The sequence below is a fragment of the Corynebacterium sp. genome, from assembly GCF_022712195.1.
Lineage (GTDB): Bacteria > Actinomycetota > Actinomycetes > Mycobacteriales > Mycobacteriaceae > Corynebacterium.
In genome coordinates, this window is the sequence record NZ_JALAGY010000004.1 from 1 (window position 1) to 44889 (window position 44889).

Below are 44889 nucleotides of genomic sequence, written 5' to 3' on the forward strand. Positions count from 1 at the left end.
CATCCGCATTGTCCTGCTGTTGAGCAGCCCCGTGGGGGACTGTCCGTGCGCGATACTGGGATCGAACCAGTGACCTCTTCCGTGTCAGGGAAGCGCTCTCCCGCTGAGCTAAACGCGCGTGGTGCGAGGTGGAAACGGGAATCGAACCCGTGTACACGGTTTTGCAGACCGTTGCCTAAGCCACTCAGCCATTCCACCGTGGCGTCTCCGCCTCGTGCAGGTCCCGACCCTACCGGTTGGGACCCGGAAGGAGAAAACGAGGACCAGAGCGGATGACGAGACTCGAACTCGCGACCCTAACCTTGGCAAGGTTATGCGCTACCAACTGCGCTACATCCGCAAGCACCGTGTAGTACCGGTGCGACCCAGAACTCTATAGGTTTCGGTCTCCGCGCACAAACACCCAGGTAGACGGGCAGAAGAGTGGATCGGGCCAGGTGCGGTGAACCCCACCGTTGTCATTCACCTGTCCGACAGTGCCGCCGTCGGGGTCGTCGTCAGGTTCGAGGGGTCGGGGAGTCATGTCGTGGAGGGTGGGGAACTGAGTAGCGGGCCGGGGAAGTCGGGAGAGACCGGCGAGACGGCGACACCCCGTCCTTCCGGTGCCGTCGGGCGCCCAGATTTCCCACTGTGACGTGCCAAGTTGCGCACACCGGTGCGCGGGGTGATAGATTACCTCTCGTTCCACCGAGGTCCCATAGCTCAGTGGAAGAGCGTTCCGTTCACACCGGAAAGGTCGCTGGTTCGATCCCAGCTGGGACCACATCCACGCCCCCGGCGTCGCCGTGCACCGCACAGTGACTCCGGGGGCGTCGTGCATGCCCGGGGGTGGTGCCGTACAGCGGAGGGTGTTCCGGGCATTCGCCCGGTTAGGCTGGGGTTCTGCGCCCGCGGACACGTCAGCCCGGGTGCCCGTCGAGTGAAAGGACCGCAATGTTCCGCCTCCCTTCCCGTCGTCTGCTCCGACCGGCCTCCCCGCGAGGCGCAGGTGGACGCGGCCTCGTCCTCGCGCCGGCCGTGGCACTGGCCCTGGCAGGCGCCCCGGTGATCATCGGTGGGGGAGCCTCCCCCGGGCTGCCGGAGGCGGCGGCCCACGACGCGATGGTCGGGTCCACCCCGGAGCAGGACAGCACGGTCAGTGAGGCGCCGGACTCGATCGAGCTCGAGTTCTCCGGTATCCCGCGTGAGGAATTCAACACCGTGGCACTGTCACAGGACGGGGACGTGCTGGTCAGCGACGAGCCCGAGATCGACGGCCACATGCTGACCCTGGGCCTCCCCGACGACCTCGACATGCCGGACGGCGAGTACACGGTCGGCTACCAGATCACCTCCTCCGACGGACACGCCACGCGCGGCAGCTACACCTTCACCCTGGACACCGGCGCGGGAGCCGCAGGCGGCTCCACCGGAGGTGCCGTGACCGGTGAGGCTCCGGCGGAAGGGGAGTCCGGCGACGGACAGGGGTTGCCGTCGTGGGCGACACCCGTCATGGCGATCGCCGGTGTGATCGTGGTCCTGGGTGCACTGGTGCTCGCGGTCGCCCGGTTCCGGAACCTGTCGTCCGACGATTCCTGACGCCCCGTGCCCACCGGGTGGCCGCCGACGGTCCGGCGGCAGGTAAGGTAGTGCTCGACTTCTGACTGTCACCAGGTATGTGACCGTCATCATCTTCCGTGTAAGGAGCACACCACCCGTGAGTGAATCAGCACTGGACGCCGCACAGGAATCCGCCGCGCAGGCGCCTGTGACCTTCACCGTCCCCGCCGGGGAATCGGCAGGGGCCGCGATGCGTCCGTTGGGACTGCCCAACAAGGGCGTCGACGCGATCGTCTGCGTCAAGGACAGCGAGGGGTCCCTGAGGGACCTGGCGTACGTCCCGGAGACCGACACCCAGGTCACTGCTGTCGCCGCGAACACCGAGGACGGCCGTGCCGTGATCCGGCACTCCTGCGCCCACGTCCTCGCGCAGGCCGTCCAGAAGGAGTTCCCCGGCACCCGGCTCGGCATCGGGCCGGCGATCGAGAACGGCTTCTACTACGACTTCCAGGTCGACGAACCGTTCACGCCGGAGGACCTCAAGACCCTCGAGAAGCGCATGAAGAAGATCATCAAGTCCGGCCAGCGCTTCGAACGGCGTGTCTACGGGTCGGCGGAGGCCGCGGCCGACGAACTTGCCGCGGAACCCTTCAAGCTCGAGCTGATCCAGGACAAGGGCAATGTCGACCCGGACTCGGACGAGGCGACTGAGGTCGGCTCCGGCGAACTCACCGCATACGACAACGTCAACCCGCGTACCAGCGAGGTCGAGTGGTCGGACCTGTGCCGTGGCCCGCACATCCCCACCACCCGGTACATCCCGGCCTTCGCGCTCACCCGTTCCTCGGCCGCCTACTGGCGTGGTGACCAGTCCCGCGAGGACCTGCAGCGCATCTACGGAACGGCCTGGGAGTCGAAGGAGGCGCTGGAGGAGTACCAGCACATGCTCGCGGAGGCGGAGAAGCGAGACCACCGCCGTCTGGGTCAGGAGCTTGACCTGTTCAGTTTCCCGGACGACCTCGGTTCCGGTCTGCCCGTCTTCCACCCGGACGGCGGCATCATCCGCCTGGAGATGGAGGAGCACTCGCGCCGTCGCCACATCGAGGCCGGCTACTCCTTCGTCAACACCCCCCACATCACCAAGGACGACCTCTACGAGCGGTCCGGCCACCTGGGCTTCTACAAGGACGCGATGTTCCCCCCGATGCAGGCCGACGGGGAATGGGACGAGGACGGCAACTGCACCAAGCAGCCGCAGGACTACTACCTCAAGCCCATGAACTGCCCGATGCACAACCTGGTCTTCGATTCCCGGGGACGCTCCTACCGTGAACTGCCGCTGCGCCTGTTCGAGTTCGGCACGGTGTACCGCTACGAGAAGTCCGGTGTGATCCAGGGGCTGACCCGTGCCCGTGGCTTCACCCAGGACGACGCCCACATCTACTGCACGGAGGACCAGCTCGAGGACGAGCTGACCTCGGTGCTGGAGTTCGTGATCTCCCTGCTGCGCGACTACGGTCTGGACGACTTCTACCTGGAGCTCTCCACCCGCGACCCGAAGAAGTCGGTGGGGTCCGACGAGATCTGGGAACGGTCCACCGAGACCCTGCGCCGGGTGGCCACCCGTTCAGGTCTGGAGCTGGTCCCGGACCCGGAGGGCGCGGCGTTCTACGGCCCCAAGATCTCCGTCCAGGCGCGGGACGCCATCGGCCGGACCTGGCAGATGTCCACCGTGCAGCTGGACTTCAACATGCCCGAGCGCTTCAACCTGGAGTACACCGCGTCGGACGGCACGAAGAAGCAGCCGATCATGGTCCACCGGGCCCTCTTCGGGTCGATCGAGCGGTTCTTCGGCGTGCTGCTGGAGCACTACGCGGGCGCATTCCCGGCCTGGCTCGCCCCTCACCAGGTCACCGGCATCCCCGTGGCCGACGAGTTCGTGGGCTACCTGGAGGACATCGTCGCCGAACTGCGTGGCCAGGGTGTGCGCGCAGCTGTAGACACCTCCGACGACCGTATGCAGAAGAAGATCCGCAACCACACCACCGGCAAGGTCCCGTTCATGCTGCTCGCCGGCGGACGCGACGTCGAGGCAGGTGCGGTCAGTTTCCGGTTCCTCGACGGCAGTCAGGTCAACGGCGTGCCCCGGGCGGACGCGGTCCGCATCATCACCGACTGGGTCCGCGCACGTCGTAACGAGCAGCCGAGTGGAGAGAACATTGGCGACCTCAGCTGACGTCTCCCCGGACGGTCTCGCCCGCCTGTGGGCGCCGTACCGTTCGGCCTACCTCGGCGAGCAGGGGGCGGACGGTGCGTCCGGCGGCGACGGCGGCACCGACCCCGACGACCCGTTCATCGACCTGCCGTCGAAGTCCGACGAGGACGCGCTGATCGTCGCGCGCGGGGAAGAGGTCTTCTGCATACTGAACCTCTACCCGTACAACCCCGGGCACATGATGGTGCTGCCGTACCGGAAGGTGGCGTCGTACGAGGACCTCACCGACTCCGAGACCCGGGAACTCGCTGAGTTCACGAAGAAGGCCATCCGCGTTCTTCGGGCGGTCTCCGGGCCGGACGCGCTGAACGTGGGGATGAACCTCGGACGCGCCTCCGGGGGCTCCGTGCCCGGCCACCTGCACCAGCACATCGTGCCTCGGTGGCAGGGGGACACCAGTTTCATGACCGTCCTGTCCGGGTCCAAGGTTCTGATCCAGCTTCTGGGTGAGACCAGGGAACTGCTCGCCACGGCGTGGCAACAGCTCGACTGACGGCGAACTGAGAGAATATCGGCGACAATGAAGCCTGAAAGCACGGCAAGGAGACCTGAGACATGTTGAGCGTTCGTGGACGCCGGCCGGCGGCGGTGGTCATCGAACCGATCGCCCGACGGTTGGTCAACTGGGGTGTCACCCCCAATACCGTGACGGTCACCTCGACGACGGTCGCCGTGGTCCTGGCCGTCACCCTGATCCCCACCGGCCACCATTTCCTCGCCGGGGTCCTTCTGGGGATCACCGTCGCCACCGACATGATCGACGGGACGATGGCCAGGATGCTCGGCGGAGGCACCCGGTTCGGGGCCACCCTCGACGCCACCTGTGACCGCATCACCGACGGAGTGCTCTTCGGCGCCATCGCCTGGTGGATGGCGTTCCAGCACTCCCACGAGCCCTACAAGGGGCTGTTCGCCGCCGCGCTGGTGATCATGATCGCCAGCCAGGTGACCTCCTACGTCAAGGCGCGTGCCGAGGCCTCCCGGATCAAGGTCGACGGTGGTCTGATCGAACGCCCGGAGCGGCTGATCATCGGTCTGGTCTCCCTGGGTGTCTCCGGGCTCGGTGTGCCCTACATCCTGGGTGCCGGGCTGATCATCCTCGCCGTCGGCTCGGTGTACACCGTCTTCGAGCGGCTGGTGATCGTCTCCCGGTCTGACGCCGCCTCGGAACGCATCGCCCCGCCCACCGGTGCCAGGAGCTTCGACGGTGGCGACACCGTAGAGTCCACGGAAGCGGAAGGCAGGGCCCATGAGTGACTCCGGCACCCTCACCGAGCGGCTGAGCGCCCTGGGCTACCGGCTCGGGTGGGCGGCGACCCGCCGGCTGCCCGCCGGTGCCGCCGACCGGTTGTTCACCTGGCTGGCGGACCGGGTCTCCGGCGGCGGGCGTGGCCCCGAACAGCTGCGGGCCAACCTCGGGCGTGTCGTCGGTGACGCGAACGTCACCAGGGAGCTGGTCCGCGACTCCATGCGGTCGTACATGCGGTACTGGCGTGAGGCCTTCCAGCTGCCCGGCATGGCCGGGCCAGAGCTTGCGGCGAAGGTCGACGCCGGATTCGACGAGGCCGACGTCCGGCGGCTCGACCGGGCGATCGCCCGGGGCAGGGGCGTCGTGCTGAGCCTTCCGCACTCCGGTAACTGGGACATGGCGGGGGTGTGGCTCGTCGACCACGCCGGACAGTTCACCACGGTCGCGGAACGGCTGAAGCCGGAGAGCCTCTTCGAGGCTTTCGTGGAGTACCGGGAGTCGCTCGGTTTCGAGGTACTGCCGCTCTCCGGTGGTGAGGCCCCGCCGTTCGCGCGTCTGCGTGAGGTCCTCGAGGCCGGTGGGGTCGTCTGCCTGCTGGGCGAACGCGACCTGTCCGGGCGCGGCGTCGAGGTCTCGTTCTTCGGTGAGCGCACCTCCATGCCCGCCGGCGCGGCACGCCTGGCGCAGGAGACGGGGGCGACGCTGATGGTCTACCACTCCTCCTTCGACGGGGACGGCTGGCGGTCCAGCTTCAGTGAGGAACTCGACACCACGGCGCCTCTGGAGGACATCGTCCAGCAGCAGGCCGACATCTACGCCCGCAACATCGCCGCCGCCCCGGTGGACTGGCACATGCTGCAGCCGCTGTGGTTCTCCGACCTGTCGGAGTCGCGCCGTCGGCGTCTCGGGCTGGACACCGACGCTGAACCGCGTGAGGAGCCCGCCGGGCGGCCCGGTGGACAGGGGCGGGGGAAGAGTTCCTCATGAAGATCGGCATGGTCTGCCCGTACTCCTTCGACGAGCCCGGTGGCGTCCAGATCCACGCCGTCGACCTGTGCACCGAGCTCATCCGCCGCGGTCACGAGGTCAGCCTCATCGGACCCGGTGGCAGCGACGCCGACGTCCCGGAGTTCGTGGAGCTCGGTGGAGGGGCGATCCCCATTCCCTACAACGGGTCCGTGGCGCGCCTGGCCTTCGGCCCGTCGACCTGGCGCCATCTCGGGGACTGGATCGACCGTCATGACTTCGACGTGGTGCACATCCACGAGCCGAACTCCCCGAGTTACTCGATGATCACCCTGGCGAAGGCCGACGGGCCCATCGTGGCGACGTACCACGCGTCGGCGAGCGAGTCGCTGATCCTGCGGATCTTCCTGCCTGTGCTCCGACCGTTCCTGGAACGGATCCAGGGCGGCATCGCCGTGTCCGAGGAGGCGCGGAGGTGGCAGGTGGAGATGCTCTCGGGCGACCCCGTTCTCATCCCGAACGGCGTGGACACAGGCGCCTACCGTGGGGCGGAACCGATGCCGGAGCTCGACCCGTCCCGGCCCCGGGTGATGTTCCTCGGCCGGTTCACCGAGTCGCGCAAGGGGCTCCCCCTGCTGCTGCGGGCACTGCCGGCGATCGTCAGGGACGTGCCGGACGTCGAGGTCGTGGTGGTCGGTGGCGGCGACATCGCCGAGCTGACCCAGATGCTGCGCAAGAGCGGGGTGAGCTACGTCGAGGGGGTGGGGGATCCAGGCGCCCAGAGGGCGACCGTCCGCATCCTCGGCCGGCTCAGCGAGGCGGACAAGGCTGCGGCCCTGGCCGCGTCCGACGTCTACGTGGCGCCGAACACCGGGGGAGAGAGCTTCGGCATCGTCCTGGTGGAGGCGATGGCCGCCGGCGCGGCGGTCGTCGCCAGTGACATCCCCGCCTTCGCCGCCGTCACCGACCACGGGTACGCGGGCCGGCTGTTCGCCAACGGTTCACGCAGGGCCCTGGCGAGGGCGGTCACCGACATCCTCACCGACGACGCCGGCCGGGAGCTCCTCGTGGGGCGCGGCCACGAACGCAGCAGGGACTTCGACTGGGACCGGGTGACCACCCAGGTCGAACGGGTCTACGACACCGTGGTCACCGAGGGGCGGAAGGTGAGGCGGTCATGATCCCCCTGTGGGCACTGGTCCTGGTCATCGTGGTGGCGCTGGCCGCGCTTCTCGGGCTGTGGCTGTCACTGACGGCCTCCAGGCTCAACCGGCTGCACATCCGCACCGACGCGGCGCGACTCAGCCTGGAGGGGGCCCTGCAGGCGCGGTCGGCCGTGGTGTCCGCGATCCACCCCGAGCTGGTGCGGGCGGCCGGACGGACCACGGCCGTGGCCCTGAGGGCCTCGGACATGGACGCCCGTTCGGACGCGGAGAACGTGCTCCTGCGGCAGCTCAGCGACGAGGACCTCACCAACCCGGCCTTCGTCGAGGCGTCGGTGAAGGTGGACATCGCCGCGAGGTTCTACAACGACGCCGTCGGGGACACCCGTGACCTGCGTAAGCGCCCGGTCGTCCGGGCCTTCAGGCTGGCCGGGTCGGCGCCGTTGCCGTCGTACTACGAGGCGATGTCGGTGGGCGACGGATCCGTCTGAACCGGACCCGCGACCCTGTGGACAGCATGGTCTGTCTCGCGCGGTAGAATGCGCGGTGATCACCATTAGGCTACCGAGATCACTCGAGAATCAGAGGTCATGATGACGCAGAACAGTGCCGACACCGTCGGTGCCAGGGGAACCGGTCGCGTGAAGCGCGGCCTCGCCGACATGCTCAAGGGGGGAGTGATCATGGACGTGGTCACTCCGGAGCAGGCGAAGATCGCCGAGGACGCCGGCGCCACCGCCGTGATGGCCCTGGAGCGCGTGCCTGCCGACATCCGCGCCGAGGGTGGCGTGTCCCGCATGTCCGACCCCGACATGATCGAGGGCATCATCGAGGCCGTGACCATCCCGGTCATGGCGAAGGCCCGTATCGGCCACTTCGTCGAGGCGCAGGTCCTGGAGAGCCTGGGCGTGGACTTCATCGACGAGTCCGAGGTGCTGACCCCGGCGGACTACACCAACCACATCGACAAGTTCGACTTCACCGTCCCCTTCGTCTGCGGTGCGACGAACCTGGGTGAGGCCCTGCGCCGCATCAACGAGGGTGCCGCGATGATCCGCTCGAAGGGTGAGGCCGGCACCGGTGACGTGTCGAACGCCGTGACCCACATGCGCACCATCCGTGCCGAGATCAACCGGCTGACCTCCATGGCCCCTGATGAGCTGTACGTGGCGGCCAAGGAACTGCAGGCCCCCTACGAGCTGGTCCGCGAGGTCGCCGAGAACGGCAAGCTTCCGGTGGTGCTGTTCACCGCCGGTGGCATCGCCACCCCGGCGGACGCCGCGATGATGATGCAGCTCGGCGCCGAGGGTGTCTTCGTCGGTTCCGGGATCTTCAAGTCCGGTGACCCGGAGAAGCGTGCCCGCGCGATCGTGCAGGCGACCCTGAACTACGAGGACGCGGCCACTGTGGCCTCGGTGTCCCGTGGCCTCGGCGAGGCCATGGTGGGGCTCAACGTCGACGAGATCCCGGAGCCGCACCGTCTGGCAGAGCGGGGCTGGTAGATGTCATCCGGTGCTGATGGGCAGGCGCTCAACGGACGCCGGCCCCGGATCACCGACGTGCTCGACCTGGAACAGATCGAGCCGGGGATCTTCCGGGGGCAGGTGATTCCGTCTGCGCTGTCACGGACGTTCGGCGGCCAGGTCGCCGCACAGTCGTTGGTCGCCGCGACCAGGACGGTGGGGCCCGAGTACCGCGTGCATTCCCTGCACGGCTACTTCGTCGGGCCGGGGAACTCGGACCGTCCCACGGTGTACCTCGTCGATGAGGTACGTAACGGCCGCTCCTTCCGGGTGCGTTCGGTGCGCGCCGTCCAGGACGGTCGGACACTGTTCATCATGCAGGCGAGTTTCCACGTCCGCGATGACGAGGGTCCGGAGCACTCCGATCTCGTGCGCAAGGTCCCGCCGCCGGAGGAGATCGACCCGGCGAAGGGTCGTGGACGCACACTCGGGCGGGCCTTCGCCAAGGACTGGGAGGACTGGGACATCCGGATCGTCCCGCCGGACATGTGGGAGAAGAGCCCCGGGGCGGCCTCGCAACAGGTGGTCTGGTTCAAGTCCAAGGTGCCGTTGCCTGACGACGAGAAGTTCCACATCTGCACGCTGGCGTACATGTCGGACATGACGCTGCTGGGGTCCGCGCTCGTCCCGCACGAGAACGAGCCGGTTCAGGAGGCGTCGCTGGACCACGCCATGTGGTTCATGCGTCCGTTCCGCGCGGACGAGTGGCTGCTCTACGACCAGTCTTCGCCGTCCGCCCACGGCGGCCGGGCGTTGACCACCGGGCGGATCTTCAACCAGGCCGGAGACCTGGTGGCCTCGGTGACCCAGGAGGGCCTGACCAGGACCCTGGCCGAGGGCCGGCAGTCGGTGCCCATCAAGACGGATCTGCAGGGGCAGTAGGTGACCGGGAATCCACTGATCGGAGTCCTGGCTCTACAGGGCGGTGTGGCCGAGCACGTCCGGATGCTGGAGGGCGGCGGGGCGCGGACCCGTCTGGTCCGTCGGCGAGAACATCTCGACGGGCTCGACGGCCTCGTCTTCCCGGGTGGTGAGTCCACCACCATGTCGAAGCTCCTGGAGCTCGGCGGGATGCTGGACCCTCTACGGACCCTTGTCCGGGACGGCCTGCCGTGCTTCGGCACCTGTGCCGGGCTGATCCTGCTCGCCTCTGAGGTACTCGACACAAGGGCCGACGCCCACTGCCTCCGGGCGCTGGACGTCACCGTGCGACGCAACGCCTTCGGACGCCAGGTCGACTCCTTCGAGACGGACCTCGTTGTCGCCGGGCTCAGTGACGAAAATGACGAAGGCGACGAAGGCGACGCCGGGGACGTTCCGGTCCACGCGGTCTTCATCCGTGCGCCGTGGGTGGAGCGGGTCGGGCCCGGGGTGGAGGTGCTCGCCAGGGTGGCCGACGGTGGTCCGGCTGACGGCGCGGTCGTGGCGGTGCGCCAGGGGCAGGTGCTGGGTCTGTCCTTCCACCCGGAGCTCACCGGTGACGACCGGCTGCACCGTCTCTTTCTCCGGATGGTGGCCGCGCACCGCACAATTCGCTCCTGACGCGGTGCGGTGGACCGCCGAATCGTCCCGGTGCACTATCATGGGTTCGTCAAGCACCCGACAAAGGGAGATCAGGTAGACGATGAGCGGCCACTCGAAATGGGCGACAACCAAGCACAAGAAAGCTGCGAATGACGCCAAGCGGGGCAAGGAGTTCGCGAAGCTGATCAAGTACATCGAGGTCGCGGCACGGACCGGCGGTGGGGACCCGGCGGCCAACCCGACCCTCGATGACATGATCAAGAAGGCCAAGAAGGCCTCGGTGCCCAACGACAACATCGAGCGTGCCCGCAAGCGCGGTTCCGGTGAAGAGGCCGGTGGCGCAGACTGGGAGACCATCGTCTACGAGGGTTACGGGCCCAACGGTGTCGCGGTGCTGATCGAGTGCCTGACCGACAACCGAAACCGTGCGACCACCGACGTGCGCACCGCCATGAACAAGAACGGCGGCAACATGGCCGACGCGGGCTCGGTGTCCTACCTGTTCGACCGCAAGGGTGTCATCCTGCTGGACAAGGGGGGAAACACCGAGGACGACGTCCTCATGGCGGTGCTTGAGGCGGGCGCCGAGGAGGTCAACGACCTCGGTGAGAAGTTCGAGGTCGTCTGCGAGCTCTCCGACCTGACCACGGTGCGCGAAGCGCTGGTCGAGAACGGTATCGAGTACGACTCCGCCGACCCGGACTACCGGGCCGATGTGGAGGTGCCGTTGGACGCGGAAGGGGCGAAGAAGATCTTCCGTCTCATCGACGCGCTCGAGGAGTCTGATGACGTGCAGAACGTCTTCACCAACATGGACCTCTCCGAGGAGGTCCTCGCCGAACTCGACGCCTGAGCGGTCGTCCCCTTCCGGGAGGAGGGGGAGTCGGCTCAGCCGAATGGCGGGCCGACGACGAGGAGCGCGCCGAAGACGACGAGAACCAGCACCGTGAGTGTGCCGGCGGAGGCGTAGGGACGTCCCACCAGGACGGCGAGCAGTCGGTCCTTCAGCGGGGCGTCCGCCGCTGCCTCTGTGCGCCAGGGGCCGTCGAGGCCACCCCGACGGGCGACGGCCTTCTCGAAGGGGACGGTGGCGAAGGGGATCACGGCGGAGAACAGTCCGAGCAGGCCCTGCCCGGCACTCCACCGGTTGTTGACCCACACCAATACGGTCACCACGACGAACGCCAGGAAGGCGAGGCCGTGGACGGGTCCGGCGGCGGTGACGCCGGCCTCGGTGACGCCGGTGTACTTGAGAATCATCCCGAGGATCAGGAGTCCCCAGGTCACGGCTTCGACAATGGCGGTGGTCCGGTATATTTTCAGAGGTGTCATCGAAGGGTGATGCTACCTGAACCGGATACGTAACTACTAAGTCCACTACGCCGGCGGCGGGTGCGCCTTGCCGGCCCGTTCGCACATGTGTGCTATATTCGTGCACTGCAGAGCCTGTACCGCGGTACCGGCGGCGAACAGCGGAGACAGGCGGCGGAAGGTGAGGAGGTACCGGACGGTGGCAACACGATCTCGCACCGACGGTTCCCTGGTGATGGGCATCGACCCGGGTCTCACCCGGTGTGGACTGTCGGTGGTGCGTTCCGGGCAGGGCCGGTCGGTGGTACCCGTCGCCGTCGGAGTGGTGCGGACACCGGCGGAGGAGGCTCTCCCGGTGCGGCTGCGCCGTCTGTCGGACGCGGTGGAGAGCTGGATGGACGACTACCGTCCGGACGTCGTGGCCATTGAACGGGTCTTCGAACGGGGCAATGTGTCCACGGTGATGAACACCGCACACGCGGTCGGGGTGTTGATGCTCAGCGCGGCGCGGCGCGACCTTCCGGTCCACCAGTACACCCCCAGCGAAGTGAAGAAGGCCGTGTCCGGCAACGGACGGGCGGACAAGCGTCAGATGACGAGCATGATCACCCGTATCCTCGGGTTGTCGGAACCACCTAGGCCGGCGGACGCCGCCGACGCGCTGGCGCTGGCGGTGTGCCACTGCTGGCGTGCGCCGTTCTCGGCGCTGGTGACAGAGGTATCAGAGAGGAAGAGTGCACAGTGATCGCTTCGTTGAGAGGTACCGTCATCGACAAGGGACTCGATTCCGTGGTGATCGAGTGCGCCGGTGTCGGGTACCTGTGCCAGGCGACGGCGCCGACGTTGGCGACGTTGCCGCGGGGTGAGGAGGTGTCCGTGCTGACCACGATGGTGGTCCGCGAGGACTCGCAGACACTGTTCGCCTTCCCCGACGTCGCGTCACGCGAGGTATTCGGCCTGCTCCAGTCGGTCTCCGGGGTAGGTGCCCGACTGGCGATGGGGGTCATGTCCGTGCTCACCCCTGCGGAACTCTCCCGGGCGGTGGCCGACGGTGACGTGAAGGCCCTGCAGCGGGCCCCCGGCGTGGGCAAACGGCTCGCGGAACGTATGGCGGTGGACCTCAAGGGCAAGCTGGACGGCTACGCCGGCGCTCCGGACGGTTCACCCGCCCCCGGCCAGGACACCGGGTCCGTCGACGACGCCGCAGGGGGTACCGGCCGCCAGGTCGTCGAGGCGTTGACCGGACTCGGCTTCACCGAACGTGACGCCGAGGGTGCACTGCGTGAACTAGGAGACACCGGCGGGCTCGACACCGCCACCCTGTTGCGCCAGGCACTGGCACGACTCGGCGGACGACGGTAGGGGAGGACGAGGGCACCGTGAGCGACATCGAGCGCACCGAATTCGACACCGGAGCGACATCTCCGACCCGCCCGGCGGCATCGCAGGGCCTGCCTGGCGGAGACCTGTCACCGTCCCCGCAGCCCGGCGAGGGAGACGCCGAGCTCTCACTGCGCCCCCGGTCGCTGCGTGAGTTCATCGGCCAGCCCAAGGTCCGCAGCCAGTTGGACCTGGTCCTCGGAGGTGCCAAGGCCCGCGGGGTGGCACCGGACCACGTCCTGCTCGCCGGCCCACCTGGCCTGGGGAAGACGACGATGGCGATGATCATCGCCCAGGAACTCGGTTCCTCGGTGCGGATGACCTCGGGTCCTGCCCTCGAACGCGCCGGCGACCTGGCGGCGATGCTGTCCAACCTCATCGAGGGCGACGTGCTGTTCATCGACGAGATCCACCGGATGGCCCGGCCTGCCGAGGAGATGCTCTACATGGCGATGGAGGATTTCCGTATCGACGTCATCGTCGGCAAGGGCCCGGGGGCGACGTCGATCCCCATCGAGCTGCCCCAGTTCACCCTCGTCGGCGCCACCACGCGGGCGGGGATGCTCACCGGCCCCCTCCGCGACCGTTTCGGTTTCACCGCGCAGATGGAGTTCTACGACACCCCTGACCTCACCCGGGTGGTCACCCGTGCGGCGGGGATCCTGGGGGTCACGGTCACCGACGACGCCGCCGTGGAGATCGCCTCGCGGTCCCGAGGGACGCCCCGTATCGCCAACCGGCTACTCAGGCGTGTCAGGGACTACGCCGAGGTGGAGGCCGACGGCATCATCACCGTGGCTGTCGCACGCTCGGCGCTGGAGATCTTCGACGTCGACGAACTCGGTCTCGACCGGCTCGACCGTGCGGTGCTCGACGCCCTCATCCGCGGGCACAACGGTGGGCCGGTGGGGGTCAACACCCTCGCCGTCGCGGTGGGGGAGGAGTCCACCACCGTGGAGGAGGTCTGCGAGCCCTACCTCGTCCGTGCCGGCATGGTGTCGCGCACGCCCCGTGGGCGCACGGCGACACCGGCGGCGTGGCGTCACCTCGGGTTGGAGCAACCGGCTGACAGGTGACAAAAGCCCTGTATGGCAGACTGGCGGCATGGAATTCATCCTTCTCATTCTCATCGTCCTGGTTTTTCTCGGTCTGCCTGTCCTGTCGATGCGCAAGCAGTCGAAGCAGATCAACGAGATCAAGTCCTTCCAGGCGCAGCTGGAGCCCGGGATGATCGTGCAGATGACCTCCGGGATCCACGCACGGATCTCCGAGGTCGGCACCACCACCGTCGACGTGGAGGTTGCGCCGGGGGTCACCACCACCTGGGACCGCAGTGCCGTGCTGAAGCTCGTGGAGACCCCTGAGGCCGAACACCCCGAGGCCTCCGAGGCCTCCGAAGCTTCCGAGCCTTCCGGGTACGCCGAGAACACCGGCGACAACCGGGACGACGGGTCGCAGGTCGAGGAGTCCACCTTCGAGGACTTCGACACCGTGGCACCGTTCGAGGACCGTCACGACGACGACTCCGAGGACCGCGACAACGGTGACACGCCGAAGTCCTGACACCGCGGCGGCGTCCGTCCGCAGCATGTTCGTCCCCACAGTGCACCGCCGGGACCCTCTTTGACAGACAGAGGGTCTAGACTCATTCGTCGACACGGCGGTGGTTCTTTTCTCATGTCCACATCGCCGACATCCCCGAGACTTCAGGAGTAACCCGAGTGAGTTCACAGGGCTCAACGGCCGCGCGTGCCAGAACGTGGCCCAAGAAGGCGCTGCTGCTCTTCGTCGCCGCCGTGGTCATCATCTACGGCCTCGTATTCCTCACGGGAGACAAGAGTCCCACGCCGAAGCTGGGCATCGACCTCCAGGGAGGTACCAGGGTGACCCTGGTGCCTCAGGGAGAGCAGCCCACCAGTGACCAGCTCAACCAGGCCCGCCGGATCCTGGAGAACCGCGTCAACGGCATGGGCGTCACCGGTGCCCAGGTCGTCTCCGACGGTGACTCGCTGGTGATCACCGTTCCCGGCGAGGACTCCTCAGAGGCACGCAGCCTTGGCCAGACCTCCCAGCTCCTCTTCCGTCCCGTGATGGAGGGGGGCATGCCCGAGGACGGCCTCGAGGACGTGCTCACGAAGATGGCGGACAAGTGGGTGAGCACCGGCATCCTCACCGCCGAGGAGGCCGACGAGAAGCTCGACACCGCTTCGTCGACGCTGGAGCAGATGGGGATGCCCGCCCCCGGCGACCTCAAGGTCAGCGCGAAGGCGCCCGAGGATCCGGCGAACTCGATCGAGGAGGCGGACCGTCGGAAGGAGATCACCGACGTCCTGCGCGAGGACCGCCAGTCCGAGGACACGAACACCCAGATCGCCGCGTCCTTCCTCATGACCTGTTCCGCTGACACCGATCCGCTGGCCGGTGCAGATGACCCGGCCAAGCCCCTGGTCAGCTGCAGTGAGGGTCAGCCGATCCTGCTGGAACCGGCACCGCTGCTCAACGGCCAGGAGGACGAGGAGCACGGCACGCGTCTGACCGGCGACATGATCGACACGAACTCGCAGATCTTCGGCGGGCTGGACTCCCAGTCCGGTCAGATCAAGATCACCTTCCGGTTCAAGACCGGTGAAGCCACCCCGGGTGGCGAGACCTGGCAGCGCATCGGCCAGGAGTACGCGCAGAAGCAGGTGGCGATCACCCTCGACAGCCAGGTGCTGTCCGCACCGGTGATGCAGAACCCGACGCCTCCGGGCCGTGACTCCGAGATCACCGGTGACTTCACCGAGAGTGAGGCCTCCGACCTCGCCAACAACCTGCGCTACGGTGCGCTGCCGCTCAGTTTCACCGGTGAGAACGGTGAGCAGGGCGGTACCGCCGAGACGATCTCTCCGACGATGGGTACCGCCTCTCTGCAGGCCGGTCTGATCGCCGGTCTGGTCGGCCTGGTGCTGGTGGCTGTCTGGTCGCTGATCTACTACCGCGGGTTCGGTGTGGTCGCCGTGTTCTCCCTGGTGGCCTCGGGTGTGCTGATCTACGGTGCCCTCGTGCTGCTCGGCCGTTGGATCGGCTACAGCCTCGACCTGGCGGGCATCGCCGGCCTGATCATCGGCATCGGTACCACGGCGGACTCCTTCGTGGTCTACTTCGAACGAATAAAGGACGTCATCCAGCAGGGCCACAGTTTCCGGTCGGCGGTGCCGCGCGCCTGGAAGCGGGCGCGTACGACGATCATCACCGGAAACGTGGTCTCGATCGTCGCTTCGCTGGTCCTGTACTTCGTCGCCGTCGGCGACGTGAAGGGCTTCGCCTTCACCCTGGGCCTGTCGACCGTCTTCGACGTCGTCATCGCCTTCCTGGTCACCGCACCGCTGGTGATCCTTATGTCCCGCTCCGAGAAGTTCGCCTCGCCGAAGCTCAACGGTCTGCACTCGGCCTTCCGCTCGGCGGAACGCCGCCGCGCCGGCGAACTCCATGCCGGACAGTCCGCCGACCAGACCGGGGGAGAAGCCGGGGAGGAAACCGGGGCAATGGCGTCCACCTCCGGAGGGACCGACCCCGGCCCGGACGGCACCCCGCAGGACGGCCCTGCGTCCTCAACTGAGAACGGAAAGGACCAGTGAGCATGAACGCGACGACCGCTCCCAAGCCCGCCGGCTTCTTCGAGAAGGTGTACAACGGCGAAGCCGGCTTCGGCTTCGTGGCCAAGCGCCGCAAGTGGTACTGGATCTACGCCCTGCTGACCCTGCTGTGCTTCCTGGTGATCGCCCTGAAGGGATTCACCCTGGGCATCGACCTGGAGGGCGGCACGAAGATGACCATGCCACCGGCCAACGGTGCGACCGAGTCTTCGGTGACCCAGGTCGTCGAGGACGCCACCGGTGTCACCCCGCAGTCCGTGCAGACCGTCGGTTCCGGCAACAGCCGGAGCATCGAGGTCGCCTCCGAGCGGCTCTCGGACGAGCAGATCCGTGAAGCCCGGGTGGCTCTCTACGAGGAGTTCCAACCGTCCGACCACTCAGGTCAGCCGAGCCCCGACGCCATCAGCGACTCCACGGTCTCCGAGTCGTGGGGGCAGTCGGTGACTCAGCGGATGATCATCGGCATGGTGGTCTTCCTGGTCATCGTCTTCGTGTACATCACGATCCGGATGGAGCGGGACATGGCGATCTCCGCGATCGTCAGCCTGATCCTGGACGGAATCTTCGTCGCCGGGATCTACTCCCTGGTCGGATTCGAGGTGTCCCCGGCGACGATCATCGGCCTGCTGACGATCCTGGCCTACTCGCTGTACGACACGGTGATCGTGTTCGACAAGGTCCACGAGAACACCCAGGACGTGTTCAGTTCGACCCGCTCCACCTACGGCGAGCAGGTGAACCTGGCTATCAACCAGACCGTGATGAGGTCGTTGAACACTTCGCTGTTTTCCGTGGTGCCGATCGCCTCACTGCTGGTCGTGGCCGTCTGGCTGATGGGAGTGGGCACGCTGAAGGATCTGGCGCTGGTCCAGTTCGTCGGCGTGATCGCCGGTACCTTCAGTTCGATCTACTTCTCCGCACCGCTGCTCGTCACCTTGAAGAGCCGGCAGAAGAAGATGGTCGAGCACGACCGTAAGGTGGCCCGCGCCCGTGAGCTCGCCGCAGGGCGCGGTTCCGATGACGCGGCCGTCGACGCAGGCGACGGTGACGGTCCTGCCGGCGCCGGGAACGGAGAAACCGGAGACACGGACGGGACCGGCGCGCGGCAGCGCACGGTGACCCTGCCGCCGCGTTTCCGTGGCAACGGTGACGGACCCGACGGCGCCGCCGGCGGAAATGACTGGGACAGGGGCCGCACCTGGCGGCCCGGCATGTAGAGGAAGTCAGACAACGATGACGCGTGCACTCCGCCGACCGGCGGCCCTGCTCACAGTGGCAGCCCTCACCTCCGTGCTGGTCGCCTGCACCTCCGACCACGGCGTGGAGGACGCGTCGGACCCGCTGTTCGGGTACGCGCTCCCGCGGCCGATCGTCACCCTGAACGCCGCGAGCACCGTCGGTGCGGCGACGGATGCGGCGAAGGTGTCCGCCCGGCTCTACCCGGGCGCCTACCTCACCGGGCCGGACGGGCGGCTTCTGCCGAACACCGACCTGGTGACGGCCACGCCGTCGCGCGACAACGGTGACGTCGTCAACTACCGCATCAGTGACACCGCCACCTACTCGGACGGGGCGCCGGTGGTCTGTGACGACTTCCTGCTCACCTGGGTCGCCGCGAAGCACCCGGACCTGTTCTCCTCCGACCTCGGCCTGACGGCGCGGGTGAAGGACGTCACCTGCGACGCCGGTGAGCGTGACTTCAGTATCGAGTTCGACCGGGGGATGGGCAGCCGTTACCGCGAACTGTTCAGTGTCGGCGAGGTCCTTCCCTCACACACGGTCGGTCAACGTGCGGGTGTGGACGACGTGGTCGGCGCGATCGACTCCGGTGACCCCGGCCAGCTGGCGGATCTGGGGCGGGAGTGGTCCTCCACCTTCACCGTCGCCGAGAACGATCCGGCGGAGGTCCCCACCTACGGTCCGTTCCGGGTGGCCTCCCGTGGGGAGGACGGGTCGCTGGTGCTGTCGGTGAACCCGGAATGGAGCGGCGTGCGGCCCGGTCTCGACGAGGTCGTGATGTGGTCGGGTCCCGGCGCCGGGATCGAGGGGCCGGACTTCGAGAAGCTCGCCGCCGACTACCAGCTCTATGTCGCCGACGTCCCGCCGGAGACCGATCCGGTCGGCGCGGGCCTCGCCGCCTCCCATACTGCGGAGGCCGACCCGGGGTCGGACACCGCTGAAGCCCCGTCCGAGACGGGGGCCGCCGAACCGTCGGCCCCGTCGACGGGGGAGTCGGAGAGCCCGGACGGGGACGGCTCCGGTGACGGCGAGGGTATCCGGGCCGGTACCGACGAGACAGCCCCGGACCTGTCCGACTCCGACGATGTCTCGGGCCGTTTCGCCGTGACCCGGGACTCCGGGACACGTGTCGACAGCCTGACACTGTCGGACTCCGGGGTCTTCGGGTCCAGGGAGGACAGGCAGGCCTTCGCCCGGTGCGTGGACCGTCGCGCGATGGCGGAGGCGGTGAAGTCCGAGTCGGGTATCTCCGTCGACGAGGCACCGTTCCGTATCGTGGCCCCCGGCTCCCAGGTGGGCGAGAATCTCGGCGACGTCGCCGCACGCAACAACAACACCGACACAGGGCCGACGGCCGACCGTCTCGGCGGAACCACCGTGCGGGTCGGCTACTTCGCCGACGTCGCCCGGTACTCCGCCATGGTCGACACCCTCGTCGACTCCTGCGCGAAGGCCGGGGTGACGGTGGAGCCGGTGCCGCTGGGAGTCGACGACCTCGGCGAACTCGGTTCCGACTACGACGTGCTTCTGGAGACCCGGTCGGCGTTCGGACAGAACCCGGAGGTGTCGCTCCCCGCGTCCTCCGGTGCCTCGGGAACCGCGACGGCCCGGCAGCTGCGCGACGCGGAACACACGCTGGCCGACGTGGCGACGACGGTGCCGCTCACCGCCGAACCACGGTCGGTGGCGGTGGACCAGGGGCTGTCGAATGTCGTCGACAACCCCGGCGAGACCGGGATGAGCTGGAACATGGACCGGTGGGCTTCGCCGGACTTCCCCACGACGTCGGTACCGACGACGAGCAGAGAAGAGGACCGGGACGATGAGTGACTACCCTGACGCGAGGACCGCCCTGGCAGCGAAGACACGTCTGGTGGCCGACTTCCCGAGTGACGGGATCGTGTTCCAGGACCTCACACCGGTGCTGGCGGACGGCGCGGCCTTCCGCACCATCGTCACCGAAATGGCGGAGGTCTGCCGCGACTTCGACGTCGACGTCGTCGCGGGACTGGACGCGCGTGGGTTCCTCCTCGGTTCTGCGGTGGCCCTGGAACTCGGTGTCGGTGTCCTCGCCCTGCGAAAGGCGGGCAAGCTGCCGCCGCCGGTGATCCGTCAGGAGTACGACCTGGAGTACGGCACCGCCGCGCTGGAGATCCCTTCGGAGGGGCTCGACCTGCACGGCCGGCGGGTCCTGCTCGTCGACGACGTCCTCGCCACCGGCGGGACGCTGGTCGCGGCGCGGTCGCTGCTGGAGAACGCGGGCGCACTGATCGCCGGTGTGGCGGTGGCCCTGGAGGTGCAGGAACTTGAGGGGGCGAAACGTTTGGGGGACCTACCGTTGTACGTGGTTTCCCGCGGGCAGTAGGCTTGTCGTTCACACGCTGCACACAGTAGGGAAACGGTGAGGCATGACGAACGAGAAGAACTCGCTGTGGATGGCCGCGCGAATTGCGCGCAGCCTCACCGGCAAGAGCAGGATCAACCCGGTCCTCGGGCCCCTGATCGCCGTGCACCGGCGTTACCACCCGAAGGCGGACGTCGAGATCCTGAATCAGGCGTACACCACCGCTGAACGTCTGCACGCCGGGGTCACCCGGAAGTCAGGGGAACCGTACATCACCCACCCGCTGGCGGTGGCCACCATCGCCGCGGAGATCGGCATGGACACCACCACGCTGGTCGCGGCCCTCCTGCACGACACGGTGGAGGACACCGACTACTCGCTGGACGACCTCACCCGCGACTTCGGCGCAGAGGTCACGCTCCTGGTCGACGGGGTGACCAAGCTGGACAAGGTCGCGCTCGGTTCCGCCGCGGAGGCGGAGACGATCCGCAAGATGATCGTGGCCATGGCCCACGACCCCCGCGTGCTGGTGATCAAGGTCGCCGACCGGCTGCACAACATGCGTACGATGCGCTTCCTGCCGCCCGAGAAGCAGGCGAAGAAGGCGCGGCAGACGCTCGAGGTCATCGCCCCGCTGGCACACCGGCTGGGTATGGCGACGATCAAGTGGGAGCTAGAGGACCTGTCCTTCGCGATCCTCTACCCGAAGAAGTACGAGGAGATCGTCCGGCTCGTCGCCGACCGCGCCCCGAAGCGCGACCAGTACCTGGCGAAGGTCATCAACGAGATCCAGTCCACCCTGCGTGAGTCGCACATCACCGCCGAGGTGGTGGGCCGCCCGAAGCACTACTGGTCGATCTACCAGAAGATGATCGTGCGTGGCCGCGACTTCGACGAGATCTTCGATCTGGTGGGGATCCGCATCCTCGTCGACGAGATCCGTGACTGCTACGCCGCCGTCGGTGCCGTCCACTCCCAGTTCCAGCCGATGCCCGGCCGGTTCAAGGACTACATCTCCCAGCCCCGGTTCGACGTCTACCGGTCACTGCACACCACCGTCATCGGGCCGGACGCGAAGGTCCTTGAGGTGCAGATCCGCACCCACGAGATGCACTACCAGGCCGAGTACGGGATCGCGGCACACTGGCGGTACAAGGAGACCAAGGGCTCGCACAAGGGGGACGCCGCCGAGGTCGACCAGATGGCCTGGATGCGTCAGCTGCTGGACTGGCAGAAGGAGGCCGCGGACCCCAACGAGTTCCTCGATTCACTGCGCTACGACCTGTCGACCAACCAGATCTTCGTCTTCACCCCCCGCGGCGACGCGGTGACCCTGCCGACCGACGCCACCCCGGTGGACTTCGCCTACGCCGTGCACACCGAGGTGGGGCACCGGTGCATCGGCGCGAAGGTGAACGGCAAGCTGGTGGCCCTGGAGTCCCCGTTGAAGACGGGCGACAAGGTGGAGATCTTCACCTCGAAGGACTCGACCGCCGGGCCGTCGAAGGACTGGGAGAAGTTCGTCGTCTCGCCGCGGGCACGTAACCGGATCCGCGCCTGGTTCAATAAGGAGCGCCGCGAGGAGACCCTGGAGAAGGGCAAGGATGCGCTGGCCGCGGAAGCCCAGCGCACCGGAATCCCGTTGCGGCGGCTGGTCACCGCCTCCGCCCTGCGCACCGTCGCGACCCAGCTGACCCGGGACTCCGTCGACGACCTCTATGACGCGATCGGCAAGGGCGGTGTCACCGCCGGCCACGTCGTGCACATGCTGCAGGACATCTACCAGGGTGACGCCGACGAGGACGATTCACCGGTGACCCCCGCGCCCACGGTGCGTCGGACCACCCCGCAGCAGTCCGTGCAGTCCGGCCGCGGAGACGGTTCGGGTGTGCTGGTGCAAGGCAACTCCGACTTCTCGGCGAAGCTGGCGAAGTGCTGCACCCCCGTGCCAGGTGACGAGATCTTCGGCTTCATCACCAAGGGCGGCGGTGTGTCGGTGCACCGTACCGACTGCACCAACGCGGAGAAGCTGCACTCCGAGCCGGACAGGCTCATCGACGTCGCCTGGGCCTCCGACGTCCGCGACGCGGTCTTCGTGGTCACCCTGCAGATCGAGGGTCTGGACCGCACCGGCCTGCTCAGTGAGGTGACCCGCGTGGTCAGTGAGCAGAAGGTGCCGATCATCGCGACGAGCACGCATGTGGCGGAGGACAGGGTGGCGATGTGCCGGTTCACCTTCGAGGTCTCGGACACCAAGCAGCTGGGCTACCTGATGAACCAGCTGCGTAACGTGGAGGGCGTCTACGACGTCTACCGCGTGACGACCGGTGGCTGAGCACAGGCCGGGGGTGCCGGAACGCTGACGGCCACCGTCCTGCGGAAGGCGGCCAAGGGGGATCAGGCGTCGACGGTAGCGGTCTCGATACGGACCTCGTCGACGGGAGCCCCGTCGCCGTTGTTGTCCTGGTTCTCGCCCTCGTTCTCCTCGATGATGGAGTCCAGGGTGTCCAGGCCGTCCTCGGAGATGGTGCCGAAGATGGTGTAGTCGTTGGGCAGCTGGGTCTCGTCGTCGACGAGGAAGAACTGCGAGCCGTTCGTGTTGGCCCCGCTGTTCGCCATCGCCAGCACGCCGCGCTTGTACAGTCCCTCCTCCTCGACCTTGTTGCCGTCCTTGTCCCAGACCGGGTACTCGTCGGGGAAGGAGTACCCGGGACCGCCGGTGCCCTGGCCGGCGGGGTCACCGCACTGCAGGATCTTCATGCCCTCGTTGGCCACGACTCGGTGGCAGACGGTGTCGTTGAAGAAGTCCTCCGAGGCCAGGTGCTCGAAGCTGTTGGCGGCGCAGGGGGCCTGGGCGTGGTCGAGGGTGATTCCGATGTCGCCCTTGTTGGTGGCCAGGGTGACGCCCGTGGTGCCGTCCTCACGGAGATCGTCGGCGCTGGGGACGGAGACCTCCCTGGCTGCGTCACCGGTCTCGTTGTAGGCGCACTCCTCGGGGCCCTCGGGCTCCTCGGGGGTGGTGGGGGCCTCGGGCGTGGTCCCGTCGGCGAGGTCCTCAGACTCGTCGCCGCCGCGGGTCGCGGCGAAGTAGATGCCGCCGACGAGGCCGACGAGAACCACCAGGGTGGCCAGGGTGACCCCGAGGGGACGCATCTTCTCGCGGCGGGCCCGCGACTTCAGTTCCTTGTCGAGATTCTTGAGTGCCGCATCGCGGCGGGAGGAGTTGTCGGACAAAGCTCCGTGGCCTTTCCCTCGGGGACGGTCGTAGATCAACGGTCCCATTGTTCCACCCCGGCGCCCCGTACTCCACCACCGACGCCACGGTCGGCCGCACGACCGGCCCCGCGTCCGGCCCCGCGTTCGGGCGCCCGGTGTTCTCGGTAGGGTGGCTGCCATGGCGAACCTCACTGTGGAAGTACTGCCCACCGGCCCCTTCGAGACGAACTGCCTCCTGTTGCATGACGGCACGGAGGCGACAGTCGTCGACCCGGGTATGGGCGCGGAGTCCCTCGTCGCGGAGGCCGTGGAGGCCAAGGGACTGCAGGTGACGCGCATCGTGCTCACCCACGGGCACATCGACCACGTCCGCGACCTTCCGGCGGTGCAGGCCGCCTACGGGGTCAGCTCGCACATGGACCCGGCGGACAGTGTCTTCCTGCAGCGTGAGGTACTCGACGCGATGGGACCGACGGGGGACGCCCATGACGTGGCTTCCATGGCGACGCCGGACACGCCGACCCCGGTACAGGACGGTGACGTCCTGACGATCTGCGGCGTGGACTTCACCGCCCACCACATGCCGGGGCACTCCCCGGGGTCGGTGATGTTCCGCGGCGAGGTGGACGGTCGCGGCCTGGTGCTCGGCGGCGACGTGCTCTTCCGTGGCGGGGTGGGCCGTACCGACCTGCCGTTCTCCGACCCGGCGGAGATGGTGGAGAGCTTGCGGCGGCTGGTGTCGACATTCGACGACGGGGACACGGTGGTGCCCGGGCACGGCCCCGCGACGACGGTGGGCACGGAGAAGGCGCAGAACGGCTTCCTGCAGGGCGTGGTGTGAGCGTCCTGCGGGGCCGCTATAGTTGACCCCCGTGAGTGACACGAACAGCACCGGTTCCACCGGACAGGTCCAGAGGTTCGCCGGCCCCAAGGGGGTGCCGGACTACGTCCCGCCGGCATCGGCGGCGTTCCATGCTGTACGCAGCACCTTCGAGGAGGTCATCCACAAGTCCGGGTACGGGCACATCGAACTGCCGGTGTTCGAGGAGACCGCGTTGTTCGCCCGTGGGGTGGGGGAGTCCACGGACGTGGTCTCGAAGGAGATGTACACCTTCGAGGACCGGGGTGGGCGGTCGGTCACCCTGCGGCCGGAGGGCACGGCGGGCGTGATGCGCTCGGTGATCGAGCACAACCTGGACCGGGGACAGCTGCCGGTGAAGTTGACCTACTCCGGGCCGTTCTTCCGCTACGAACGTCCGCAGGCGGGGCGTTACCGTCAGCTGCAGCAGGTCGGGGTGGAGGCGATCGGCGTGGACGACCCGGCGTTGGACGCCGAGGTTGTCGCCCTGGCCGACCGGTGCTACCGCGCCCTGGGGCTCTCCGGCTTCCGCCTTGAGCTGTCGACGTTGGGCGACGACACCTGCCGGCCGCAGTACCGGGCGAAGCTCCAGGAGTTCCTGTTCTCGTTGCCGTTGGACGAGGAGACGCGGCGCCGGGCGGAGATCAACCCGTTGCGCGTGCTCGACGACAAGCGCCCCGAGGTCCGCGAGATGATGGCGGACGCCCCGCTGATGCCGGACCACCTCTCGGCCTCCGCCCGCGAGCACTTCGAGACCGTCACGGGCACACTCGACGACATGGGGGTGGAGTACACACTCAACCCCCGCCTGGTCCGCGGCCTCGACTACTACACGAAGACCTGTTTCGAGTTCGTCCACGACGGCCTGGGGGCGCAGTCGGGCATCGGCGGGGGCGGACGGTACGACGGGCTGATGGCGCAGCTCGGTGGCCAGGACCTCTCCGGGATCGGCTTCGGGCTCGGCGTGGACCGTACGGTACTCGCGCTGGAGGCCGAGGGCGTCTCACCGACCACGGGTCGGCGGGTGGACGTCTACGGCGTCCCGATGGGGGCGGACGCCAAGCGCCGTATGGCGGTCGTCGTCGACCGGCTGCGCCGTGCCGGCGTCAGTGCCGACATGTCCTACGGTGACCGTGGCCTCAAGGGTGCGATGAAGGGGGCGGACCGTGCCGGGGCACTGCTGGCCCTGGTCATCGGCGGGAACGAGCTGGAGACGGGCACGGTGGTGGTGCGTGACCTGGCGACCCGCCAGCAGGAGGAGGTCGCCCTCGAGGACGTCGAACTCGTGGTGAGGAAGGCGCTCGGGGAGTCCTGACACCCCACCCGGCGAGAGATTTCCGGGTTTGTAGGCTACCCTGTTCCAGGCTCTACGATTCTGAGTTTTCCATTATGGTTCAGGCCAGAAACTAAGCTTACAGGAGTGTCTTTATGGACGAATCTTATTCTTCCGGGGATGAGGAGTCTTCAACCGCCCAGCGACGGTCCGCCGTCAACTGGCCCGTCTTCGGCGTCTCCGCCGGGCTGATGACCGCCTTCGTCATCTGGGCCTGGCTGGCGCCGGAGTCCGCGGACACGGTGATCAACACCGTCAAGGACTGGGTCGCCGCCAATCTCGGCTGGTACTACGTCCTGACCGCCGGCGTCGTCGTGGTGTTCGTGCTCATCATCGCCTTCCGGCGGGTGGGCAACACCAAGATCGGCCCCGACCACTCACAACCCCGGTTCGGGCTGTTCACCTGGGGAGCCATGCTCTTCGCAGCCGGCATCGGGGTCGACCTGATGTTCTTCGGGGTGTCCGGACCGGCGACGAACTACCTCACCCCGCCGGAGACCGCCGAACTCTCCGACGAGGCAGCCCGGATGGCTCCGTTGTGGACCATGTTCCACTACGGCATCCCCGGCTGGGCCATGTACGCGCTGATGGGCATGGCCTTCGGTCTGTTCGCCTACCGGTACCACATGCCGCTGAGCATCCGCTCGGCGCTGGCCCCGGTGTTCGGGCGTCGGATCCACGGCGCGGTCGGCCACAGTGTCGACATCGCCGCGGCGATCGGCACCGCCTTCGGCATCGCCGTCTCCCTGGGCATCGGCGTGGTCTTCCTCAACTACGGACTCTCGGACATCTTCGGGATCCCCACCAGCACCGGTGTGCAGATCGCGCTGATCGGGCTGTCCGTGCTGATCACCGTGATCTCGACGGTGTCGGGCGTGGACAAGGGCATCCGACGGCTGTCGGAGCTCAACGTGTGGCTCGCTCTGCTCCTGATGGTGTGGGTCGTGGTGATGGGCAAGACCGCCGACCTGCTCAATGCGCTGGTCCAGAACATCGGCGACTTCGTCTCCCGGTTCCCTTCGATGCTGTTGAACACCTTCGCCTACACCGACGGGTCCGCCGACTACCCGGCGGACCAGTGGCAGTCGGACTGGACGTTGTTCTTCTGGGCCTGGTGGATCGCCTGGGCGCCCTTCGTCGGACTGTTCCTGGCCCGCATCTCGCGGGGGCGCACACTACGCCAGTTCATCCTGGGCGTGCTGGTCATCCCGTTCAGCTTCATCGCGATCTGGATCTCGGTCTTCGGCAACGCCGCACTGGCGTTCTTCCGGGACGGCGACGAGGAGTTCCTGGAGACCGCGGTGAACACCCCCGAGTCCGGGTTCTTCCTGCTGCTGCAGCAGTACCCCGGGGCGACGTTCGCGGTGGCACTGGCCGTGGTCACCGGGCTGCTCTTCTACGTCACCTCCGCCGACTCCGGCTCCCTGGTGATGGCCAACATCACCTCGAAGCCCACGGTGGAGGATTCCGACGGGCCGCCGTGGCTGCGAATCGTGTGGGCGGTGCTCACCGGTGCGCTGACACTGGTGATGCTGCTCATCGGCGGTGTCTACACCCTGCAGGCGGCGACGGTGCTGATCGGGCTGCCGTTTTCGGTGATCATGTACCTGCTGATGTTCAGTATCTGGCGTGTGCTGGGTGCGGAGGCGTACTGGCTGCAGTCGCGGTCACTGTCGTTGCCCGGCGCCCTGTCGGACCGGGCAGGTACACCGCAGCCCCGGCTGGCCTGGCGGAACAGGCTCAAACGCAGGATGAGCTTCCCCTCGGCGGCGGAGACGCAGGCCTATGTCGAGAGCACCGCGGCCCCCGCGATCAGCGAGGTCGCCGGGGAGCTCCGGGCACTCGGGCTGGATGTCACGTTCACCCGGGACAGCCACCCGGAGTACCCGATCGACTTCGTGGACCTGCTGGTCCGGTTCCCCGGGCAGGACGACTTCAAGTACCAGGCCTACCCGGTGCCCGGGCAGGTCCCGAACTTCGCGGTGAACCTCAACGTGGACCACGACGTCTACTTCACCCTGGAGATCTTCTCCGCGACGGGGTCGCGCGGACACAACATCCTGGGGTACTCCCGGGAGCAGGTCATCGCCGATGTCCTGGACGCCTACGATATGCATGTGGAGTACATGTCCCTGACCGGTGACAGAGGTACCCCGACCGCCGAGGTGCACGGTACGGCACCGGCCCTCTGGACAGTTGACGACAACGATTCCGAGTAACACCCGGAACTACAGGAAGAGAGCACACATGACCGACACACCACAGACGCTCTACATCGACGGACAATGGGTCGGTGCAACTGACGGAGGTACCCGCACGGTCACGTGCCCGGCCGACGGACGTGTCATCGCCGAGGTCTCCGAGGCCACCGCCGCGGACACGGAGAAGGCCATCGCCGCGGCACGCCGTGCCTTCGACGCAGGGGAGTGGTCCTCCACCTCCGCCGCCTACCGCGGTGACCTCCTGCTGAAGGTCGCTGACGCGATGGCCGCGCGCAAGGACGAGTTCGCCCGGGCCGAGGCGCTCGACACCGGCAAGCGGCTCGTCGAGGCCGAGGGCGACATGGACGACATCATGAACTGCTTCCGGTTCTTCGGCAAGATCGCCGACCAGCACCCGGGACGTCTCGTCGACGCCGGGGACGGCTCGGTGATCTCCCGCGTCGTCTACGAGCCGGTCGGTGTCTGCGGGATGATCACCCCGTGGAACTTCCCCCTGCTTCAGGCCAGCTGGAAGATCGCCCCGGCGCTCGCGGCGGGGAACACCTTCGTCCTGAAGCCGGCGGAACTGACCCCGCACACCGCCATCCTGATCATCGACGTCCTCGACAAGCTCGGTCTGCCCGCCGGTGTGGCCAACCTCGTCCTGGGCGCCGGCGCCGAGGCGGGGGCACCGCTGTCCTCGCACCCGGACGTGGACATGGTCTCGTTCACCGGTGGGCTGGTCACCGGACGCCGGATCGCCACGGCTGCGGCCCCGACTGTGAAGAAGGTCGCCCTGGAACTCGGGGGCAAGAACCCGAACGTCGTCTTCGCCGACGCGGACTTCGAGGCAGCGGTGGACAACGCGCTCAACGCCGGTTTCCTCGACTCTGGTCTGGTCTGCTCGGCAGGTACCAGGCTGATCGTGGAGGAGAGCATCAAGGAACGGTTCGTCGACGAGCTGGTCCGTCGCGCCGAGGGCATCGTCATGGGCGGCCCCTTCGACGAGGCCGCGGAGACCGGTCCGCTGATCTCCACCGAGCACCGCGACAAGGTCACCGACTACGTCCGACGGGGCGTAGAGGCCGGCGCCACCCTGCGCTGCGGTGGACACTGGGGAGGCCCGGACCTGGAGAAGGGCTGCTTCTACGCGCCTACGGTGCTGGACGACTGCACCGCCGACAACCCCGCGGTGGTCGAGGAGGGCTTCGGCCCGGTGATCACCGTGGAGACCTTCACGACCGAGGCCGAGGCGATCTCCATCGCCAACGACACCGAGTACGGGCTCGCCGGAGCGGTGTGGACCACCGACCGGGGCGTGGCGAACCGGGTGTCCCGCGCACTGCGGCACGGCACCGTGTGGATCAACGACTACCACCCCTACGTCCCGCAGGCGGAGTGGGGCGGTTTCAAGGCCTCCGGCACCGGACGCGAGCTCGGCCTCGCCGGCCTGGAAGAGTACCGCGAGGCCAAGCACATCTACGAGAACACCGAACCTGCCGCGACCGGCTGGTTCCCCCAGAAGTAGCACCCGTCGACGAACACCAGGACGAACACCAGACAGGATCAGGAGAAGATATGCGAGACAACTACGACTACATCGTCGTCGGAGCCGGTTCCTCGGGAGCCGTGGTCGCGGCCCGGCTGAGCGAGGACCCCTCGGTGACCGTCGCTCTGATCGAGGCGGGTCCCACCGACGTCGACAAGCCCGAGGTCCTCAACCTCGCGGAGTGGCCCGGACTGCTCGAGTCCGGCTACGACTGGGACTACCCGATCGAACCCCAGGAGAAGGGGAACTCCCACATGCGCCACGCCCGGGCCAAGGTGCTCGGCGGGTGCTCATCCCACAACTCCTGCATCGCCTTCCACACCCCGGCGCAGGACCTCGACCACTGGGTGTCGCTGGGCGCCGAGGGATGGGACTCCGGGTCCGTCCTCCCGCTGATCAGGCGTCTGGAGAACAACGACCGCGACGGCGAGCACCACGGGCACGACGGCCCGGTCCGGCTGCGCTCCGTGCCCCACCGCGACCCGGTGGGCGTGGCGATCATCGAGGCCTGTGAGCAGCAGGGCCTCCCCAACACCCCCTTCAACGAGGGGACCACGGTCAACCACGGTGCGGACTGGTTCCAGATCAACGCCACGGACGAGAATGTCCGGTCGTCGTCCTCGGTGTCCTACCTCCACCCGGTCATGGACCGGGAGAACATCGACATCCTCACCGACCGTCAGGTCTCCCGGGTGATCTTCTCCGCCGGGGAGGACGGCACTCCGCGGGCCACCGGCATCGAGTACCTCGACAACCCCTTCGGACGTCTGAAGACCCTGGCGGCGAACCGCGAGGTCATCGTGTCCGCGGGTGCGATCGACAGCCCGAAGCTGCTCATGCTGTCGGGGATCGGGCCGTCGGACCATCTCGCCGAGGTCGGTGTGGAGACCCTGGTGGACGCCCCCGGTGTCGGCGAGCACCTCCAGGACCACCCGGAGGCGGTGATCTCCTGGGAGTCGAAGGTCCCGATGACCCGTGAGGCCACACAGTGGTGGGAGATCGGCATCTTCGACATGGTCGACGAGGGCGGCGCGGACGGCCTGGGGCTGCCGGACCTGATGATGCACTACGGGTCCATGCCCTTCGACATGCACACCCGCCGGCAGGGCTACCCCACGGCGGACGAGGCCTTCTGCCTGACGCCGAACATCACCCACGCCAAGGGCCGGGGCACCGTGCGGTTGCGTTCCTGCGACTTCCGGGACAAGCCGAAGGTCGACCCTCGGTACTTCACAGACGAGGAGGGCTACGACATGAGGATCGCGGTCGAGGGCATCAAGCTCGCCCGTGAGATCGTTGCCCAGCCCGCCATGCGGGAGTACGCCGGACGTGAGCTGTTCCCCGGGACCGACGTCCAGTCGGACGAGGAGATCGCCGACTACGTGTCCAGGACCCACAACACCGTGTACCACCCCGCAGGCACCGTGCGCATGGGTGCAGAGGATGACCCGATGTCCCCCCTGGACCCCCAGCTGCGGGTCAAGGGGGTCTCCGGACTGCGGGTGGTCGACGCCTCTGTCATGCCGCAGCTGGTGGCGGTCAACCCCAACATCACGTGCATGCTTATCGGCGAGAAGGCCGCGGACCTGATCCGTCAGGCGTGAGCGGGGCAGGCGGTCAGCGGAAGTCCTGCCGGCAGGACGCCGTCGTCCCGGCGTCGTAGCCGGTGCTGAACCAGTGCTGGCGCTGCTCGGACGACCCGTGCGTCCAGGCGTCCGGGTTGACCTGACCGCCTCCGGAGCGCTGGATCGCGTCGTCCCCGATGGCCTGGGCGGAAGTGATGGCCTGGCTGACCTGCTCGGGTGTCACCGGGTCAAGGACCGCCCCTTCACCCTTGTCCGCGTGGGCGGCCCAGACCCCGGCGTAGCAGTCGGCCTGCAGCTCCATCTTCACGGCGTTGGAGTCCGCACCCGGGTCGTCGTAGTCGGAGAGACCGAGGTTGCCCTCCAGCTGCTGGATGTGGTGCCCGAACTCGTGGGCGACCACGTACATCTGGGCGAAGGGCCCGTCCGACCCGCCCATGTCCCTGAGCTGTGCGAAGAAGTCGTCGCCGATGTACACCGTCTCGTCACCGGGACAGTAGAAAGGCCCCGTCTGGGCGGTGGAGGCGGTGCCGCACCCGGTGTTGACCCTGCCGTCGCCGATGACGAGACCGGGTTCGGTGTAGCTGATGCCGGTCTGCTCGGGGAGCAGGGACGACCAGACGCGGTCGAGGGAGATCGCCGTGCCCTCGATACGGCAGTCGTCGTAGGTGTTGGCGGCCTCGACGCTGTCGCAGTGCTCCAGGTTCCCGCCGGACCCCGTGTCACTGACCCGGGAGTCGTTCCCGCTGAACATCCCCGCGCCTCCGTTGGCGAGGAACAGCACCACGGCCACCACCAGGATGCCGGGAAGTCCGAAGCGACGCCCGACCCTGCTCATCAGGAGCATGCCGAGGAGCCCGCCGCCACGATTGCCGCCGCCTCCGCGCCCACCCCCGCCGAGTCCGTACCCTCCGCCGCCGGAGGTTCCTCCCGAGCGTGCCCGTCCGCCCATGCCGGACAGGTTATTGTTGAAAGACATGGTGGAAGTGTAACGGCAGGGTGGCTAGCCGGTCACCGTGAACTCCACGGTCTCACTGAATTCACGGCCGTACCTGTCGGTGCCGGTGACTTCGGCGGTGTGCGTGCCGGGCGCCAGGTCGGACGGCAGGGCCAGTCGCCACAGGTGTGGACTGGCCTTGGCGACGTTGCCCGTGGAGCTGAGGTTGTGGGTCGCGGACACCGTCTCGGTGTATTCCCACCCCTCCTTCAGCTTCTCGCCCTGCGCGGGCTGGGTGAGCTCGGCGTCGACGCTCTCCCCGTCGTCGATCCGTACCGAGACGTCGGCGTCGGTCGAGCCGTTGAAGAAGCTGGTCGCCAGGTAGCTCTCTCCACCCGCCAGGTCCTCTGCTGTGACCTCCAGTGGGTTGATCGCCCCGGGGGCGTCGCCGGCCCGGTCGTTGTCCTGCCACTTCTGCGCCCCGGCCGCCCAGGTTCGCCAGGCCGGTGAATTGACGCCCGTGAGGAACTGGTGGGCGGGTTCCTCGTTGCGCACGGTGTAGTACTCGTGCAGGTCGGTCCCCGTGAACTCCAGGGTGAGCGCGCCTGGTTCGGCGGCGTCCTGGGTGTATGCGTACGGGACGCCGTCGTCGTTGAGTTCCCCGGAGTACCAGTCGCCGGAGACTGCCCCGGCGACGAGCTGGTCGTGGGGGAGTTCCTCGACGGGACTCTCGTCGTGCCCGGTCCACTCCGCCCGGCGTTCCCCGGCGAGGAGTGTCTCCCTGGTGTGGGTGTGTCCGCCGACGGTGACGGCGTCCGGACGGTCGGAGAGGATGTCGTAGAGTTCGGCGGCGTTGTCCGTGATCACCTCGGCGTAGTTGACGATGGGGGCGTGTGCGGCGACGACGACCCGGGTGTCCTCGTCGACGGTGGCGAGGTCGTTGCGCAGCCAGGTGAGCTGCTGATCGGAGATCCGCTCGTCGTACCCGCCGTTGCCGCTGCCGTCGTCGCCGTGGTATTCGATGTTGTCCAGGGCCACGAAATGCACGTCGCCGACGTCGTAGGAGTAGTACGGGGCCCCGAAGTCGCGACGGTAGGTGTCGGTGGCGTTGACGTCGCTGTCGGCGTCGTAGTCCATGTCGTGGTTGCCAGGGAGGGCACGGACCGGCCCGGACGCGTCGGCGTAGAGTTGCTTCATGTCCGGGTTCAGGCTGAGGTCGTCACCGACGTTGTCGCCGAGCAGCAGGACCCCGCAGCCGGCGTAGTCGTCGCGGTCGGCGAGGTCGGCGGGGACGCCCTGCGCGGCGTAGCCGAGTTCGGTCCTGTCGTAGGTCTGGGTGTCTGCGGCGACGGGGCAGGACTGCTCCGGTGAGGCGGTCGCCTCTGACTCGGCGAGGGGGAAGTTCACCGCGGTGGGGACGGGACCCGTCGGTTCCAGGCCGCCGTAGCGCAGGTCGGGGGAGCCTTCGGGGTAGTGCTCGTAGCTGAACTGGGCGAAGTTGTCGGAGTCGACAGGTACCTGCCAGCCGGAGGGCTGGGTGACGAACACCGACATGTTGTCGCGTGCCGGGAGTGTGTACCGGCCGTGCTTGTCGGTGGTGACCACGTCGACGCCGTTGGACACCCGGACCCCGGGGACGCCGTCTTCGCCGTCACCGAGGCTGGAGTCACGGTCGGCGTCATTGAACACGCGCCCGGTGATCACGTCCTGGTTGTCGGACGTGCCGTCGACGATCTCGACGGCGCCTTCGTAGAGACCGGCGTCGCCTTCACCGGCCCCGCCTGTCCCGCCGGCGCTGCCGCCGTCGGAACTGCCGTACACGGTGCCGGACCCGGGGGCCGGGACCTGGGCGACCGCGTCGGGGGTGATCGCCGGGACGGCAGGGACGACGGAGAAGACCGAGAAGACCGAGAACGCGGAGAGGGTAGAGAGGGCGGAGAGGGTAGAGAGGGTGGAGAGGGCGACGGGGGTCCGTCGCGTGCGTCGAGACATTGAGGCTGCTCCCTGAAGGTGTTCGTGAGGGGTTGTCGTGCAGACGGCAGCCTAGGGGGCCCGGGTGTGGCGACGGTGTAGTCACGGTGACCTCAGTGTGAACATTCGCCCTGCAGGTCCGCGCTACTCTCCGGGGGCGTTGCGGGTGTTAAAGATGGGGCTAAAGTAACACCAGTTAACTGCGGAGCGTGCTCCGGCGGTCTATACTGCTGGGCATGTCTGCCGTCTGTGACGGCAGCGGACACTGACAGCGATCCCGGGAAACCGTAGGAGAATCGGACACATGGACATCATCGCCCTCACCCAGCAGGCCCTCGACGCAGGCGACTGGGCCGCCTACAACAACTGGGACATCGCCCAGCAGATCTACGACGCCACTCTGGGCCGCGTCAACTGGAACGGTGTCGGCGCCTGAGGCACCGGCACCGTCACCTCCGGTCGCGCCGGCCTCAGATGACGCCGGCCGACTTCAGGTCACTGCCCAGTCGCGCCAGGAGCAGGCTGACCACAGACAGCATGCTGATGCCCAGGAACGCCATGCCGCTGATCCAGGAGCTCTCCACACCGGTAGCCATCCCGTAGACCAGGGCGACGACCGCCAGGACCGCCGAGACGTACAGCACGACCTGGCTGCTCAGCCAGAACAACCGGTAGGGGTCCCGAGAATCCAATGGGGTGACCACGGTGTCCTCCACAGTCACCTGGTCAGGGATCCCGTCGGAGTCGGGGTGTCGGGGGGTGTCCCGGGGGCCGCGCCTGTCGTCCGGTGCCGGTGAAGTGTTGTCCGCCATGATGACCGTCCTCTCGTCCTTTCATCTCGGTCGACGTTCGACCTCACCCTCCAGAATGCCACCGTTGTTCCACGGGCGGCGGCGGGGTAGTACACTGGGCCGCTGATATCGAGCATCCGGCGACCCCTGTGTGTCGCCCGGGGTTTTCCCGAACTATCCGAAAGGACAACGCGACGTGCTGCGGACCCATCTTTGTGGTGACCTTCGCTCAGACCACATCGGCGAGGAGGTAACCCTCACCGGATGGGTCTCCCGCCGACGGGACCACGGTGGAGTGATCTTCATCGACCTGCGTGACCGCTCCGGACTCGCCCAGGTGGTGTTCCGTGAGAACGAGGTCGCCGAGCGCGCCCACGCGCTGCGCAGCGAGTACTGCCTGCGCGTCACCGGCGTCGTCGAGGCCCGGCCGGAGGGGTCGGAGAACCCGAACCTGGCCTCCGGCGAGATCGAGCTCAACGTCTCGGGGCTGGAGATCCTCAACGAGTCCGCGGCGCTGCCGTTCCAGATCGACGACTCCTCCAGCGGGGGAGAGGTCGGCGAGGAGACGCGCCTGAAGTACCGTTACCTTGACCTGCGCAGGGACAACCAGGCCCGTGCACTGCGCCTGCGGTCCAAGGTCAACGCCGCGGCACGCAACGTCCTCCTCGACCAGGACTTCACCGAGATCGAGACCCCCACGCTCACCCGGTCCACCCCCGAGGGTGCCCGTGACTTCCTGGTCCCCGCCCGCCTCCGCCCGGGCAACTTCTACGCACTCCCGCAGTCCCCGCAGCTGTTCAAGCAGCTGCTCATGGTCTCGGGCATGGAGCGCTACTTCCAGATCGCCCGGTGCTACCGCGACGAGGACTTCCGCGCCGACCGTCAGCCGGAGTTCACCCAGCTCGACGTCGAGATGAGCTTCGTCGACCAGGAGGACGTCATCGCCCTGGCCGAGCAGATCCTCGCTGCCGTGTGGAGGCAGATCGGCTACGAGATCACCGGCCCGATCCCGCGCATCACCTACGCCGACGCCATGCGCCGCTACGGCTCCGACAAGCCGGACCTGCGATTCGACATCGAGATCACCGAGTGCACCGAGTTCTTCAGGGACACCACCTTCCGCGTCTTCAGGTCGGACTACGTCGGCGCCGTGGTCATGGACGGCGGGGCCTCCCAGCCCCGTCGTACCCTCGACGCCTGGCAGGACTGGGCCAAGCAGCGCGGTGCGAAGGGCCTGGCCTACATCCTCGTCGGCGAGGACGGCACCCTCTCCGGCCCGGTGGCCAAGAACATCACCGAGGCCGAGCGTGAGGGAATCGCCGCCCACGTTGGGGCGAAGCCGGGTGACTGCATCTTCTTCGCCGCCGGCGACGTGAAGTCCTCCCGCGCGCTGCTCGGCGCTGCCCGCGGCGAGATCGCCGAGCGTCTCGGCCTGATCAAGGACGGCGACTGGGCGTTCACCTGGGTCGTGGACGCGCCCCTGTTCGAGCCGGCCGCCGACGCCACCGCCTCCGGCGACGTCGCTCTGGGCAACTCCGCCTGGACCGCCGTGCACCACGCCTTCACCTCGCCGAAGCCGGAGTGGATCGACTCCTTCGACGAGAACCCCGGGGAGGCGACCGCGTACGCCTACGACATCGTGTGCAACGGCAACGAGATCGGCGGCGGGTCGATCCGTATCCACCGTCGGGACATCCAGGAGCGCGTCTTCGCGGTCATGGGCATCTCCGATGAGGAGGCACGCGAGAAGTTCGGCTTCCTGCTCGACGCCTTCGCCTTCGGCGCCCCGCCGCACGGCGGCATCGCCTTCGGCTGGGACCGTATCGTCTCTCTCCTCGGCGGCTACGACTCCATCCGCGACGTCATCGCGTTCCCGAAGTCCGGTGGCGGCATCGACCCGCTGACCGACGCCCCCGGCGAGATCACCGCGCAGCAGCGCAAGGAATCCGGGATCGACGCCAAACCCAAGAAGAATGCCTGAGCCCTGCCACACGTGGAGGGACGTCCGAGGGAGGACAACGCCGTGCTGAGCATCGAGGACGCACTGGACAGAGCCGCACACCTGCTGGGGAACCGTTTCGGCGGGACCCCGGAGCTGACGCACCCGGAGAATCTCGGGGGCAGCGGTGAATCACTGGTCGTGCGGGTGAAGGTCTCGCCCAACCCGTTCCTCCAGGAGCGCACTGTGGTGATCAAACAGCTGCCGCCGGTCGCCACCGGCAGCAGCGACGGCGACGGCGACGAAGCTGACGGAGAGTCGGACTCCGAGGCCATCTCCGCGATGATCCGCGAGGTGGTGGCCTACCAGTACACCAACACCCTCGCCGAGGAGCACCGTCCGGGCCCGCAGCTTCTCGCCCACGACATCGACGAGCGCATCATGGTGCTGTCGGACTCGGGCGACGGCCGGAACTACTCCGACATCCTCACCATGGACGGTGAGATGGAACGGGCGGCCGCCCTGCGCAAGTTGGGCCGGGCGCTGGGGCGCATGCACGTCGCCACCGCTGACGGCCAGGAGGCCTTCGACACCCTGAACCGCCGCCTGCACTCCCGGCACAACATCCCGGCCAAGCGGGTCAACGACCGCGACGTGGACGTCGCCGCCCTGGTCGAGCAAGGCCTGGACCTGCTGCGCCGCAGCGGGGTGTCGGTCGACCCCACCGTCGAGGAGTTCGCCCACGAGGCCGGTCAGCGCCAGTCACACTCCCGGGTGCAGGCGTTCACCCCGTTCGACCTCACGCCCGACAACATCATGCTCGCCGACACCGTGGTCTTCCTGGACTATGAGTGGGCGGGCTTCCGCGACATCGTCTCGGACGTCGCCTGCGTGATCGCCGGATTCCCGCACGACATCACCACCCCGTTGCTGGACCCCGAGGAGCTCCGCGAGTTCATCGAGGCCTGGTCCACGGAGGTCTCGGTGGTCTGGCCGGCCGTCCGGGAGGAGGGGCGCCTGGAGAAGGCTCTCATGGCCTCGCTGGTGGGATGGGCGTTGATGAGTCTGTCCCTGCTCTACCACGGCACCCTTGCGGTGATCGAGACCTCCGGATCCGCCTCCGAGGGAGTGCGCCGACTCGACCACATGCCCCGTGAGCATCTCTCGGACCTGGCGACCACGGTGGAGGCCGTGCGTCGTTTCGCCGAGCGGCACGAGGTGGACGATCGGTTCACCGCCGTGCGCGACTTCGCCGCCGAGCTGCTGACCACCCTGGCCAAGCTCGGTGCCCAGCCGCAGACCCGCTGACCACCCCGGGCGCGCCATGAACGCAGACGACAGCCTCTTCGACGTCCCGGGGACGGTCCCGGGGCCCGGCCCAGGGACCGGAGACGACGGCGGGCCCGCCCCGACACGTTCAGCGGATTCCTACTTCCACCCGGGCGCGCACGCCCCGTTGGCGGTGCGGATGCGCCCACGCACGCTGGACGAGGTCGTCGGCCAGTCCCACGTCCTCGGCGACAGTTCGCCGCTGCGCCGCCTCATCGACGGCCGGGGGGACTCCTCGGTGATCCTCTACGGCCCGCCCGGCACCGGCAAGACCACCGTGGCCTCGCTGGTGGCCGGTGCGTCCGGCCGGAGGTTCGAGGCTCTCTCGGCGCTCAACGCCGGGGTCAAGGAGGTGCGCGCGGTCATCGAGGACGCCCGCCGGCGCCTGGCCCGGGGGGAGTCGACGGTCCTGTTCATCGACGAGGTCCACCGCTTCTCCAAGACCCAGCAGGACGCCCTGCTGGGGGCGGTCGAGAACCGCACCGTCCTGCTCGTGGCCGCCACCACCGAGAACCCCAGTTTCTCCGTGGTCTCGCCGCTGCTGTCGCGTTCTCTGCTGGTGCAGCTGCGACCGCTGCAGGACAGTGACGTGGCCACCTTGCTGACCCGGGCGGTCGAGGACCCCCGCGGCTACGGCGGTGCGGTCAGCGTGGAGGACGACGCGCGCGACCTGCTGGCCGCCCTCGCCGCCGGGGACGCCCGACGGGGCCTGACCTACCTCGAGGCCGCTGTCGAGGGGCTCGGGGACCGGACGGTCCTCACCACCGCCGACGTCCGCGCCTCCACCGACCGTGCGGTCGCCCGTTACGACCGGGACGGCGACCAGCACTACGACATCACCAGTGCGTTCGTGAAGTCGCTGCGCGGGTCCGACCCGGACGCCGCACTGCACTACCTGGCGCGCATGATCGACGCAGGGGAGGACCCCCGGTTCATCGCCCGCAGGCTCGTCGTCCACGCCTCCGAGGACGTGGGCATGGCCGACCCTTCGGCACTGCAGGTGGCGGTCGCCGCCCATCAGGCCGTGAGTTTCATCGGCATGCCTGAGGGCAGGATCCCGTTGGCGCAGGCGACGGTGCACATCGCCACCGCGGCGAAGTCGAACTCCGTGATCCGGGGCATCGACGCAGCCCTGGCCGACGTCCGCGAGGGACGCGGCCCCGTGGTGCCCCCGCACCTGCGCGACGGACACTACTCAGGTGCCGAGGCCCTGGGCAACGCAGTGGGCTACCGTTACCCGCACGACGACCCCCGGGGCGTCCTGCGCCAGGACTACCTGCCCGCTGATCTTGCGGGGGCGGAGTACTACCGCCCCACGGACCACGGCCGTGAGCACACCCTCAGGCCCCGGCTGGAGACCCTTCGCGGCATTGTGCGGGGCAACGGGTAGACTGTTTCCGGTTAAGACACCGTGTCGACGATCCAGCTATCAAGAAGGTTCCGTAACTGTGCAGACTCATGAGATCCGCGAGCGATTCCTCAATCACTTCGTGAAGGCAGGTCACACCGAGGTTCCCAGCGCCTCGCTGATCCTGGACGACCCGAACCTGCTGTTCGTCAACGCCGGCATGGTTCCGTTCAAGCCGTATTTCCTCGGTGAGCAGACTCCGTCGTCGTCGCGGGCGACCTCGATCCAGAAGTGCGTGCGCACCCTGGACATCGAGGAGGTGGGTATCACCACCCGGCACAACACCTTCTTCCAGATGGCCGGCAACTTCTCCTTCGGTGACTACTTCAAGCGCGAGGTCATCCGTTACGCCTGGGACCTGCTGACGAACCCGGTCGCCGAAGGCGGGTTCGGCATGGACCCCGACCGTCTGTGGCCCACGGTGTACCGGACCGACGACGAGGCGGCCGCGATCTGGCACGAGGACATCGGTGTGCCCCTGGAGCGGATCCAGCGCCGCGGCGGCGAGGACAACTACTGGGACATGGGTGTGCCGGGCCCGGGCGGTCCCTGTTCCGAGATCTTCTACGACCGCGGTCCGGAGTACGGCGTCGACGGCGGTCCGGCCGCGGACGAGAACCGGTTCATCGAGATCTGGAACCTGGTGTTCATGCAGGACATTCGCGGTGACAAGAGCCCCAAGGAGGGCTACGAGCCGATCGGGGAGCTGCCGCAGAAGAACATCGACACCGGTATGGGCATCGAGCGCGTGGCCTGCATCCTGCAGGGCGTGGAGAACGTCTACGAGACCGACCTGCTGGCACCGGTGATCAAGGTCGCCGAGCAGCTGACCGGCTCGGTCTACGGGCGTGTCGAGAACTCCGTGGAGGACGTGCGCTTCCGTGTCATCGCCGACCACAGCCGCACCGCGCTGATGCTGATCCTCGACGGGGTCACCCCGGGCAACGAGGGCCGCGGCTACATCCTGCGTCGGCTCCTGCGCCGCATCATCCGTTCCGCACGTCTGCTGGGGGCCACCGGGCCGACCATGGAGCGGTTCATGGACACCGTGCGCAGCACCATGACCCCGTCCTACCCGGAGATCACCGAGAACTGGGAGCGTATCCGCGCCGTCGCCGTCGGTGAGGAGACCACCTTCCTCAAGACACTGGAGTCCGGAACCCGCCTCTTCGAGGACGCCGCAGCCCGGGTCAAGGCCGCCGGGGGGACGGAGCTCGGCGGCGACGCCGCGTTCGTGCTGCACGACACCCACGGGTTCCCGATCGACCTGACGGTCGAGATGGCTTCGGAGGCCGGTCTCACCGTGGACAAGGAGGGCTTCGACGCCCGTATGTCCGAGCAGCGCGAACGCGCCAAGGCCGACAACCGCGCCAAGAAGCAGGTCCACGCCGACGTCTCGGTCTACCGCTCGTTCGTGGACAACCACCCCACGGTGTTCCTGGGATACGAGACCACCGACGCTGAGGCGCACATTCTCGGCCTGGTCTCCGACGGACAGCTGGTGGACCGCGCCGCCGAGGGCGCCGAGGTCGAGGTCATCCTGGACCGCACCCCGTTCTACGCCGAGTCCGGCGGCCAGATGGCCGACCGCGGCACCGTCACCGGTCCCGGCGGCGCCGGCCAGGTGCTCGACGTACAGAAGACCGGCCGCAAGGTGTCCCTGCACCGGGTGCGTGTCACCGGTGGGGAACTGGGTGTCGGTGACACCGTGGCCGCACACGTGGACCACGCCTGGCGGCACGCCGCCCGCCAGGCACACTCCGGAACGCACCTGATCCACGCCGCCCTGCGCCAGGTCCTCGGCCCGACCGCGGTGCAGGCGGGTTCGATGAACAAGCCGGGCTACCTGCGCTTCGACTTCAACTACGGCACCCAGCTCACCGCCGACCAGCTGCGTCGCATCCAGGAGATCTCCAACGAGGCGGTGGACACCGACTACACGGTGAACACGATCGAGACCAGCCTGGACGAGGCGAAGGCCATGGGCGCGATGGCGCTGTTCGGCGAGAACTACGGGTCCCGGGTGCGCGTCGTGGAGATCGGCGGCCCGTTCTCCATGGAGCTGTGCGGCGGCATCCACGTCGACCACTCCTCCCAGGTGGGGCCGGTCACCATCCTCGGCGAGTCCTCGGTGGGCTCCGGTACCCGAAGGATCGAGGCCTACACCGGCATGGACTCGATGCGCTACCTGGCCGACCAGAATGCCGTGGCCGGCTCGCTGGCGTCGCGTCTCAAGGTGGCGCCCGGGGAACTGCCCGACCGTTTCGCCCAGATCAGTGAGCGGCTCCAGGCAGCGGAGAAGCGGATCAACCAGTTCCGCACCGCGGAGCTGACCGCCAAGGTCGGCGACTACGTGATGCAGGCGGTCACCGTGGACGGTGTCCGTGTGGTCGCCGCGCGCGTGACCGACGGAATCGCCGGCGGTGACCTGCGTACCCTCGCCAACGACGCCAAGGCCCGGTTCGGTTCCGAGGAGGCCGTCGTCGTCTTCGCCTCGGCCGACCGGGAGTCCGGCAAGGTGCCGTTCATCGCCGCGGTCACCGATGCCGCGGTGGCCCGCGGTCTCTCCGCCGGCGATGTCGTCAAGGCGATCGCCCCACTGGTCGGCGGGCGTGGCGGCGGCAAGCCGGCGATGGCGCAGGGCTCCGGCAGTGACGTGTCGGGGATCGACGAGGCGGTGGCGGCGGTGCGTCCCCACGTGGAGTCGGTCCTGTCCGGTGACAGCTGATGACCACCCCGGACCGTCCCGGTGACGACGACCCCGGACGGGGTCGACGGCTGGGGCTCGACGTGGGCACGGTACGCATCGGGGTGGCACTGTCCGACCCCGACGGTATCCTCGCCACACCGTTGGAGACCGTCGCCGCGGAAAAGGGCAGCGGCCGCCGTCCGGGCTCCGAGTTCACCCGGATCCTGGAGCTGGCGGAGGAGAACTTCGTGGTCGAGGTCGTCGTCGGGCTCCCGGTGACCCTGCGTTCCCGTAAGACCGAGAGCACGCTGCGTGCGGAGAACTACGCCGCCGCACTGCGCGAGGCACTGGGCGACGTCCCGGTACGGCTCGTCGACGAGCGCATGTCCACCGTCGCCGCGACCGGGGCCATGCGGGCCTCGGGCGTCAGCGAACGCAAGGGCCGGTCCCGCATCGACCAGGCTGCCGCGGTGCACATCCTGCAGGGGTGGCTCGACGCCAGGACGGCCCGTCACCGCCAGTAGCGGCCCGGCACAGCCTGTAATCCATTTGTAACCGGGTGTCCGATCCGTGATATCGGGCCGCCCCGTGCGAGAATGACGCGCAACAGTGTTTTCATGACGTAGTGACACCTTGTACACACAGTAGAGACGTGGGAGTGAACCTTGCCTCGAAAGATCAGGACCGAACCCAGGTACCGCCGTCGTAGACAGTGGTCCATAGCCATCAGCCTCGCCTTGGTCCTCCTGCTCGTCTTCGTCGTGGCCTACGTCTTCTACCAGCGTGAAATCGTGGGCACCCGTGACTACGAGGGTGAGGGCAACGGCAACGCGGTACTGATCAGGGTGGACGAGGGCGACACGGTCTCGGGCCTGATCCCGCAGCTGCTCGAGGACGACGTGGTCGGCTCGCGCTCGGCGATGCTGACCGCGGCCGACGAGGCAGAGCAGCGCGGTGAGACCCGCGGTCTGGAGGCCGGCTACTACGCGCTCCAGCAGAAGATGTCGGCGGAGTCGGCGATGCAGGCGCTCACCGACGACGAACGACGTCTCGGCGTCATCGACATCCCGACCGGCATGACCCTCGAGGACATCACCGTCGTCGGCGGGGAGACCCGCGGAGGCATCTTCAGCGCCATCGCCGAGAACTCCTGCCGCGAGGGCCTGACCGACGGCCTGGAGGACTGCGTCAGCGTCGACGACCTGCGGCAGGCGATCTCCGCGACGCCCCCGGCGGAGCTCGGTGTGCCGGAGTGGGCCGTCGGGCCCGTCGAGGCGCGCGGCGACGACCCGCGCCGGATCGAGGGCCTCATCGCCCCCGGTGTGCACCTCTTCGACCCCACCGCCGGTCCGAAGGAGATCCTGACCTCCCTGGTCGAGGACTCCGCGGAGATCTACGAGGGCACCGGGCTGCTCGAGGCCTCGCAGACGGTCGGCCTGAACCCCTACGAGATGATCACCGCCGCCTCGCTGGTCGAGCGCGAGGCACCCGAGGGGGACTTCGACAAGGTCGCCCGGGTGATCCTCAACCGCTTGCACGAGGACCAGAAGCTGGAGTTCGACTCCACGGTGAACTACGATGTCGCCGCCCAGGAGGTGGCGACCACCGACGAGGACCGTGGACGGGACACCCCCTGGAACACCTACGCCAAGAAGGGACTGCCGGACACCCCGATCGCCTCGCCGGGAATCACCGCGCTGCAGGCGGTGGAGCACCCCGCCGAGGGCGACTGGCTGTACTTCGTGACGGTGGACACGGACGGGCGCACGGTGTTCAACCGGTCCTTCTCCGACCACGAGGCCGCCATCGAGGAGTCGCGGCGCAACGGCGTGCTCGACAGCGCGCGGTAGCGCTCGTGGAGATCCCTGACGGTAAGTGCACTGACAACTGAGGTGGAAGAGACCATGGTGAACGCGACCGGAAATGACGTGGCCGAGGTGTACAGCGTGGAGGAGTTCCTCTCCCTCGCGGACGAGCTGCAGGTGCGGGGTGCCGACGGGGACGGGTCCGACGGCGGCACCCCCGCACAGCTGTGTGCGGTACTGGGCAGGCCCGTGGGGCACTCGCTGTCGCCGGTGATCCATCTGGGCAGCGCGGCGATGCTGGACAACGACTCGTTGGTCTACGTCCGGGTCGACGCCGGTGAGCCCTCAGAGGTGCGGCGTCTGATGCAGCAGTCGCCACCGTGTGTCCGGGGGTTCTCCGTGACCATGCCGGGCAAGTCAGCCGCCCACGACCTCGCCGACCACGTCACCGACCGCGCAGCCCTCATCGGAAGCGCGAACACCCTGGTGCCCGTCCGGGACGCCGACGGAGAGCCGACGGGGTCGTGGTTGGCGGACAACACCGACGTCGACGGTCTCGCCGCCTGTCTGCGCGCCGTCCTCGGTGAGGACCGGGACAACGGCGCCGGACGTGGGGTGGTCGTCGGCAACGGCGGGACCGCACGTCCCGCGGTGGCCGCCCTCGCCGCGGAGGGGTTCACCTCGGTGACCGTCCTCGCACGGTCGGAGAGGGCGCTGAACCTGCAGAACCTGGTCGAGTCCTACGGCATGGAGTTCGACTGGCTTCGACTGGACGATGACCGTCTGGGAGAGGTCTGCGCCTCGGCCGACGCGTTGGTATCGACCATCCCGGCCGCCGGCGCCGCCGCTGTGGCCGAGCACCTCGCCACCGCCGCGGCGGTGGTGGACGTGATTTACGACCCGTACCCCACGCCGCTGATGCTGGCAGCCCGGGGTGCCGGGCGACCGGTGTCAGACGGGTTGCTGATGCTCGCGGGGCAGGGAGTGGAGCAGTTCCGCCAGTTCACCGGCGAGACACCCTCCACCGAGGGCATGTACCGCCTGCTGCGCGCGCACCGGCGGACGATGGAGTCCGGCCAGGGTGACGGGGACACGGCAGGCTCGGCAGGCTCAGGGGGCTAGGGGGAG

The 44889-nt window shown here is 68.1% G+C and carries 38 protein-coding genes and 4 tRNA genes; 34 read left to right on the forward strand and 8 right to left on the reverse strand.

Annotation, left to right across the window (positions count from 1 at the left end; genetic code table 11):
* Positions 1-46: 46 nt before the first annotated feature.
* The 3 genes from Q0A34_RS00130 to Q0A34_RS00140 all read right to left on the reverse strand — a co-directional run bounded on the left by Q0A34_RS00130 (position 47) and on the right by Q0A34_RS00140 (position 340).
* Positions 47-118, reverse strand: a tRNA-Val gene (locus tag Q0A34_RS00130).
* 8 nt (positions 119-126) lie between these two features.
* Positions 127-198: transfer RNA gene (locus Q0A34_RS00135), tRNA-Cys, on the reverse strand.
* 69 nt (positions 199-267) lie between these two features.
* Positions 268-340, reverse strand: a tRNA-Gly gene (locus Q0A34_RS00140).
* Between the two features lie 351 nt (positions 341-691).
* Between Q0A34_RS00140 and Q0A34_RS00145 the strand changes: the two genes are divergently transcribed.
* The 12 genes from Q0A34_RS00145 (at position 692) to Q0A34_RS00200 (ending at position 11092) form a co-directional block, all read left to right on the forward strand.
* A tRNA-Val gene (locus Q0A34_RS00145) sits at positions 692-763 on the forward strand.
* Positions 764-933: 170 nt separating this feature from the next.
* Positions 934-1578, forward strand: a complete 645-nt coding sequence (locus tag Q0A34_RS00150; protein WP_291477280.1) for a copper resistance CopC family protein — start codon at positions 934-936, stop codon at positions 1576-1578.
* 118 nt (positions 1579-1696) lie between these two features.
* Positions 1697-3775 (forward strand): threonine--tRNA ligase, encoded by a 2079-nt coding sequence (gene thrS / locus Q0A34_RS00155; RefSeq protein ID WP_291477281.1) that lies wholly within the window; start codon positions 1697-1699, stop codon positions 3773-3775.
* On the forward strand, positions 3759-4307 hold the full coding sequence (locus Q0A34_RS00160) for an HIT domain-containing protein (protein ID WP_363316408.1): 549 nt from the start codon (positions 3759-3761) through the stop codon (positions 4305-4307). Before thrS ends, Q0A34_RS00160 begins: the two co-directional genes overlap by 17 nt.
* Before the next feature lie 62 nt (positions 4308-4369).
* Positions 4370-5071, forward strand: coding sequence for a phosphatidylinositol phosphate synthase (pgsA, locus tag Q0A34_RS00165; protein ID WP_291477284.1), 702 nt, complete (start codon positions 4370-4372; stop codon positions 5069-5071).
* Positions 5064-6050 carry a phosphatidylinositol mannoside acyltransferase gene (locus Q0A34_RS00170; RefSeq protein ID WP_291477286.1) on the forward strand — a complete coding sequence of 329 codons (987 nt, stop codon included), beginning with the start codon at positions 5064-5066 and terminating at the stop codon, positions 6048-6050. The genes pgsA and Q0A34_RS00170 overlap by 8 nt, the downstream gene beginning before the upstream one ends.
* The gene (locus Q0A34_RS00175; protein WP_291477288.1) at positions 6047-7210 is read left to right on the forward strand and encodes a glycosyltransferase family 4 protein; all 1164 of its coding nucleotides are present in this window, start codon (positions 6047-6049) and stop codon (positions 7208-7210) included. The genes Q0A34_RS00170 and Q0A34_RS00175 overlap by 4 nt, the downstream gene beginning before the upstream one ends.
* Positions 7207-7683, forward strand: coding sequence for a hypothetical protein (locus tag Q0A34_RS00180; RefSeq protein ID WP_291477290.1), 477 nt, complete (start codon positions 7207-7209; stop codon positions 7681-7683). Before Q0A34_RS00175 ends, Q0A34_RS00180 begins: the two co-directional genes overlap by 4 nt.
* 102 nt (positions 7684-7785) lie before the next feature.
* On the forward strand, positions 7786-8694 hold the full coding sequence (pdxS, locus tag Q0A34_RS00185) for a pyridoxal 5'-phosphate synthase lyase subunit PdxS (RefSeq protein ID WP_291477350.1): 909 nt from the start codon (positions 7786-7788) through the stop codon (positions 8692-8694).
* Complete coding sequence (locus Q0A34_RS00190; RefSeq protein WP_291477291.1) at positions 8695-9597, forward strand: acyl-CoA thioesterase II; 903 nt, start codon at positions 8695-8697, stop codon at positions 9595-9597.
* Positions 9598-10257, forward strand: a complete 660-nt coding sequence (gene pdxT / locus Q0A34_RS00195; RefSeq protein ID WP_291477293.1) for a pyridoxal 5'-phosphate synthase glutaminase subunit PdxT — start codon at positions 9598-9600, stop codon at positions 10255-10257. It abuts the gene before it with no gap.
* 82 nt (positions 10258-10339) lie between these two features.
* Positions 10340-11092 carry a YebC/PmpR family DNA-binding transcriptional regulator gene (locus tag Q0A34_RS00200; protein ID WP_291477296.1) on the forward strand — a complete coding sequence of 251 codons (753 nt, stop codon included), beginning with the start codon at positions 10340-10342 and terminating at the stop codon, positions 11090-11092.
* 35 nt (positions 11093-11127) lie between these two features.
* Here the strand turns inward: Q0A34_RS00200 and Q0A34_RS00205 are convergent, their stop codons facing one another.
* Positions 11128-11571 (reverse strand): DUF3817 domain-containing protein, encoded by a 444-nt coding sequence (locus Q0A34_RS00205; RefSeq protein ID WP_291477297.1) that lies wholly within the window; start codon positions 11569-11571, stop codon positions 11128-11130.
* Positions 11572-11785: 214 nt separating this feature from the next.
* Here Q0A34_RS00205 and ruvC point away from each other — a divergent pair, with 214 nt between their 5' ends.
* From ruvC to Q0A34_RS00250, 9 genes are all read left to right on the forward strand, one after another.
* Positions 11786-12295: a crossover junction endodeoxyribonuclease RuvC gene (gene ruvC / locus Q0A34_RS00210; RefSeq protein ID WP_291477352.1), complete on the forward strand. Its 510-nt coding sequence runs from the start codon at positions 11786-11788 to the stop codon at positions 12293-12295.
* Complete coding sequence (gene ruvA, locus Q0A34_RS00215) at positions 12292-12912, forward strand: Holliday junction branch migration protein RuvA (protein ID WP_291477298.1); 621 nt, start codon at positions 12292-12294, stop codon at positions 12910-12912. Before ruvC ends, ruvA begins: the two co-directional genes overlap by 4 nt.
* An 89-nt stretch (positions 12913-13001) precedes the next feature.
* The gene (gene ruvB, locus Q0A34_RS00220) at positions 13002-14006 is read left to right on the forward strand and encodes a Holliday junction branch migration DNA helicase RuvB (protein ID WP_291477354.1); all 1005 of its coding nucleotides are present in this window, start codon (positions 13002-13004) and stop codon (positions 14004-14006) included.
* Between the two features lie 28 nt (positions 14007-14034).
* Positions 14035-14493 (forward strand): preprotein translocase subunit YajC, encoded by a 459-nt coding sequence (gene yajC, locus Q0A34_RS00225; RefSeq protein ID WP_291477300.1) that lies wholly within the window; start codon positions 14035-14037, stop codon positions 14491-14493.
* Between the two features lie 158 nt (positions 14494-14651).
* On the forward strand, positions 14652-16550 hold the full coding sequence (secD, locus tag Q0A34_RS00230; protein WP_291477302.1) for a protein translocase subunit SecD: 1899 nt from the start codon (positions 14652-14654) through the stop codon (positions 16548-16550).
* A 2-nt stretch (positions 16551-16552) separates the two neighbouring features.
* Positions 16553-17785 carry a protein translocase subunit SecF gene (gene secF, locus Q0A34_RS00235; protein WP_291477304.1) on the forward strand — a complete coding sequence of 411 codons (1233 nt, stop codon included), beginning with the start codon at positions 16553-16555 and terminating at the stop codon, positions 17783-17785.
* Positions 17786-17801: 16 nt separating this feature from the next.
* Entirely contained in the window at positions 17802-19637 is a 1836-nt protein-coding gene (locus Q0A34_RS00240) for a peptide ABC transporter (RefSeq protein WP_291477305.1), read from the forward strand.
* Positions 19630-20172, forward strand: a complete 543-nt coding sequence (locus tag Q0A34_RS00245) for an adenine phosphoribosyltransferase (RefSeq protein ID WP_291477307.1) — start codon at positions 19630-19632, stop codon at positions 20170-20172. The genes Q0A34_RS00240 and Q0A34_RS00245 overlap by 8 nt, the downstream gene beginning before the upstream one ends.
* A gap of 43 nt (positions 20173-20215) precedes the next feature.
* Positions 20216-22486 carry a bifunctional (p)ppGpp synthetase/guanosine-3',5'-bis(diphosphate) 3'-pyrophosphohydrolase gene (locus Q0A34_RS00250; RefSeq protein WP_291477309.1) on the forward strand — a complete coding sequence of 757 codons (2271 nt, stop codon included), beginning with the start codon at positions 20216-20218 and terminating at the stop codon, positions 22484-22486.
* 62 nt (positions 22487-22548) lie between these two features.
* Here Q0A34_RS00250 and Q0A34_RS00255 read toward each other — a convergent pair whose 3' ends face one another.
* Positions 22549-23385 (reverse strand): peptidylprolyl isomerase, encoded by an 837-nt coding sequence (locus Q0A34_RS00255; RefSeq protein ID WP_291477311.1) that lies wholly within the window; start codon positions 23383-23385, stop codon positions 22549-22551.
* Between the two features lie 160 nt (positions 23386-23545).
* Between Q0A34_RS00255 and Q0A34_RS00260 the strand changes: the two genes are divergently transcribed.
* From Q0A34_RS00260 to Q0A34_RS00280, 5 genes are all read left to right on the forward strand, one after another.
* Entirely contained in the window at positions 23546-24208 is a 663-nt protein-coding gene (locus Q0A34_RS00260) for an MBL fold metallo-hydrolase (protein WP_291477313.1), read from the forward strand.
* Positions 24209-24239: 31 nt separating this feature from the next.
* Complete coding sequence (gene hisS, locus Q0A34_RS00265) at positions 24240-25541, forward strand: histidine--tRNA ligase (protein WP_291477314.1); 1302 nt, start codon at positions 24240-24242, stop codon at positions 25539-25541.
* 113 nt (positions 25542-25654) lie between these two features.
* Entirely contained in the window at positions 25655-27778 is a 2124-nt protein-coding gene (gene betT / locus Q0A34_RS00270) for a choline BCCT transporter BetT (protein WP_291477316.1), read from the forward strand.
* A gap of 28 nt (positions 27779-27806) precedes the next feature.
* Positions 27807-29288 (forward strand): aldehyde dehydrogenase family protein, encoded by a 1482-nt coding sequence (locus Q0A34_RS00275; protein ID WP_291477318.1) that lies wholly within the window; start codon positions 27807-27809, stop codon positions 29286-29288.
* A gap of 50 nt (positions 29289-29338) precedes the next feature.
* A complete protein-coding gene (locus tag Q0A34_RS00280) occupies positions 29339-30913 on the forward strand; it encodes a GMC family oxidoreductase N-terminal domain-containing protein (protein ID WP_291477320.1) in 1575 nt (524 codons plus the stop codon).
* 13 nt (positions 30914-30926) lie between these two features.
* On the opposite strand, the gene Q0A34_RS00285 is transcribed toward Q0A34_RS00280, so the two are convergent.
* Entirely contained in the window at positions 30927-31871 is a 945-nt protein-coding gene (locus Q0A34_RS00285) for a neutral zinc metallopeptidase (RefSeq protein ID WP_291477322.1), read from the reverse strand.
* A gap of 24 nt (positions 31872-31895) precedes the next feature.
* Positions 31896-33821 (reverse strand): calcineurin-like phosphoesterase family protein, encoded by a 1926-nt coding sequence (locus Q0A34_RS00290; protein WP_291477324.1) that lies wholly within the window; start codon positions 33819-33821, stop codon positions 31896-31898.
* Between the two features lie 283 nt (positions 33822-34104).
* On the opposite strand from Q0A34_RS00290, the gene Q0A34_RS00295 reads away from it, so the two are divergent.
* Entirely contained in the window at positions 34105-34236 is a 132-nt protein-coding gene (locus tag Q0A34_RS00295; protein ID WP_291477326.1) for a hypothetical protein, read from the forward strand.
* 34 nt (positions 34237-34270) lie between these two features.
* Here the strand turns inward: Q0A34_RS00295 and Q0A34_RS00300 are convergent, their stop codons facing one another.
* Entirely contained in the window at positions 34271-34612 is a 342-nt protein-coding gene (locus tag Q0A34_RS00300) for a hypothetical protein (RefSeq protein ID WP_291477328.1), read from the reverse strand.
* A 175-nt stretch (positions 34613-34787) separates the two neighbouring features.
* Between Q0A34_RS00300 and aspS the strand changes: the two genes are divergently transcribed.
* The 7 genes from aspS to Q0A34_RS00335 all read left to right on the forward strand — a co-directional run bounded on the left by aspS (position 34788) and on the right by Q0A34_RS00335 (position 44883).
* Complete coding sequence (aspS, locus tag Q0A34_RS00305) at positions 34788-36572, forward strand: aspartate--tRNA ligase (protein ID WP_291477330.1); 1785 nt, start codon at positions 34788-34790, stop codon at positions 36570-36572.
* A 42-nt stretch (positions 36573-36614) separates the two neighbouring features.
* On the forward strand, positions 36615-37838 hold the full coding sequence (locus tag Q0A34_RS00310; protein ID WP_291477332.1) for a phosphotransferase: 1224 nt from the start codon (positions 36615-36617) through the stop codon (positions 37836-37838).
* A gap of 16 nt (positions 37839-37854) precedes the next feature.
* Positions 37855-39249, forward strand: a complete 1395-nt coding sequence (locus Q0A34_RS00315; RefSeq protein ID WP_291477334.1) for a replication-associated recombination protein A — start codon at positions 37855-37857, stop codon at positions 39247-39249.
* Between the two features lie 58 nt (positions 39250-39307).
* On the forward strand, positions 39308-41995 hold the full coding sequence (gene alaS, locus Q0A34_RS00320; protein ID WP_291477336.1) for an alanine--tRNA ligase: 2688 nt from the start codon (positions 39308-39310) through the stop codon (positions 41993-41995).
* Positions 41995-42480: a Holliday junction resolvase RuvX gene (ruvX, locus tag Q0A34_RS00325; RefSeq protein ID WP_291477338.1), complete on the forward strand. Its 486-nt coding sequence runs from the start codon at positions 41995-41997 to the stop codon at positions 42478-42480. The genes alaS and ruvX overlap by 1 nt, the downstream gene beginning before the upstream one ends.
* A 141-nt stretch (positions 42481-42621) precedes the next feature.
* Positions 42622-43806: an endolytic transglycosylase MltG gene (mltG, locus tag Q0A34_RS00330; RefSeq protein WP_291477346.1), complete on the forward strand. Its 1185-nt coding sequence runs from the start codon at positions 42622-42624 to the stop codon at positions 43804-43806.
* A 54-nt stretch (positions 43807-43860) separates the two neighbouring features.
* Complete coding sequence (locus tag Q0A34_RS00335; protein WP_291477347.1) at positions 43861-44883, forward strand: shikimate dehydrogenase; 1023 nt, start codon at positions 43861-43863, stop codon at positions 44881-44883.
* Positions 44884-44889: the final 6 nt, after the last annotated feature.

What these genes read in the sequence shown, in the direction of transcription:
- Q0A34_RS00150 (WP_291477280.1), top strand. Translation starts at nt 934, where the DNA reads ATGTTCCGCCTCCCTTCCCGTCGTCTGCTCCGACCGGCCTCCCCGCGA.
- pgsA (WP_291477284.1), top strand. Translation starts at nt 4,370, where the DNA reads ATGTTGAGCGTTCGTGGACGCCGGCCGGCGGCGGTGGTCATCGAACCG.
- Q0A34_RS00170 (WP_291477286.1), top strand. Translation starts at nt 5,064, where the DNA reads ATGAGTGACTCCGGCACCCTCACCGAGCGGCTGAGCGCCCTGGGCTAC.
- Q0A34_RS00175 (WP_291477288.1), top strand. Translation starts at nt 6,047, where the DNA reads ATGAAGATCGGCATGGTCTGCCCGTACTCCTTCGACGAGCCCGGTGGC.
- Q0A34_RS00180 (WP_291477290.1), top strand. Translation starts at nt 7,207, where the DNA reads ATGATCCCCCTGTGGGCACTGGTCCTGGTCATCGTGGTGGCGCTGGCC.
- pdxS (WP_291477350.1), top strand. Translation starts at nt 7,786, where the DNA reads ATGACGCAGAACAGTGCCGACACCGTCGGTGCCAGGGGAACCGGTCGC.
- Q0A34_RS00190 (WP_291477291.1), top strand. Translation starts at nt 8,695, where the DNA reads ATGTCATCCGGTGCTGATGGGCAGGCGCTCAACGGACGCCGGCCCCGG.
- Q0A34_RS00200 (WP_291477296.1), top strand. Translation starts at nt 10,340, where the DNA reads ATGAGCGGCCACTCGAAATGGGCGACAACCAAGCACAAGAAAGCTGCG.
- Q0A34_RS00205 (WP_291477297.1), bottom strand. Translation starts at nt 11,571, where the DNA reads ATGACACCTCTGAAAATATACCGGACCACCGCCATTGTCGAAGCCGTG.
- ruvC (WP_291477352.1), top strand. Translation starts at nt 11,786, where the DNA reads ATGGGCATCGACCCGGGTCTCACCCGGTGTGGACTGTCGGTGGTGCGT.
- yajC (WP_291477300.1), top strand. Translation starts at nt 14,035, where the DNA reads ATGGAATTCATCCTTCTCATTCTCATCGTCCTGGTTTTTCTCGGTCTG.
- secF (WP_291477304.1), top strand. Translation starts at nt 16,553, where the DNA reads ATGAACGCGACGACCGCTCCCAAGCCCGCCGGCTTCTTCGAGAAGGTG.
- Q0A34_RS00240 (WP_291477305.1), top strand. Translation starts at nt 17,802, where the DNA reads ATGACGCGTGCACTCCGCCGACCGGCGGCCCTGCTCACAGTGGCAGCC.
- Q0A34_RS00245 (WP_291477307.1), top strand. Translation starts at nt 19,630, where the DNA reads ATGAGTGACTACCCTGACGCGAGGACCGCCCTGGCAGCGAAGACACGT.
- Q0A34_RS00250 (WP_291477309.1), top strand. Translation starts at nt 20,216, where the DNA reads ATGACGAACGAGAAGAACTCGCTGTGGATGGCCGCGCGAATTGCGCGC.
- Q0A34_RS00260 (WP_291477313.1), top strand. Translation starts at nt 23,546, where the DNA reads ATGGCGAACCTCACTGTGGAAGTACTGCCCACCGGCCCCTTCGAGACG.
- betT (WP_291477316.1), top strand. Translation starts at nt 25,655, where the DNA reads ATGGACGAATCTTATTCTTCCGGGGATGAGGAGTCTTCAACCGCCCAG.
- Q0A34_RS00275 (WP_291477318.1), top strand. Translation starts at nt 27,807, where the DNA reads ATGACCGACACACCACAGACGCTCTACATCGACGGACAATGGGTCGGT.
- Q0A34_RS00280 (WP_291477320.1), top strand. Translation starts at nt 29,339, where the DNA reads ATGCGAGACAACTACGACTACATCGTCGTCGGAGCCGGTTCCTCGGGA.
- Q0A34_RS00285 (WP_291477322.1), bottom strand. Translation starts at nt 31,871, where the DNA reads ATGTCTTTCAACAATAACCTGTCCGGCATGGGCGGACGGGCACGCTCG.
- Q0A34_RS00290 (WP_291477324.1), bottom strand. Translation starts at nt 33,821, where the DNA reads ATGTCTCGACGCACGCGACGGACCCCCGTCGCCCTCTCCACCCTCTCT.
- Q0A34_RS00295 (WP_291477326.1), top strand. Translation starts at nt 34,105, where the DNA reads ATGGACATCATCGCCCTCACCCAGCAGGCCCTCGACGCAGGCGACTGG.
- Q0A34_RS00300 (WP_291477328.1), bottom strand. Translation starts at nt 34,612, where the DNA reads ATGGCGGACAACACTTCACCGGCACCGGACGACAGGCGCGGCCCCCGG.
- Q0A34_RS00315 (WP_291477334.1), top strand. Translation starts at nt 37,855, where the DNA reads ATGAACGCAGACGACAGCCTCTTCGACGTCCCGGGGACGGTCCCGGGG.
- ruvX (WP_291477338.1), top strand. Translation starts at nt 41,995, where the DNA reads ATGACCACCCCGGACCGTCCCGGTGACGACGACCCCGGACGGGGTCGA.
- Q0A34_RS00335 (WP_291477347.1), top strand. Translation starts at nt 43,861, where the DNA reads ATGGTGAACGCGACCGGAAATGACGTGGCCGAGGTGTACAGCGTGGAG.